This window comes from Peribacillus sp. NPDC101481, assembly GCF_044767165.1.
Taxonomy (GTDB): Bacteria; Bacillota; Bacilli; order Bacillales; family DSM-1321; genus Peribacillus.
Map to the genome: position 1 here is coordinate 1,415,996 of NZ_JBIWNJ010000001.1, position 57,671 is coordinate 1,473,666.

Consider the following 57,671-nt stretch of genomic DNA (forward strand, 5'->3'; position numbering starts at 1 on the left):
TGACGACATCCTGCCCTTGTGCTGCCATTTGGATGGCCTCATGATAAACTCTCCTGATTTCCTCAGTTCTTTCCCGGTCGTCCCCTACAGCTTTATGGGACTCGAATGATATGGCATGTACCTGGGTCTGTTCCAACATTTTTTTCAATTGTTTCCGTGAATTCTTATTTACACTTCCGATCACTGTAAGGACCGGCGAGCTTGAATTAGGGATCTTCAATCGATTTTCCTTGTTTGGTATGGAATAATGGTCAGGCAGGTAATTGGCGATCCCTGCCGACCCCGCCCATGCCACGTCAATATTCATTTCCTTTGTATAATTCAATATGTCTTTCAAATGCTGCTCTTCGGTTGCATCGATGATGATATACGTTATCGAATCCTTTGCAAAACCTAATAACATACTGTTCACATGGTTTTTGCCTTTGTCCAAATCCTTCACTGTAATTGTACCAATTTTATGTGATGTCTGGGCGCCAATCAACTCTGGCAGATAAGATTGGGTCACAGGCGTTTTTGGGTCCTTGGAAATCTCTGTTTCTCCAAGAGGAATACCATTTAAATAGTGGGTAGAACCCAGAATTGATCTTCCATTTTTAGGATAACCCGGAGCGATCATGACTAAATCCGGCCTTACAGCATCATAGATGGCATCTATTTCAGCACCGATATTTCCGCGCATTGTCGAATCTAGCTTTTTGAAGATCGTTGAGAAGCCAGCCCGCTTTAAAAAGCCTGCCGCTGCCTTGACTTTATCATAAGCATCCTGCCTCTCAAGTGAGCGGCTGTCTGTATCAAATACGACGGCATCATAATCCCGTACATTTTCTTCATCCAATCCAAATAGTACGGTCGTTTTAAGACCATGTCGAGCCAATTGGACTCCGCTATCATTGGCGCCAGTTAAATCATCCGCAATAATCGCTAATTTCATTTAAATCCCCTCCAAAGCATGGGCTAGCCTAATTATTGTATTTAGCCACTCCACCCTTCTTATCCAAATGCTTGGATAGGAAGCCGATGAATATCGGGAGAAGAATAGCTGTTGTCACGACACTTGCTGCAATTTGTACAGTAGCAAGCTCCGCATGGATCCCGAATGAAGCATTCGCTGCCACGATAGCCACCGGAGTCCCGACGGCGTTACCCGCAGTGGAGCCTTCAGAAGCACCGACAATCGGGTTCCATCCTATCCACTTAAAGATCAGATACCCTCCTCCACCAGTTAGGAGAACTGTAATCACACCAAGCAATACTCCACTTAATCCACCTTGGATTATCGCTGTGAAATTAATCCCCATTCCTAATGAAAAAGCAAAGAACGGAACAAGCTTATCGCTTCCTTTAGAAAGAAAATCTTTCATCTCGGAATCTAAATTCCCTAATACCACCCCGACTAGCAGCGGAAGCAATACGGCAATGAACGAAGTTGGAGAGAACATGCCATCAGCGAAGCCCATTGTCCCGAAAATAGCAAGCGCTACCATTGTTAAGAATGGACCGTCACTTAAAGCGAGAAATGGGTAGGCGGCCTTGTCTTCTTCCTTTCCATACTGACCGGCTAATGCAATATAAAGCCCGCCATTGGAATTTGTCATGGCAGCAATAATTGCCAATGGTGCCATTCCTAAAAACAATCCGTTACTATCGGCCAGCCAGAATCCAAGTAGGCCGACCAGTGCTCCTAACACCCACTTATATGTTAAAAGTGTAACGCCCTTTTTCACCGAAGTGCCTGCTGTACGAAGATTGATTTGCGTTCCGGCAATTAAGAGGAATAATGCTATCAAAGCACTTGAACTGTTCACGAACAGTTCTTCCGTAAAACCGCCAATCCTTAATAGACTAGGAAATAATGTATTGATAGTGGCTGCCAGCAATAGCGGAACAACCATCATCCCCCCTGGGATACGATCAAGCGTTGCTTTAATTCTCATAATAAAAACCCCTTTGTTTTATTATTAAAGCGCTTACAATATTTATATTAAAATATGATGTTAATAAAAGCAACACTTATAAAAATATTAAACTATCTTTAATAAAAATAGTTTAAAAATGCAACACTTCGATCAAAAAAAAAGCAAACTTAAAGTCATTCTTTAAGTTTGCGCCATAATGTTGCCCGGTTGATCCCCAATCGTTCGGCAGTTTTCGTTTGATTATAATTTTCCTCTTTCAGAACTCGCTGAATGATATACTTTTCCATTTCTTTTAGCGTCGCTTTTTGTGAAACGAAGATATCAGTCGGAATGTTATTATCTTCTATTATTTTCTCAATGGTTTCCTTTCGTATCACATACTCTTTTTCATTTAAGGCTATTTGCTTAATTAACTGTTTTAAATCGTCGATGTTGTTAGGATACGAATACTCTTCCAGAAGAGCAAGGGCATCACTTTTTATATTCATAGCTGTCGTTCCATACGTTTGATGATAATAGGATAAAAAGAATTTCGTTAAGTTTCCTATATCGCTCTTTCGTTGCGATAAATCCTGCATATGAATCGTGTTTATTGCAAAATGCCCAGCAATGGCTTCGTTGACTTGACCATTTGATACAATGAATATCGCTAGACTTTTTCTGCAGCAAATGCTTAGAAATTCTCTTAATGGTTCATAATCATTTAGACAATCGATATTCTTCAGAGTTATGGTGCGGATATGCTCAAGAGGCAGTTTGTTAAGCTCAGCTTCCTTGAATTCTTTGAAATCAATTATAAGTAGCTTTCCATTTTTAGTTTGTTCATTATGTATATAATGTACAAGAAACTCCTTACCCGTCCCTCGATTTCCTTTTAGGTGAATGATTTCATGGTTCTTATAGAGTGCTGTTACATTATTTATCAGAACGGTATCCATGGCAACCGGTTCTGAGATGGAAGCTGCCTTGATCTGTACACCTTTTTGATCGAATCGTTTCACAGGACTCGCATCTAATACATAAACCCCATATGACGAGTACAAACCATCATGCCAAAAGCCGTCTACCTCTATACTGCTGCCATCCTGTGAAAAACTGGTATGAAGCTGCTTACTTACGTTTACTTCTCCATTCATGGTTCTATATTGATCATCGCTCAATGGGTTGGAGTCAAAATCCGTTAAATGCTCATAGACGATTTGATTATCACTATTTAAAATGACGATATTATGGACTTCTTTGACTAAAAGCCTTTCAAACATCCTATTGATGTCGCTTTTGTATTGAAGATAGGTAATCATTTCCCTAGCATCATTGATGGCCCTTATGATTGATTCCTTTCCCGATTGAATGAGGAATCCTTTCATTCCATAAGAGATGGTTGTATTTATTGTAATCACATCACCAACAATCTGTTTATAGCCTTCGTTTTTCAAAGTCAAGATGAGAGGAGCTACATCTTTTGATTCACGGACCGTATAAACCTGTAAAGGAAGGTCCAATAAGTCGATAATCGATTGGGCGCCTGATGTTATATTTGAAAATCCTACGATGGCCGTTTTATCTTTAAGCTCACTGGCCAATGTCAGGGATCGGATCATATCATAACCGGAAAGGTTCATGTCGATCACTGGGATATTGACCGATTTCTTAATTAACTTGGCCGTTCCTCCCCGGCTGATTATGGCATCCGCTCCGTTTTCCTCTTCCAATTTTGCAAGTTCAACACCCTTTTCCAAGTCGCCTATGGAATACCCTATTTCCAAGTCTGGATAAAGTGGCAAACACGCTTTTATAATTGGAATCATTGATTCATACGGCGCAATGATATGTACTTTCATACACATAACCTACTTTCTTATATATCCGAACCCTACCCTTTGTATGGCAGGGATTTAAAGAGCCCTTACTGAGAATTCATTATACCATTATTCTCTTTTCACTTCCTAAAAAGACGATCCTAGTTAATCATGCAAGAGCGGACCATTCTTTCTTTTCGTTACCGCTTTAACAAAAGTGCTTCATTCCATGATAAACTATGTCATATAAAAATGTACGAAATGTACAGTTGCATTTTGTACTGCGGTTTTACTTTTTCAAAAGAAAAGAAAGCCCTTTCATAAACATACATACTAGGAGGGATCATGATGAACACTCGAAGGAATATTTATTTTTTCCATGCACCGAATGCAGAGATGCTTAGCAAGGTTGAATACTTGTCAGACTTGGCGAAGCAACATTCGTATGAAGTCATCCAGGATTTCACAAAAGCAAACATCATCGTAAGCATCGGTGATGACGGCACATTCCTGCAGGCAGCCCGTAAAACCGGGTTCAGGGATGACTGTTTATATGCTGGCATTTCCACCACAGGTAACTTGAATATGTATTGCGATTTCCACTTGGAAGATACGGATAAAATGATCGATGCCATGACTAGAGAGCAAATCGAGGTGCGTAAATATCCAGCCATCGATATCCAATTGGACGATCAGCCCTCCTTTTATGCCCTTAATGAACTCAGTATCCGGTCTTCCATCACCAAAACGTTCATCATGGATATTTTCATTGATCGACTCCATTTTGAAACTTTTCGCGGGGACGGAATCATCATTGCTACTCCGACCGGAAGCACCGCCTATAATAAATCGGTCAATGGGGCGGTTGTCGATCCCCTTCTCCCTTGCTTTCAAGTGAGCGAGCTTGCTTCCATCAATAATAATACCTATCGGACCTTAGGCTCCTCATTCATTCTTAGCGGTGATAGGACTTTGACCATCCACCTTGAACAAAACGGACCAAGCTATCCGATCATCGGAATGGACAATGAAGCCTTAAGCATCAATCATGTCGAACAGGTAAAGGTCCGGTTAAGCGGTAAAGTCATCAAGACCGTTAAGCTAAAAGACAATTCCTTTTGGGAAAAGGTTAAAAGGACCTTCCTTTGAACGTACTAAAAAGGTACCGGATATGATAGCCGGTACCTTTAAATATGATAAAATTCTTTCGTATTTTGATAAAGGGTTTCATAAACATCCTCAATCGGCAATCCTTTAATCGAAGCAATTTGACGCACACTGTCATGCATCATGCCGGGATGGGTCCATTTCCCTTCGAAAACCCCTTCAAACTGCCATGGGCCATCCGTTTCAATCATCATCAGCTTAAGTGGGTATGCCGAAACTAATTCCTGTATTTCCCTCTCATAACAAACATCAGGTGTAATCGAAATGCGGTAGCCCTTTTCGGCCATTCTTTCGACTGTGCGGATATCTCCTTTAAACCAATGAAAGTGCGCCTTTGTGATTTGATGCTTATCCAAAAGGTCGCAAACGATAGGTGCATCTTCATGGACGGCATGAAGGATAACCGGCTTTTCCATCTCTTTAGCAAAAGCCAGGAACTTCTCCAATATCACTATATACGCTGAGTTATCCATATCGGGATTTTCCTGCCTTAGATAATAGGGCAGTCCAACCTCACCTATGGCAACCATATCTTGACGATGTTCCCGCATCCAGTTCAATAATTCGTTCACTTCTTCATCACTCGGGAGGGGCTGCTCTGGATGAAAGCCAAAGGCTGGCTTAACTCGGGAATCCTCCAGTGAAAGCTGATAATTGTTAATAGAAGAAGCCAAATTCATGGAAACAGTCAGCAAGGATTGCAAATGAACCTTTTCCATGTCAGTCAGAATCTGCTTCCGCTTAACAACATCATATTTATCCAAATGGATATGGCTGTCGATGATTCTCAAATTTAATAGCCTCCTTACTTAAGTAGAAAGAGTTGGCATTAATGCTGCATATAACTCTCTTTTCAAATGAAAAAATTCATCACTAAGAAGCTGTTCTTCACTTCTTGGCCTTGGAAACGGAACTTTGACTTCTTTGATGACCGCAGCCGGTTTTGCAGATAACACATAAATTCTATCGGATAGGAAAACCGCTTCATCTATGCTATGCGTAACAAAAAGCACCGACCTCCGATTTTCCTCCCAAACCGACAACAGCCATTTTTGCATTTGCAATCTTGTCAGTTCATCCAAGGCAGAAAAGGGTTCGTCCAGGCACATCAAGTCCTGTGGACTTAAGATACTCCGGATGAATGCGGACCTTTGCTTCATGCCTCCTGATAATTCATGCGGATATGCTTTCTCATACTCTTCTAATCCAGCTTTCATCAATAGGGCTTTTGCCTTTTCTTTATCTCTGATCCCAGCAAGTTCACTTCCCAGCAAAACATTTTCCAATACCGTTCTCCAAGGTAAAAGGGAAGGCTGCTGCGGCATATAGCTGATATGGCCCTTTAAACCATTTATCTTTTTACCATCCAGTGAAATGATGCCATGATCCGGCTTCAAAATACCTCCGATCAAGTGGAACAAAGTACTTTTACCGCTGCCCGATGGCCCAAGGATCGTGACAAATTCCCCATCATCCACACGAAAATTCATGTTCTCCAATATATTCTGTTTACCATCGAAAGAATAGGAGACATCTTTAATTTCCAGCTTCATCCTTGCCGCCCTCCTTTCTCTTCCAAGAAACTAAGTATTTCTCCAGGAAGGTGATGATTCCAAAAAAGACCAGGCTCATTCCCATAATGATGAAAATGGCAACAAACACTCGGTCTGTCCTGAACGCAGAGGACGCGAGCGTCATATAAACACCAATCCCCGATTTTGCCCCGAGCCACTCTGAAATAACCGCACCCATTACGCTATAGGTGGCCGAAATTTTCAGGCCGGAGAAAATGAACGGGATTGAGTGAGGAAATTCCAGCTTCCAAAATAACTGGTTTTTCCCCGCTCCCATCATCTTGAAATAATGCTTAAGTTCGTATGGTGTCTGGCGAAAACCGTCCAATGATGCAACCGCAACCGGAAAAAAACATACGAGCGAAATCACTATTAGCTTAGGCAGCATGCCAAAGCCAAACCAGATCACCAATAGCGGGGCCAAAACTATGATAGGTATATTTTGTGATAGTATGAGCAGAGGATAAACCGCGTCCTTCACACCTGGAAATAGGTGTAAGGTTGCAGCAACCAATAAGCCGATGCAGCTTCCAATAAAAAAACCCGACAACGCAAGCTCGGTTGTCGATATAAGGTGTCCGTAAAGATTGCGCGACGACTCAATTCCTTCAATGAAAATGGCCGATGGAGCGGGAAGCAGCCATTCTTCAACCTTCAATAAGACTGTCACTGACTCCCAAACTATCAGCAACAATAATAAAAGAAAGAAGGGAGCCCCCTTCTTCCAAATTCCCCTTCCGATCATGCCCGATATTTCTCCGTTAACGTATCCATCGTAATCCCGCTTGGCTGATATAATATTTTCACTTGGGAAATGACATTCGGCGATCCTATTTCGATCATTCTTACATTCATTTTTTCTATCACGGCAAAAAGTTCGGAAAGCTCGCCCTCCATTGTCGTTTCAAGGGGGTGAACCTCATACTTGACACCAGATTCTTCAATGATCTTGATTGCTTCATCGACCATAGGGATGACATTTTCCCCTTTAGGAATAATTTGTATACTAATTAATGAATTGGCCATCGTATTTCCTCCTATTTTGGTAAAAATTCATTGGTAAATGCCTTTTCAGGATCGAAATCACCTTCAAGAAGCTTGTTTTCAGTCATCCAATCACTGTAATTCTTCCAGATTTCCAGTTTTTGTTCACCCCAACGCGGAGCATCATCCTGATACTTGGCTGCAAGCCACTCCTGGCTTTTCTTAACTAGTTTTGCATCAAGATCCGGCGCAGACTTAATTAACATGTCTGCTGCATCAGCAGGATTCTTAATCGCAAACTGGTACCCTTTTGATGCTGCATGAACGAATGCTTTAACAGTTTCGGGATCTTCTTTTATCATCTTTTCATTTGTAGTCAAAACAGGCGTATAGTAATCAAGCTTATCAGAGTATTCGGTTAAGTAAACCATATTAAGCTTTTCATTTCGCAACTCAGCCTCAATGCCTGTCCATCCATAATAAATCCAGGCAAAATCTATATCCCTTTTAACCGAAGTGAAAAAATCCATGTCTCCTGTATTGACTATATCCACTTTATTTACATCCGCATTTTCTTTTTTCATGAGTGAATCAATAATGGCCTTTTCAACCGGAGAACCCCAGCCACCATACGTTTTCCCTTCAAAATCCTTGGGAGTTTTAATGTTCTTTGCCTCAGGGGAAGCGAATCCAGAGGTATTATGCTGGATGACTGCAGCAACCGAAACAATTGGCACGCCCTGCACGCGGGCCTGTGTTATGCCCTCCTGGTAGCTCACGCCAAATTCAGATTTTCCTGAAGCGACAAGCTTATCCGCTCCAGCTTCACCTGGCATGATAATTTCCACATCAAGACCTTGCTCTTTAAAGTAACCTTTTTCCTTGGCAACATACAATCCTGTATGGTTTGTATTCGGTGTCCAATCGAGCACGACCGATACCTTTTTTAATTCTTCATTTTTAGATGCTTCTTCTTTTTCATTAGTTCCGCCTGCACCACATCCAGCCAAAAGGAACAACGAAGTTAACAGTGGTAAGAATTTATTCAAGTTATTATCCTCCTACACATCATATAAGATCCATATGCCGGAACCATAATGGGGCTCCAGGGTCTATTCAAATACTGGATAAAAAGCAAAAAACGCCCGAAGATGAATTCGGACGTTAACATACAAAACAGAAAGTCAGTAATAATATGTTCCCTCCGCTGGCATCACCCAGATCAGGTTCAAAGAGTCAGCATCTAAAGGATGCAATCTCAGCCAGCAGTACTGGCCCCCCTACATTTCTCGCACATATGAACTTTTCTCTCTCATTATATCAATTCATAGGGAAAAGGGAATACTAATTTGCTTCTTATCACTAATTGGAAAGGTATTCCTTACTCTTAAGGATATCTAGCAAAACATCTTTTGGAACGAAAATCATTGAAATCAATGTAATTCTGCCTCTTTTCATTCCAATCATTCTTGACTGCAGCAGTGGCTGACAATTTCTAAATAGTCATTTCTTTGCAGGCATTCATATAATGAACATTATCTGTAGACATTTATGTTTACTGGTTTTATAAACCGTTAATTTAATAAGCAAAAGGTGGATATGATCATGATAAAGATTAATCACAGATGGTTAGATGTCAGTCACATCCAACCAGGAATAGCATCTGCTAAGTCGCTTGAAATTCTCCAATTGCTGGATGAAGATACTAACGTTTTTGAATACCGGAATTTTGGAGAGTTTAATTTCGATATACAGCTGCGGCGCCATGTCATTGAGGCAGCGATTTCATTGAATAAAAGTGAGGTAGAATTTTCAACACTTGAGGAATCGCAATCCAATAAACAATATTGGCACCTTTCAAAGGGTGGCACCTTCACCCTTCAGCCAGGGATACTCCCTCATGCTGCACTTCTGGACATTTTCATGAATGGAAGGCTTTATGCTTTCGAATGCGGGACGGCAATAGTCGTCACTTTTTTAAAGGCGATTTTGGATTTGATCGGCCCTAGGAATTTCGATTACCTTTTTTCAAACCTTTTTTTATATGACTGGCGCCCTCCGGAGAATATGGCTCTTAATATTCATCAAGGAAGGGATTATTTACCAGGCGATTGCGTTTACTTCATAAACCCTGATCACGACGAGTCAACTCCTGAATGGCAAGGTGAAAATGCCATATTATTAGGGAATAACCTCTTTTATGGCCACGGAATCGGGATTACCACTTCACAGGGAATCATCAATGAATTGAATAGCAATAGAAAGCCGTACGCAACCAAATCAGCATTCCTGACAACGCATATCATTTTCCTGGATAGTTCCTTCTATAGTCAATTCCAACTAAATAGAGCAAAGCCCGATCACTGTCCTGTCAGCCTTTCCAATTGTATTGTTTCTGAAATAGGTTCGAAGATTTACCTTTCATGACCTCTTTGTTTTATATACCCGCATAAAAAAATGCTTGGGGAGAGATCTCCCAAGCATTTTTTCTTATTCATGCACCAATATTCCCTTTGCCTTTAAGCCTGCGGGCATTCGCCTGACCCCATTTCGTTATGGATAGTGTATAAACAGCCAAGGCTGACCATATGAACAAAAAGGCTAAAAGATGTGCTTTGGTAAAACTTTCATGATAGATGAATACGCCTATCAATAAAGATAAGGTCGGAGCGATATACTGAAAAATGCCAAGCATCGATAACGGGATCTTCTCCGCCCCTTTCGCAAAATATAAAAGAGGCAAGGCCGTGGCAATCCCGCCGCCCACCAGCAGCAAGCTTGTGCTCCCATCTGTAAAGAACTGCATTTCTGATTGGTTCATCAAGTAGATCAGGTAACCTAGGGCCAGAGGCGTTACCATCATCGTTTCAAGAGTCAGCCCGATCGCCGCTTCAGCCTTGATCATTTTTTTTGCCAGACCGTATAATCCAAAGGTCATGGCCAAAACAAGAGAGATCCACGGGATCGTGCCGAAATGAATGCCCAGGATCAAGACTCCGATTCCTGCAAGCAGGAATGAAATGATTTGGGCCCCGCTCAATTTTTCTTTTAAGACTATCACTCCCAATAGTACACTGACTAGCGGATTGATATAATATCCAAGGCTCGTGTCGAGGATCCGTCCTGTATTAACGGCCCAGATGAACACTCCCCAATTAGCTGTAACAAGCAGTGACGCCGTAAGTAATGCCACAAAGAGTTTGGGATTTCCCAATATGTTTTTGACATAGACAAGAAACGCCTGCCATTTTTTCATGAACATCAATAAAACCAGCATGAACACGAAAGACCATAATACCCTCTGAGCTAAAATTTCTATTGCACCGACTCCCTGAAGGAACTTCCAGTAAATCGGCACGATTCCCCACATCATGTAAGAAAGGGCTGCATAAATCGCCCCTTCTTTTTGTTCATCCACTTTCATAACAAGCCTTCTTTCCATTTACATTCCTTTATCTAATTCCATCTAACAATTTTGTATTTCCATTTCTTTTTTTGCAACTGTTAATTTTTATCATACATGATTTTATCATCGATGACCGTCATGACCGCCTCAGCTTTTAGGAGGTCATCCGGCGCAACAGCAAAGACATCCAGATTAAACACGGTAAAATCGGCATCGTACCCTTTATTGATCACACCGCGGCGTTTTTCCTGGCCGATTGCTGCAGCACTCCCTTTGGTATACAATGCGAAAGCCTCGTAAACGGAAAGCCTTTCAGACAAGCCATATACGGTATGGTCCTCACTATTGATTTTCATCCTTGTGACAGCTGCATGAATGCCCAAAATTGGATTTAATGGCTCAATGGGTGCATCCGACCCACCCGCACAAATGATGCCCAAATTCAAATAGGTTTTCCAGGCATATGAGGATTCCAACAGATTGGCTGGAACCTTTTCTTCCACCCACGGAAAATCGGACGGGACGAAGCCCGGTTGGATATCAAAGATTAACGGCAGCTTTGCCGCCCGCTGCAACAGCTCCGGCCGGACGATCTGTGCATGGATGAGCCGGTCCCTCTGTCCCTCTTGCGGGGGGAGTGACTCAATTGCATTCAAGACGTATTCAAAAGCGAGATCGCCAATCGCATGGACAGCAATCGGCATTCCGGCAGCCCTTGCTTTTTTCACCCATTCCTGAAGCTCGTTTTCAGTGAATATCGCGACTCCATTCGTATTCTTTTGATCTACATAAGGCTCGCTCAACAGGGCTGTTCGTCCCCCTAAGGAGCCATCCGTAAATATCTTCATGCTGTCGAATTTAATATATCGCGTACCTTTCTGATAACCGCCTCCTGCTGCCAGCATTTCTTCAAACGCTTCATGATGGACAAGCAAGTTCGCGCGAAAGGCCATTTCCCGGTCCTCGATTACCGATTTAAACGCCTGATATGTCGGCATGAAGCCATTATAGTAATGGAGGTCCTCAGTATGTCCGCCAGTCAAACCTAGCTTATATGCGTCTTCTATGGCCTCTGTGAGTGCGTTTTCGATATACTCTTGATCAATGCCGGGAAGACTGTCTAAAATAAGGTTCTGTGCCTGACTTTCTTTAAATAAACCATTTAAACGTCCGTCATGATAACGGCAAATCACCCCGCCTGAAGGTTCTTTAATATCTTCTTTAATATCCGCTTCCAAAAGGGCGCGGGAATTGACCACCAAGGCATGACGGCAAATCCTTTTCAATACGATGGGATGTTCCGTCGATATCACATCGAGCTCATCCCGTAATATCAATTCAGGACTCGGCCATTCGTTTTCATTCCACCCTTCGGCAACGATCCACTTTCCAGCCGGGGTCTTTGAGCACTTTTCCTTCAAGGATTTCATGATCGACTCCCTGCTATCCATCAAAGAGAGGTCTAAACGAAGCAGCCTTTCACCATGCCCGACCAAATGAAGGTGACTGTCCACTAACCCCGGCAGCATCGTTTGTCCTTTTAAGTCGATTTCCCTGGAAATATTGCCGGCATACTCATTTTTCAAATAGCCCTGGCTGCCGGTATCAACAATTACCCCCTTTTCAGTGTAGACTGCCTCCACTTGATCATTTTCTTTAATCATCGTATAAATCGACCCATTGAACCATAACGTTCCCACCGGCTTTACACTCCTTATTAAATGATTGTTACTGTGCAGATATGCAGTAAGTGTACCATCTCATATCACGAATTCCCATATTTATGCTTTTACCCAAGCCCCTGTCAATAAAAAACGCCAGCCTTGGAGGCTGACGGTCATGCATTTCGATCAATTGTTAAGGAGTGCTTCTTCCCTTTTCCGTAAATCCACCCGTTTGATTTTACCTGACGTCGTTTTGGGCAGCTCTTCTAAAAATTCGATTTTCCTTGGATATTTATATGGGGCAGTCAATTCTTTCACGTGCGATTGAAGCGTCTTGATCAAGTCCTGGCTGTTCGAATCGATATCATCCATCAAGACGACATACGCCTTGACCACATTTCCCCTTATTTCATCAGGACTTGCTATAACGGCACACTCTTTAACATATGGATGCTTAACGAGGGCATCTTCCACTTCAAACGGTCCAATCGTATATCCCGAGCTGATGATGATATCATCGGAACGACCCTCAAACCAGAAGTAACCATCCTCATCCTTTTTCGCCTGATCGCCAGTGATATAATAATCCCCACGGAATTGCTGCGATGTCCGCTCGGGATCTTTAAAATATTCTTTAAAGAGTGCAGGTGTATCGACATGTACGGCAATATCCCCCACTACACCAGGAGAACAGGGCTTACCGGAATCATCAATGATATCCACATGGTTGCCCGGTGTCGGTTTGCCCATGGAGCCCAATTTAATTTCCATTCCTTTTGTTACACCTACCAACAGGGTATTTTCGGTCTGTCCATATCCATCACGCACTTCAATATGGAAATGGTTTTTAAAGACCTCGAACACTTTTTGATTTAAAGGCTCTCCCGCTGATACAGCACTATGAAGATGGGATAAATCATAGTCATCAAGGTTTTCCACCTTTGCAATCAATCGATACTCGGTTGGTGTGCAGCATAATGCATTCACTTTGTAGTCCTGAAGCAACTGTAGATACTTTTTCGCCTCGAACTTCCCATGGTAAGCAAGACCGGTCGCTCCCGTTCCTAGAACCGCCAGGAAAGGACTCCAAATCCACTTTTGCCACCCTGGACCCGCAGTTGCCCAAACCACATCCGTTTCGCTGATGCCGAGCCAGTTTGCAGCAGACGTTTTCAAATGTGCATAAGCCCAGCCATGTGTATGGACGACCCCTTTTGGATTTCCTGTCGTTCCGGAAGTATACGATAAGAACGCCATATCCCCACTCTTCGTGTCGGCCATTGTCAGCTGATCGGATTCTTTGCCGGCAAGCTCATTCAAATCCAACCAATTTTCGATTCGTTTTCCGATTGAGAATTTCAGAAGGCTTTCCGCTCCTTCTATTTCATTCAATTCATGAGTATATTCATGATAACTGATGATTCCTTTAACATCACCATGGTTGACTCGATACTGCAAGTCTTTCGCACGAAGCATTTCCGAACAAGGTATGACAATCATGCCAATTTTCAATGCGGCTAAATACACTTGATATGCTTCCACCAAACGAGGAATTATGATAAGGACCGTATCACCTTTACCCAGTCCTTTTTTCTTTAAGGCATTTCCAATTTTATTTGCACTTTTTAATAAATTCTCATATGTAAGTTGTTTTTTATCTCCGGTTTCGTTCTCCCAGAGTACGGCAACTTTTTCTGGATCTTTTGCATAACGTTCCATTTCACTCACTAAGTTGTAATGTTCCGGAGCCAATAAGTCTTCACGCTTCATATTCTTCCCCTCCAATTATGAACTCTTAGTACCTACTCATTATACAAGATACTTCTCTAATATTTCTATTTATTTTTACAAATAAATAAAGAGAGCGGGTTTAGGAACCCACTCTCTTATAGCCTTTTGACAACTCTTAAAGTGAGTTTGTCTGCAGTTTTTCTTTTTGAAAATTCCGCTGATTTCAGAAACCTGCTCCCTTTCCGCCGACTGTCTGCCAAGCCTCCTCGGCACAAGCGCCTGCGGGGTCTTGGCTAGCCAGTTATTCGGCAGGAGTGTCGCAAATCTCTTCCATCCTTTAAGAAATACTGTAAAAAACTATGAAGGATAATCTAGTTTACTTTTAAAATTTTGGTTCGGGGCGAGAGCAATTCGGAACTCCTTTTGCCGGAAAATTGATGGAACCGCCAGACTGTAGACGAATTGGAGAAGATTAGCCAGTTTCCCTACAATATTTCTTAAAATAGAAGTTCCAGTGATTGGAACGTAAGGTACGAGACTCCTGTGGGAAAAGCGTGGCCAAGGGAGACCCCGCAGGCGAGCGCCGAGGAGGCTCCCGGACCGCCCGCGGAAAGCGAGTGCCTGGAGTGGAAATCATTACACATACCCCTTTCGGAAATCCGCTCTCTTTCCGCCGACTGTCTGCCAAGCCTCCTTGGCGCAAGCGCCTGTGGGGTCTTGGCTAGCCAGTTATTCGGCAGGAGTGTCGCAAATCTCTTCCATCCAATAAGGTTTCATATTATATAAAACAGTAAACAATTATGTAGTAAAACTAAGGAATTTATTAAATCGTTAATTATTCAGCCGTCCACGAATTCAGTCCGCAAACGTAAAGAGAGCGGGTGTTAAAACCCGCTCTCTGTAGCCATATTTATTAAATTATCTGTTGAAGCCTCCGCCTAATTGTTGTTCAGCCATTTGAACAAGGCGTTTTGTGATTTCTCCACCAACTGAACCGTTAGCGCGAGATGTTGTGTCGGCACCAAGTTGTACGCCGAATTCTGTAGCGATTTCATATTTCATTTGTTGTAGAGCTTGTTCCACTCCAGGTACCAATAATTCGTTTGAGCTGTTGTTGTTTGCCATGTGTTTTTCACCTCCTTGTGATTATAGAGTGTGTTAAAACACATGGCTTCATTCGCACTATTTTATTGGTAATTACAGGATATTAAAATAAGTCTTCCATCGCTTCTTCCTTATCGAAAGTCTGACCAGGTTTAACTGTCAATACTTCTGTTTCGGAGACTGCTTTTTCAATCAAGGAATCAAAGTCGACGAAGCTTTCATAGTAATTGACTTTTTCACGTTTCGGTTTCGTTTTTGGGCTTGCCGGCGTAAAGACCGTACAGCAATCCTCATACGGCAGATTGGATATTTCAAAAGTATCAAGCTCTCTTGCAATTTTGATGATTTCCGTTTTATCCATGGTAATCAGGGGGCGCAGGATCGGTGTATTCGTCACCTCATTGATGGCGAACATGCTGCTCATCGTCTGGCTCGCAACCTGCCCAAGGCTTTCACCGGTAATCAGTGCCATGGCTTCTTCCTTTTCACGAATTCGATCGGCGACCCGCATCATTAAACGACGGGTAGTAGTCATTGAGTAGTTTTCCGGGATTTGCTTTTGAACCAATAATTGGATTTCCGTAAATGGAACGATATGCACTTTCATGCTTCCATTTATTTCGGCAAGCTTGCCCGCCAAATCAATGACCTTTTGACGTGAACGTTCGCTCGTGAACGGTGGGCTGTAGAAATGGATAGCTTCCACGTCCAATCCCCGTTTCATCGAAAGGAATCCCGCAACAGGGCTATCAATCCCGCCTGAAAGCATCAGTATCGCCTTTCCGCTTGACCCGAATGGAAGACCGCCTGCCCCCTGGATGATTTCACCTGTCAAATACACGGCTTCGCGTCTCACTTCCACTAACAGGTTCAAATCAGGGTTCTTTACATCCACTTTTAAATCCTCTGTATTTCGAAGCAAATGCCCGCCGATTGCCCTGTTAATTTCATCGGTATTATATGGAAAATCCTTATCCGCGCGTTTTGTCGTGATCTTGAACGTTTTTACCTCTTCAAGAGTATGATTCAGGTAATACAATGCTGCCGTTTTCATCACTTCCAGATCACGCTCTATTTTTATCGCAGGGCTTAATGACTGAATTCCAAAAATGCCTTTCAATCGGTCAATGACAGGCTTATGGTCCGCACCGTTCAGGAGAACGTACATCCGCTCCCGGTTGGCTGTAAGCACTACACCTTCAATATCTTTTAAACTCCAGCGAATATGTGCCTTCATTTTGTCTACAAAGCCTTTACGGTTTCTTTTTTTCGTGGAGATTTCTCCATAACGGATAATTATATGATCAAATTTCATTTTGCAACCCTCATTATTTTTTCTAAATTAGCGACTATTTTCTGTATCGCCGCCAGAACTTGCTTTGCTTCTTCCATTTCATTGCCATAGGTAGTACTGATTCGGATGACGCTTTCGGAACGAGCCGAATTATGGAACATTGCATCCACCGTTTTGCTTATCGTCCTTTTTTTCGAAGAACAGGCACTAGTTGTCGAAACATATATTCCTTCCGATTCTAGTGCATGCAGCAATACCTCGGATTTAAGTCCGGGAACGGAAAAATTCACAATATGTGGTGCCCCTTCTTCAGGACTGTTAACCAATACCCCGTCCATTTCCTTCAAACCTTTATATAAATAAGTTTTGATTTGCTGCAGCTTATCATGATACAGCAATTGATTGTTCATACTAATACGCAAAGCCTTCGATAGGGCGACGATTCCCGCAACATTTTCGGTACCGCTCCTGATTTTCGTTTCTTGATTGCCGCCATGGAAAAGCGGATCGATCCGAACGCCTTCACGAACATAAAGGATGCCCGTCCCCTTCAAGCCGTGGACCTTGTGGCCGGAAATTGTACATAAATCCACATTGGCATCACGCAATGATAAAGAAACTTTGCCTGCTCCCTGCACATTATCGACATGAAAGAGCACGTTTGGGTAATGTTTTATCAATTTGCCGATTTCAGCAATCGGCTGTATCGAGCCAACTTCATTATTAACATGCATGACGGAAACCAGAATGGTATCCTCCCTCAATGCATCCTTTAGGTCCATTACATCAATTTGCCCAAATTCATTAACGGGAAGATATGTGATCTCATAACCCATTTTCGTCAATGATTGGCATGCATCTTCTACAGAAGGATGTTCAATCGCTGTCGTGATTATGTGTTTGCCGCGATTTCCCTGAAAGTGTGCGGTTCCTTTAATGGCAAGATTATTTCCTTCCGTCCCCCCGGAAGTGAAATATATTTCCGAACTCTTCACCTTTAATAAATCAGCGATTTGCTTTCTTGCAGCGGAAAGCAGTTTTTCGGATTGCACCCCAAGTCCATGAAGTGAAGAGGGGTTCCCGAAATAGTCCGAAGTAACCTTCATGAATGATTCGATTACTTCGGGATATGGTTTTGTTGTTGCACTATTATCAAAATAAATCATGGGCTCACCTTCCATGTTTTTGTATCTATGATGGTCACTCTACTAAATATAAGTTTCAATGTTGCTGTTGCAACATCTAATATTAACATAATTGAATTTGAAAGAGAATGTAAAACACTGGTCCATGAATGATAGGAGGAATTGCTTCTTTTTATTCCTCAGAATGATTTAAACTTCCCACCTGTCTATTCACGGTCCATCCGGTAAAAGAAAAAAACCCGCCTTGGCGGGTTTTTAGGAAAGGACTTCTTCTATGTTCGCCCCGATTTTTCGTAAACTGCCTGGGTCGACCTTTTCTATGGCCGTTGCTGCCGTTTCCAACGCTGCTTGATATTCATAGCTTCGGAATTTCGCCTCGGCTTCCCTAAGGCTCTCGGCAACCATATCGTGACTGCTTCGATAGCGATTTCCGAATTGGATCACCTTTTCGGCCAAATACATATGTTCGATTAATTCTTGGGCTTTTTCGTGGACCCTATTCACCTGTTGAACCGCTTTTTCCAAATAAATATAAACAGCTGCCATGTCAAGCGGCTTTTCTTCAAGTTTCCCCTGGACATCATCCATGCTTTCTTTGGCATCAGATAGCACCAATTTATACTCTTCCGGAAGACCCGGAATATTGCTTTTTGCAATTAATCGTCCTGTATCGACCATTTTACGTTTCAATTCAGCCAGTGAATCCCTGGCATCCATTTCATCTTTCCGTAAAGCCTGTAATTTAATGGTGAAGTCTTTCTGATTTTCCTGTAATTCCTTCAACTGTGCAGCCAGCCCCTGCATCTCTTCGCTGATAAGGGAGCTTGCCATCACATTATCCTCCATTTTCAATACAAGCAATTGATGGCGTTTCGAAATCTGGGCAATCTGCTTTTCCATTTTCCGTTGTGCATCGAGCTCATTTTCCGTCAGATGATATGTGTGTTGAACATGTATGGTTTCAACTTTAAGTTTATCGTTTTCATATTCAAGGTCACTAATCGTTTTCCTGAGAACTTCATCATTTTTCAAGATATACTGTTTTGAAAGTACTTCTTTTTCCAAAAGGTCATAAAGCACCTCAATGCTTTCGCGCATATCTTTAATGCCTTTATCCACTGCTTCCGTTTCGGCATTTTCCAATTGTGTTTTATATAGTTCCAGCTCTTCCTCAAGCCGGGATATTTCCTGCTCGAATTGGATATGGCTCAACAGATACCCCTGTCCTGACATCTCCTCATAACCATCCTTCAATTCTTGAAGCTGGGAATGCAGCTCGGATTGGCTATCTACCAATAATTTCGGGAGCATTTCCATTTTAACCGACAGAACCGCCAATTTTTCCTTAATGGATAGAACAAGCTCCCTCGCATTCAAATAATTGCCATTCACGGTCTCTTCGTCATACTTTTGAAGGATCTGCAATACTTCATCCAAGGTACTTTCCAGCTTATCAGCAGCTTTCCCGTAATTATGCCTATGTGCAAGCAGGGATTTCTTCAATTGACGGTAGGATTCCTTGATATCCTCAATTTCCAATCGGTTTTTTTCCTCACTGCCTACGAGTTCATTCAGTTCGTATAATATCTTTTTGATCATTTCCTCGATTTCATTCAGCTTGACTGTAATTTTGCGCTGTACTTCTTTTGATCGGCTGAAACGGTATTTATCGACGAATTCCTCGGCATCGAATAAAAGCTCTTCGACTTCGGGCATATGATCAGTAATGATGGCGTCCCATTCAATGCGCCAGTTTTCGAACATTTCCTCTGTTTCACCTGTCATGTTCAATTGTTTGACTTTAGAAAGCTCTTCCAGCACGGGGCGGTGCATGATGCTTATTTTCCAGGATTCCAGTCGATCGATTTCTTTAAAATATCTCTTTTTGAAAAAATAACCCCAAATGATGAAAATCAAAATTAATACAATTACCCCAATTATGTAATCCATGGTAAGCCCCCTGTTCTAATCCTTACAGTCTTGCCCGTTTATATATCAATTTTAAAAATGTTAAATTTAATGCTTTTATGATACCATGTTAGCAATAATTTTTGACGAGAAAAATGTTTTTTTTGTAGAAAATTGCTACAAATACCTGTTTTTTGGGAGGGAAGGACCATGAAAGCTGACGGTCATGTGCACACTCCGTTTTGCCCTCACGGCTCTACGGATAAATTCGATGAATATATTACGCGGGGAATCGAACTAGGATTAAAGGAAATCACATTTACGGAACATGCTCCATTGCCACGAAATTTTCAAGATCCTACGCCTGAAAAAGACAGCGGCATGGACGCTGCCCTGCTCCTGGATTACTTTCAAGAGCTCCGCGTACTGAAAGAACGCCATAAAGACAAAATCCTGATCAAAACAGGTCTGGAGGTTGACTTTATAGAGGGTTATGAAAAAGAAACAAAAGAATTCCTCGACGAAATCGGAGAATTCCTTGATGATAGTATACTTTCCGTCCACTTCATCAAGCATCAAAGCAGTTGGCACTGCATCGATTTCAGCGAAAATGGGTTTGGTGAGATTGCCAATGAACTAGGTTCAGTGGAATCGGTGTATGCCAAATATTACGATACTCTGGAAAAATCAATAACAACTGATTTAGGCATTTATAAACCAAAACGGATTGGGCATATTACGCTTGTCCATAAATTCCAGCATCGATATCCGCCGGCTTCTAGTTTTGACGAGCGGGTTTACAAGGTGCTCGACATGATCAAAGAAGAAAGGTACGAACTAGATTATAATGGAGCAGGGCAGGTAAAGCCGCTATGCCGTGAACCATACCCTCCTGAACGGTTTGCAAAGCGTGCTTTCGATCTCGGCATTCCGCTTATTTACGGTTCCGATGCACATCAGGCTAAGGATTTGGGTCAGGGCCATCAGGCACTGATTGAAGGGTTCAATGGGTAACTCATGTATACACTTCAGCTCCGCCCGGCTAACAGTGGCTGTAGGTCGATGAAAAGGGTATCCTGCAAAAAACGTCCGACTTCATTGGCATATATATTCGTGTAATAGGCTTCCTGCGGGAACACATGAAGCACATCCATCGCATAATGGGTATGCAGGACAGGGGCCGTCAATAAACCCTTCAACTGCAGCATATACATGGGAACCGAGACCTGCTGGAAACTCCTGCTCTTGATCCCCTGTTCCAAAATATATTGAAAATAAGACTTTTCCTTTGTAAAATAAGTCGAATGAATTTCACGATTTAAATTGGAATCGAGTGAAGATTCCCCATATATGAACCGTGCAGCAAGGAAGTTTTCCCTCTGGAAAGCGAGAATATCCTTTACAAGATTCATCAAGCAATGCTGCGGGCCTTTTAGTTCCAGCAGTGTCATGTTCGTCTCAAGGACCAGGATATACTCTTCTAAATAGGAAGTGAAACAGAATTCCAGCAACCCCTGCTTATTCTTGAAATAGTAGGCAATATTCGCAGCGTTCACTTTGGCTTTATTCGCAATATCCCGTATGGATGTAGCATGATAGCCTTTTAAATGAAATAAATGCAATGCAGCTTCCACAATGGCTTGTTTCGTTGGCGTCTGGCGATTCATTCAGGCAATCCCTCGCTTTCTTTGAGACAAGTCTTGTGGACTATTTCTTCACGGAAGAGCCTGAATCCTTTAGTAAGTTCTCGACAATTTCCCAACAATAAAGCAACATGATTAGAAAGTGCTGTAAAAATATGCGGAAGACAGGTGAACGCTTTTGTTTAATGTCGAAATGTATCAAGGAAAAAAAGAAAATAACTATGATCTGGTCCAAAAGCAGCTTCTTGCCTTAATTGAAGATGAAACGAACCGGATAGCCAATTTAAGCAATGCGGCAGCTTTACTTAATCAGTTTCTTGATGAGATTAACTGGGTCGGCTTCTATTTATACGAAGAAGGCCAATTAATTTTGGGACCCTTCCAGGGCCTTCCAGCCTGTGTCCGCATTCCAATGGGCAGGGGTGTTTGCGGGACTTCAGCGGCGACTGAAAAAACCCTTCGCATAGAGGATGTCCACCAATTCCCTGGACATATCGCCTGTGATGCGGCATCAAGATCTGAAATTGTCATACCGCTCATGAAGGATGGCAAATTGATCGGTGTCCTCGATATCGACAGTCCGGTCACGGACCGTTTTGACGAAATGGATCAGCAAGGACTGGAGAAGTTCGCTGAAATCCTTTCCAGGCATCTATAAAGTTAAAGGGAGCGGCAATCCTTGCCTGCTCCCTTTTCCATTACAGGCCCCATGTACATGTACCCGGTCCTTCCTGAATTCTTCACAATATATAACGCCTCATCGGCCCATTTGATATTTTTCTCCATTCATTATCACGCTTACATTGAAAAAACCTCACAAAAAAATTGCCGTTTTTAAATTTACCTGCTGCGATTCTCTTTATCTACGCCTTTTAATTAATCACAACTGTCCTTGACTCATTGAGCCAAATATTATACAATACTCTTTGTGTAAAATATTGCAGCCTATGTGACAGCCTTTATGTTCTCATTTTGTTCCTCAATACAGAGGTGTATCTCGTAACCCTCTGCTGCTAGGGCGAAGGTACATGAAAACAAAATGGTCATAATCGTACATTCACACGGTTTTTATTTTACCAAAATAAAAACATTTAAAGGAGGAGTCATCCTATGGCTCGTTATACTGGCCCAAGCTGGAAACTATCCCGTCGTTTAGGAATTTCCCTAACAGGTACTGGTAAAGAATTAGAAAAACGCCCTTATGCTCCAGGACAACATGGTCCTAACCAACGTAGAAAAATTTCCGAATACGGAATGCAACTACAAGAGAAACAAAAACTTCGTCACATGTACGGAATCACTGAACGTCAATTCCGCACAATGTTCGACCGCGCTGGCAAACTTAAAGGTGTACATGGTGAAAACTTCATGGTTCTTCTTGAATCACGTCTTGATAACCTAGTTTACCGTCTTGGTTTAGCTCGTACACGTCGTCAAGCACGTCAACTTGTTAACCACGGTCACATCACTGTAGACGGAAGCCGCGTAGACATTCCATCTTACAAAGTGTCTCTTGGACAAACTATTTCAGTTCGTGAAAAATCACGTAACTTCTCAATCATTAAAGAATCAGTTGAAGCAACTAACTTCGTTCCTGATTTCCTTACTTTTGATGCTGAGAAATTAGAAGGTACTTTCACTCGTTTACCAGAACGTTCTGAATTGCCTGCTGAAATTAACGAAGCTCTTATCGTTGAGTTCTACTCTCGTTAATAACTTCAAAAACCCCATCCTTGGATGGGGTTTTTTTTGCATCTAAACACCCCTGCATGAGAAAGCCCGGCTGTAATTCAGCCGGGCCTTGAACAATCATTTCACTAATGTATATTTCTTTTTGCCGCGACGAACCAGGATGAACTCCCCTTCAATCTTAGAAGCTTCCGTCACTACATATTGCAGATCAGTCACTTTCTCCCCATTTATGGAGATTGCCCCATTCTGAATATCTTCCCGGGCTTGACGCTTTGATGGCGAAATTTTCGCTTCAACGATTAAATCGACCAAACCGATATCTTCCTTGCTTTCACGTTTGAAGCTAGGAACATCTTTGAAGCCCAATTTGATTTCCGCCGCACTTAAATTCTTCACCTCTCCGCTGAATAGGGCTGCAGAGATTTTGATTGCCTGGTCAAGAGCTTCCTGACCATGAATCAAACGGGTCATTTCTTCCCCTAAAGCTTTTTGCGCTTTACGCAAATGCGGTTCGGACTGTACGGATTGCTCTAACTCTTCAATCACCTCACGAGATAGGAATGTGAAGAATTTCAGGTATTTCACGACATCAGCATCGGCTGTATTGATCCAGAATTGGTAAAATTCATACGGAGTCGTCTTTTCAGGATCAAGCCAAATCGCTCCGCCTTCCGTTTTACCGAATTTCGTTCCATCCGCTTTCGTTACGAGCGGGATCGTCATACCGAATGCTTTTGCATCCTCATCATTGGATTTCCGGATCATTTCCAGCCCAGTCGTAATATTGCCCCATTGATCACTGCCGCCAATTTGCAATTTACAGTTGTAATTGCTGTACAAATGGCCGAAATCAATTCCTTGTAAGATCGTGTACGCGAATTCAGTAAAGGAAATTCCCGTATCCAAGCGGGAAGCAACCGTATCTTTTGCCAGCATGTAGTTAATGCCGATGTATTTCCCATAATCACGCAAGAACGTGACCATATCGATTTTACCTATCCAGTCATAGTTATTGACCATGATCGCACCATTTTCACCTTCGAATTCAAAGATGTGGGATAGCTGCCCTTTTATGCAGTCGGCATTATAGAGCACTTTTTCCAGCGTTTGCAGCTGGCGTTCCTCTTTTTTACCGCTTGGATCACCGATAAGTCCAGTCGCACCACCCACTAATACAATGGGACGATGGCCATGCTGCTGAAAACGGCGCAATGTCAAGAATGGCAATAGATGTCCGATATGCATACTATCCGCAGTTGGATCGACACCACAGTATAAAGAAATTTTCTCTTTTTCTAAAAGGTTCTTAAACCCCTCTTCATCCGTTTGTTGATAAATAATCCCTCTCCATTCGAGGTCTTTAAGCAATTCCATTTAATTTTCCTCCTCATCTTAGAAAAAAACCGCAAAAAGCACACAAAAACGCCCCTTCATAAATATGAAGGGACGAATGAATTCGCGGTACCACCCAACTTGAGGACATACTATGCCCTCCGCTCAAGACGAATAACGGTCGTCAACCGTTTCCTGCTACTAATCATTTCACAGCAAATGCTCCAGGAAGTAATTCATCATACTATTTGTACCGATTTCCACTAACCACCGGCTCTCTGAAACAGGGATAGTCTGACTACTGGGTCCTATCATCGCGATCATTTAATCATTTTATTGTTGTTAATAAACTTTTATCATACATAAGATTCCTTGTCAACATACCCTTACAGATTATAGAAAAATAAGAAAGATGCCCTTTCCCCTACCTGTTGTATGCTATAATATATGTGATTTCAGGGGGTATGATACGATGAATAATAATCAAAAAGATAGATTTCTAACAGTCTGGAAGCAGCTGACCCGTTTTTTTCAAAATGAAAAAACACATAAGAACGCGCGGGTTACATACCAAGTCATTTGGAATTTAACGCTGATCTTCATTATTGTCGGGATTCTAGGATTCTCATTCGCCGGCGGCGTCGGAGCCGGCTATTTCGCTGCCCTCGTCAATGATGAGCCGGTACGCTCAAAAGAAGATTTGAAAAAAGACATTTACAATTATGAAGAGACCTCTGAAGTATACTTTGCTGATGAAGTATACTTGGGCAAGCTTAAGAGTGACCTTGAGCGTGAAGAAGTGTCCATCGATAAAGTTTCCGAGCATCTAAAAAATGCAGTCATCGCTACTGAAGATGAGTATTTTTATGAGCATGACGGGGTTGTCCCGAAAGCTATCCTGCGTGCGATTTACCAGGAATTTTCGAATGCAACCGTCCAATCGGGAGGAAGTACATTAACACAGCAGCTCATTAAAAACCAGGTCCTGACCAACGAAGTATCGTTTGAACGGAAAGCAAAAGAAATCCTGCTTGCGCTCCGGGTCGAAAAATTCTTTGAAAAAGAAGAGATTTTGGAAACGTACTTAAACGTCTCCACTTTGGGACGAAACTCTTCAGGCCGTAACATCGCCGGGGTCGAGTCCGCCGCTGAAGGTATTTTTGGCGTGGAGGCCAAAGATCTGACACTGCCCCAATCAGCCTTTATCGCTGGATTGCCGCAAAGCCCTTTCGGATATACACCATATACCCAGAAAGGAAAATTGAAGGAAAATCAAGTGCCCGGCATCAACCGGATGAAAACCGTTTTAAAGCGGATGTATAGTAACGGATACATAACAAAAGCAGAATATGATAAAGCAAACGCATACGACATTACAAAAGACTTTATCGGTAAAACGGAGATGCCGTCGGAGAAATATCCATGGCTCACCTATGAAATCGAAAAACGCTCCATCGAAATCCTATCTGTCAGTCTGGCAAAAGAAGATGGATATGAAGAGAAAGATTTAAAGAATGATGATTTAAAAGCTCAATATCTAGCACTTGCCGATCGTAAGCTCCGGCAAAACGGCTATCAGATTTATACGACAATCGATAAAAAGATTTATGACAAGATGCAGGAAGTTACGAAAAACTATCCGAATTATGGATACGATAAAACGGCACAAGTCGTCGATCCAGATACGAAGGAAATGAAAACGGTGGGTGAGCCCGTTGAAGCCGGGGCCATTCTCATCGAAAATAAAACAGGAAAAATCATCAGTTTCGTAGGCGGCCGTGATTTCAAGCGGGAACAGACGAACCACGCCACCGCATCATTGCGATCGAACGGATCTACGATGAAGCCCTTGGTGATATATGGTCCAGGCATCGAGCTAGGCAAGATCTCGCCTGGCAGCGTATCGGCTAATGTGCCGATTTCCATTCCAACAGGCGGCAAACCGTGGAGTCCAGGAAACTATGGCGGCGGCAGCTATACGGGAGTATCGACTGCCCGCGAGGCCCTGAAGAATTCCTACAATATCCCGGCAGCGCTCTTTTACAAAAAAATAATCAACCTGAGCCCCGCTTCGTATTTGGAAAAAATGGGCTTCTCCACCGTGACGAAAGGGGATTACTCCAATCTTGCCTTGTCATTAGGTGCGATGGAAAAAGGTGTAACCGTTGAAGAAAACGTCAATGCATTTGGTACATTTGCCAATTCAGGAGATTTCATCGATGCTTATATGATCGATAAGATCGTTTCGAAAGATGGCAAAGTCATCTATCAGCATAAAGTGAAACCAGTGGATGTTTTCTCTCCGCAAGCCGCTTACTTGACGCTTGATATGATGCGTGATGTCGTAAACAGCGGGACGGCGTCCTCGGTCAGGAACCGACTTGCCTTCTCAAGCGATTGGGCAGGTAAGACCGGTACTTCACAAAACTATTGGGACGCTTGGTTCGTCGCTACGAATCCCAATGTATCATTCGGTACATGGCTGGGATATGATACACCGAAATCCTTGCAAGGGACCTATAATGGTCTTGAATATAATAAACGTAATATGTATTATTGGGCAGATCTGATCAATGCCGCATATAAAGTCGACCCTAAACTCATCGACCCCGATAAGCGATTTGAAATGCCGGGCGGAATTGTCAGCCGTTCCTTCTGTGGCGTTTCAGGACTGCTTCCTTCAAGTTCATGCCAAAAGGCCGGGCTTGTCAAATCGGATTTATTCATCGCGAAATATGCTCCATCCAGGGCGGATGATAGTTTCATAGATGGACAATATGTATCAGTCGGCAGCAAACGCTACGCAGCCCTTCCGCAAACGCCTGGCGAATTCACAAGCGGCGGGTTCATGTTGAATCCAGATTCATTTGCAGATATCGGATTGAGATATGTCGTTGACCCGGGCTCCGTGATTCCTGGAGCCGAAAAATCAGGAAATGTCGTCGGGGCGACAGCGAAATTGAATGATAATGGCAAAGCACCAGATCCCCTATCCATAACGATCGGTAACGATAAAATTACATGGGGCTTGCATGATGAAGGAGATGTCGTCGGTTATCGTGTCTATAAAGACGGCAAGAAAGTGGCGAGCATCAATGCTGGGGAGAGCCTTGTTTATAAAGTCGGCTCAGGCGGTTCCTATTATGTAACGGCCGTAGACATAGTCGGCAAAGAATCAGCCCCTTCTCAACGTGTTGAAAGCGGCGCTAAAAAGACCGGTTCAAAAGAAGATTCCACAAAAACTAAAGATGATCGTGGAAAAGATAAAATAGCTAACGAAGATAAAAAAACAGACTCAAAAGAAGAGAACGGTTCAGATAAAGTAAAAGAAAAAGAACCAGAAAAAGAAACGCAAACGGATAATAATAAAGAGCCAGCTCAAGATAAAGATCAAAACAAAGAGAATACAGATCAGGAAAATCAAGAGACCGACAAAGAGCAAGGCACCGTCAATGATAAAGAGCAAGACACGGATAAAGCTGAAGAAGAGGAAGAATGACACTCTTTCTTGAACTAAAAACAGGCTGTCGGTTACCCCGACAGCCTGTTTCCTTATACTCTCCCCAAAAAGGCATCCATGGAAGTGACCATGGATGCCTTTTCCTTCTCAATAATCAGTAAGACTAAGTTTTCAATCCTCCATCGATGATAAATCACCAGTTGGCAGATCAAGTTCCCAAGCTTTCAAGACACGACGCATGATTTTACCGCTTCTTGTTTTAGGAAGTTTATCCCTGAATTCAATTTCACGAGGTGCCGCATGTGCTGCTAGACCATGCTTTACAAATGTACGAATTTCCTCAATCAATTCATCGTTTGCCTCGTATCCGTCACGAAGTGCGATGAACGCTTTGATAATTTCCCCCCGAACCGGATCCGGCTTACCGATGACCCCCGCTTCGGCTACGGCTGGATGCTCGACCAATTTGCTTTCCACTTCGAAAGGACCTACCCTCTCCCCTGCCGTCATGATGACATCATCAACACGGCCTTGGAACCAGAAATAACCATCTTCATCCATATATGCGGAATCTCCTGAAACATACCAATCACCTGGCATAAAGTAAGATTCATATTTAGCTTCATTCTTCCAGACGGTCTTCATCATCGAAGGCCAGCCTTTCTTGATGGCAAGGTTCCCCATTCTATGCGGCGGAAGCTCGTTGCCTTGATCATCCACTATTGCCGCCTTCACACCTGGAATCGGTTTGCCCATCGAGCCAGGTTTGATTTCCAGGCAAGGATAATTGCAGATGACCTGTGCCCCGGTCTCCGTCATCCACCATGTATCATGGATACGGTGATTGAATACCTTCATTCCCCAGCGCACCACTTCCGGGTTCAACGGTTCACCCACACTTAATATATGGCGGAGAGAACTCAAATCGAACCGCTTAACGATTTCGTCACCTGCGCCCATCAGCATCCTGAAGGCAGTCGGGGCACTATACCATACCGTGACACCAAAGTCTTCCAAGGTCTTGTACCAGGATTCAGGCTTGAACCGCCCGCCTACAATGACATTCGAGGTCCCTGTCAGCCAAGGTCCAAATATCCCATAAGACGTCCCTGTCACCCATCCAGGGTCCGCTGTGCACCAATACACGTCCTCATCCTTCAAATCAAGGACCCACCTTGCCGTTTGATAATGCTGGATCATCGCATTATGAACGTGCAGCACTCCTTTTGGTTTGCCTGTGGAACCTGAGGTGTAGTGAAGAATCAGACCGTCATTCCGATCCACCCATTCAATTTCGAATTTTTTGTCGGCTTCTTTTAATTTTTTATTGAAGTTATGGTAATTTCCTTCTTCTTTTATATTTTCCCCCACCAAGAAAATATGCTTTAAATGGGGTAATTCATCCACCGGGACACGCGGCAAAAGTTCAGGTGTCGTCACTATCACACTTGCCTCACTATCTTCAAGACGGTCCCTTATGGCTCCTTCCATGAAGGCTTCGAACAACGGCCCTACGACCGCTCCCGTTTTAATCGCACCCAACAATGCAAAATAAAGCTCCGGGGAGCGAGGCATGAAGATGAAAACACGATCTCCTTTTTCCACATTGGCAATGTTCTTGAACACATTGGCCGCTTGATTCGTATAATCTTTCATTTCCTTGAATGTATACTTTTCATTTCTTTTATCGTCTTTGTAATAAAGGGCCACTTTATTCTTTTTGTATGTTTCGACATGGCGGTCAATGGCTTCATACGCAAGATTCACTTTACCGGTTTCAGACCAGGAGAATTCCTTTTCCGTCTCAGACCAGTCAAACTTATTGTATTTTTCATCATAATTCTTTAAATTAAAATTACCTTCCACTACTGGTAACGCTTTCACATTCATACGACAAACTCCCCCTTCATTCGGCTCTATATTTTTATTATAGTATAAGAATCGAATTATCTCAATTTTTAAAATATTGAATACTTCCATATAAGGGAAATCCCTTCTTGGTGAATTTTGAAAGCAACTGGTATATTGTTATGGTTAAGGCGAATCCATATGATGGCCGTGAAAGACGAAGCAATGTAACAAAAGCGCCTTGAACTTTCTGAATTATGCCCCTCGTTTTCATGTATAATTTATGTAAGCTTTCCATTCGGTCAGTTTTTAAAAGCAATGCTTCGTATACTCCGGAATGCGAGAGTGTAAGATTACTATATAACAAGGGTGGTGAAAGAATGGAATATAGTAAGACCTTTTACACTAAGGAACTGCAGACATTAAGCGGAACGCTCATCATCGAGGGGCCGTTAAGCGGCGAAAAAATGTCCGCTTATGAGTTTCACGAAGACTTGGTCGCCTTTCGCCCGCCTGCTTTGCAGCATAAAGCGTTAATAGAGATTGCAGACTTGCCTGAGGGCAGGATCTTTATCGCCCGTGAAAATGAAACAATCGTGGGTTATGTAACTTACTTATATCCCGATCCCTTGGAGCGCTGGTCTGAAATCAAGATGGAGGACCTGATTGAGCTTGGTGCAATCGAGGTCATCCCTAAATACCGGGGTGCCTCCGTCGGGAAAAACCTAATCCGCCTTTCCATGGAAGACGATTCGGTTGAAGACTTCATCATCATCACCACTGAATACTATTGGCATTGGGATTTGAAAGGGACAGGTCTGAATATTTGGGACTATCGCAAGGTCATGGAAAAAATGATGAGTGCCGGTGGTTTGGTCTACTTTGCAACAGATGACCCTGAAATCAGTTCCCACCCGGCCAACTGTCTGATGGCCCGTATTGGCAAAAGGGTCCCGCCGGAATCCATCCAGAAATTCGACCAATTGCGTTTTATGAATCGGTTTATGTATTAAAGAGGCGAGTAAGAGGAGGAAGGAAAATGATTGTTGAAACAATAATGAATGAGGATATTATCACCCTCACTCCAACCGATACAATCCATAGCGCTGTCTTGATCATCAAGGAGAAGCGAATTCGCCATATCCCGATTGTCGATGACAGCTTTCAACTTGTGGGATTAGTCAGCGACCGTGATATTCGGGATGCTGCCCCTTCTATATTCCGTACCGAAGAATACAAAAATGATTTACAAAAACCACTATCAAGCATCATGAAAACGGAAATAATCACAGGGCACCCGCTGGATTTCGTGGAAGAAATCGGGGCTGTTTTCTGTGATAACAATATCAGCTGCCTTCCAATCGTAAAGGGAAGGAAGTTAGTGGGAATCATAACCGGTTCTGATTTACTTCATTCATACGTTGAGTTGACTGGAGTCAATCAGCCCGGTTCCCAAATCGAAATCAGAATCCCGGATAAGGCAGGTTCCCTTCATGATATTGCCCATATTTTCAAAAGGCGCAATACGAATATCCTGAGCACCCTCGTTTATCCTGAAAAAAATGGAACCGACTATAAAATTCTTGTAATTCGTGTACAGACGATGAATCCATTCATGGTGGTGGAGGATTTGAAGAAAGAAGGCTATACCGTTTTATGGCCTAGTCTACCGGGGTTTTCACATGAATGATACATCCCTTTTCGTATATTCGGATGAACTCCTTACCTACAAATTCAACGATGAGCATCCATTCAATCAAAAACGGCTTAAACTCACGCTTGATTTATTAAAAAAACACCATGCAATCAATGATGATCAAATTATCAAGCCCAGAATGGCAACCGATGCAGAATTGGAACTGATTCATGATCACCATTATGTAAACGCTGTCAGGTTGGCAGGCCAGGGAAAGCTCCCCCCTGAAAAGGCTGTGAATTATGGGCTAGGAACGGAGGATACCCCCATCTTCCCCAAAATGCACGAAGCAAGTGCATTGCTTGTAGGCGGTACCTTGACGGCTGTGGATGCCGTCATGACCGGCCAGTCCTTGCACGCACTTAATCTTGGCGGTGGCCTGCATCACGGTTTCCGCGGAAAAGCCTCGGGCTTTTGCATTTACAACGATAGTTCGGTCGCGATTAAATACCTGCAAAAAAAATATGGGGCGCGTGTCTTGTATGTCGATACCGATGCACATCATGGTGATGGAGTCCAATGGTCATTTTATGATGACCCGGATGTTTGTACACTATCCATCCATGAAACGGGCCGCTACTTATTTCCCGGCACCGGCAATATTAACGAGCGAGGCCAGGGAAAAGGCTACGGCTATTCATTCAACATCCCGGTCGATGCGTTCACTGAAGATGAATCATGGCTCGATTGCTACATGGCTTCCTTTAAAGAAGTCATTGAATTCTTCAAACCGGATGTCATATTAACGCAAAACGGAGCCGACTCCCATTATTACGATCCGCTCACCCATTTATCAGCCACCATGAAAATTTATAGGGAAATACCAAAGCTGGCCCACGAAATGGCCCATAAGTATTGTGAAGGACGGTGGATTGCAGTGGGCGGCGGTGGATATGATATATGGCGCGTCGTCCCGAGGGCTTGGGCGAGGGTCTGGCTTGAAATGACGAATAATGATATATCAGGTCCCCTATCAAAGGAATGGCTCGATTGCTGGCAGCCTGAGTCCCCTGTTCCCCTGCCAAATGAATGGGATGACATGGAGGATATATATGAACCCATTCCGAGGAAGCCTGAAATTACCGAGAAGAATGCCCTGACGCTTGAAAAGGTCCTTTATCCCATCAGGTCTTCCAGGCAAACAACGAAAAGCAATGAACAAAGTTAACCAAAAGATCGTTGAAAAACGATCTTTTTTGTTCGGGGCAAACATTTGAGAAACAAAAAGAGAGTGCCCTCGGGACACTCTCCAAACCAGTTTATTTCGTTGATTGACGGTTTTCAATCCGATGTGGCAGGATCACTTTTTCAAGACCTTCCTCCACTTGTTCTTTATTCATCAACTTTGTAAGAAGCCTCATCGCAACCGCACCAATATCATATAAAGGTTGAACGATCGTCGTGATTTGCGGACGTACCATCAAGGTCAATCTCGTGTTATCGAAGCTGATCACTTCAAAGTCTTCCGGTACATTAAACCCTTTGTCCTGAGCGGCATGGACAATTCCAAGCGCCATTTCATCAGCACCGGCTATGAATGCTGTCGGTCTGTCTTCAGCTTCCAGGTACTTTTCAAAAGATTCAATTCCTGAATCATATGTATAATCACCTTCAACGACATAACTTTCATCAAATGGAAGCCCAGCTTCTTTCAATCCACGTTTATAACCAGTCAATTTCATTTCATTAATCAACGCCGAAGGGTTTCCGCTTACAAAAGCGATATGCTTGTGGCCTTTTTTAGCGAAGAAGGTCACTGCGTCGAATGCCGCCGCCTCATAATCAATATTGACCGATGGAACTTGTCCGCTTTCATCCACCGAGCCTGCCAGAACGATTGGAACAGGTGAATTCTTAAACTCTTTGACATGCTCATCAGAAATGTTGCCGCCCATGAATACGATACCATCCACTTGTTTTCCAAGCATCGTATTCAGCAAATGGAATTCCTTATCTATATTCTCATCAGAACTGCTTAGAATGATATTGTATTTATACATGGTGGCTATATCTTCTATGCCCCGTGCCAATTCTGCAAAAAAGATGCTTGAGATATCCGGGATGATGACCCCGACTGTAGTCGTTTTCTTTGAGGCAAGTCCCCTTGCCACTGCATTGGGACGGTACCCTAACTTCTCAATTACATCTGAAACTTTCTTCCTTGTTGCAGGCTTTACATTTGGATTCCCGTTAACTACGCGGGAAACGGTGGCCATGGAAACATTCGCCTCACGCGCCACATCATAAATGGTTATATTATTCATTTATCCATTCCTCCATTTCTTTCATTTTCCCCATAAAAGACCCGAATTATTTCGGAAAATAATCTTTTATGCGTTTTTCTCTATAAGGAAGATTATTTTAGGAACGATCTGCCTAACAAAAAATGCAGTCCTACTCTCTTCTCAGTCAAATATTCAATACCCTATTCAAGTATAAAATTCACATAGATATCACTTTATGTATGACTCAATCTTCCGAACAGTTCTCATTCTTGTTATTTATCATACGATAGTCGAATCTTTCCTGCAATCCAATAGTGCTCATTTCGAAGCTTTTTCTGCAAAAACTAGTATTTTACCATTAAAAAAAGCCCTTGCCAAGTTGGTAAGGGCCGTAAATAGATCATTTAAAGAATTTCTTAGCTTATACTGTTACCCAGTTCAAACGTTTAATTTCTTCGTAGAATTCATCAAATTGTTTGAAGTCCATTTGCTGTGCAGAATCCGATAAAGCAACGGAAGGATCTGGATGCACTTCAGCCATAACACCGTCAGCACCGATTGCAAGAGCCGCCTTAGCCGTAGGAAGCAGAAGATCGCGACGTCCAGTTGAATGCGTTACATCAACCATGACCGGTAAATGAGTTTCTTGTTTTAAAATCGGTACAGCAGAGATATCAAGTGTATTTCTTGTTGCTTTTTCGTAAGTACGGATACCGCGCTCACAAAGGATGATGTTGCCATTGCCCTGCGACATGATGTATTCCGCTGCATGAATGAACTCTTCAATCGTTGCCGCCAGTCCACGTTTTAAAAGAACTGGTTTATTTACAGCACCTGCCGCTTTTAGCAAGTCGAAGTTTTGCATGTTGCGCGCCCCGATTTGAATGACATCGATATGATCGATTGCCGCTTCGATATCGTTGGCACTAACGATTTCACTGATTACAGCCAAGCCGTATTCATCAGCAACACGTTTAAGTATTTGTAATCCTTCCAAACCAAGCCCTTGGAAGTCATATGGAGATGTACGTGGCTTAAATGCACCGCCGCGCATCAATTTCAAACCTTTAGCTTTAATGACTTCCGCCACCGCAGCTGTCTGTTCATAAGATTCAACGGCACATGGTCCGAAAACGAAGCTAGGGATCCCGTTACCGACCAATTCACCCTTAATGTCGATGATCGTGTCTTCAGCCTTTTGTTTTCTCGATACAAGAAGCGTTTTCTTCTGATCATCTTTTTGTAACTCCAAGCCCAATTTAAAGATTTCTTTGAAAATATGTTTAATCGAACCAAGATCAAGCGGTCCTTGATTATTGGCTTCGATAAGATCCAGCATTGTTCTTTCACGGACCGGATCGTAACGGTTTACACCTTGTTTTTCTTTAACGCGACCAATTTCCTGTACAAGTTCAGCACGTTGATTAATAAGATGTAATAACTGAAGGTTCACATCATCCAGTTGATTACGAAGTCCATCAAGCTCTTTGTTGCTCATTACAAATCCATCCCTTCGTTTTTTAAAATAGAAATCGGTTCAGCGGACTCAAACTAAAAAAAATCCCATCCGGATCCTCGAACATCCACCCCGATTGTTTTATCAATGAAAAATTTAGAATATTTCATGTATGATTAAATCAATTATAAATGAAGTGTCCATAAATGTCACTATATTTTTCTTTAATAATTAAACGCTTTTAAGCATTAAAGTTATAAATGCATAAAACTAGGTGCCGCTCATGCCAGAAAAACGATTACACAGAATATTGAAACACGATCCGTTGTAGGAATTATATTGGAAATAGAACAGGAAAGCTATCATTTAATTGATCATTTTTCACAAGAGCATAGAAAAGTTTAAATCTTCTGCCACTTGTCCGAAGCCGAGAAATGTTTAAAGAGGTTTTACGGAAAGGCCTTCCTAGAAAAGGTTTCCCCAGGATTAACATCCTTAGGCCCGCCAATCAATGGAATAATAAAAGGCCGGACCCCTTACCAAAGGGATCCAGCCTTCCATTCATTCTGTAATGGCCTTGCTCAATGAATCATATGTAATCCGCCAATGAGATTCATTCCAGACAGGTTTTCCACTTTTAAAAAGGATGGCCTGAGGTGATTGATGTTTGACCTCAAAGGTTTCTGCTACATAATTGGATAGTGGACGAGCTTCCTGGACGGCCAAATAGGCTGTTTTAAGTTGTTCGTTCCCTAAGATGTACCTCTCATATTGTTCAAATGCTTCAGCGCTGACAGGGCATGTTACGCTATGCTTGAAAAGCAGGAATGTATCCTCTTTTAGAAGCTCATTGAATTGTTCTTCTGTTTCGATTTTGCTCATGACCATATAGCAGTCTCCTTTCCTTGTCATATAAATTTTACCATCAAAAAGGCGATGAAGCCATCGAAGCACTTCACCGCCTTATTCTTCGTCCCTTAATGACTCTTCATTCCCATTAAAGAAGCCAGGGAGTTTAATTCTTTAGTTTACTCTCCGTTTCATCAAATGCCTTTTTCGCTTCATCAAGTTTTAATTTTGCCGCATTCTTGTTTCCGCTTGTAGGATCTGCTGAATTATTTTCCGAATCATTGCCGTTAGCAAAGTTCGTTTCGACGGATACGATAGGAGCATCGGTAGTTCCGGTTACATCAATATCCTTATTGCTTGAATTCGTTGTATCATCAGCAGCGTCGCCGTTTTCTTTTCCTGTTTTCAGGCTCTTCACTTTGTTGACGATATTCGAAGATTTATTGGAAACGATTTCCGTGACGGAGCTTGTTTTTTCTTTTGCAGTATCAGCAAGGACTGTACCTTTTTCCATTGCCGTTTGTCTTAATCTTTCTGTTTTCTCGGAAATGTTTCTAGCTTGTTCATTGAAGTCATTCCTTAATTCCTTGCCTGTTTTCGGAGCCATGAACAATGCTGTAGCCGCTCCGATCATCCCGCCGATCAAGGCGCCAATCATAAAGTCCTTCGAATTGATCGAGTCGCGTTCGTCCTCATAAGATTTCTGATAGTCCTTTGCCGCAAATTCTTTTTGAGTCATAATACATTCCCCTTTCAATTTTCAGTTCATTTTTTATTTAACTAGATTTTAGGATCTAGAACGTAAAAACCTTTTTTTAGGCAGGTTATCTGTTTCAAGCGCTTCCCTTTCTAACTCCGCCCTTTCGGTTGGAGTCGGGGCAGCCTGTTTGCTTCTGGCCTTCCACTTGTCTCTGATCTCCATGGCAACATTACTCCATTGTACAATTTGTGAGATTCGGTCTTGATTATTATCAATCTCAGCCTGCACTTTATGGGAAACCTTTTGGATGGAAGAATTGAAGCTGGAGATGGATGTGCCTACATCCTTCACCGCATCCACCACCGTGTTCAGGTTTTCTGACTTGTGCTGCAAATCTTCAGCCAACGTATTCGTTTTATGTAATAACTGAGTAGTTTCGAGCGTTATGCCCTGCATTTGGCTCTCTAGTCCTGTCAGCGTCCGGGCCACACTGTCCAGGGTAGTTTGAAGTGATGTCAGTACCTTTGTTAGGAAAATAACGAGTACCAAAAAAGCTATCGCTGCAACAGCAGCACTTACGTATAAAATAATCTCCATTGGAACACCTCCGAAAAAAATCGACTTATTTAATAGCTGTTAGATATTAATTACCCCTTCCCTAATATTATAAACGTATTTATTTTTTCAATATACCCTATCAAACCCTAATCTGGAAATATTGTTGTCTGCATCCAGTTCCTCCGTAAGTTCATGGGTCACACTTATGGCAGGAAATCGGGTATGATAGAAAAGATAAGTCGAATTTAAACAATGGAGGTATTTTTTATGAAAGATCCCAGAATTGAAACATTGGCCAAAAACTTAATCAATTATTCCGTGAAGCTTCAAAAAGGTGAAAAAATCTTGATTGAAAACTTTGGTTTGCAGCGTGAGCTTGTTAACGCACTTGTGAATGAAGCCTATGCAGCAGGTGGTTACCCATTCGTCCTTTTAAAGGATCACCAAGTGGATCGTGCCTTGCTGATGGGTGCCAAAGAAGAACAGTACAAGATGATGGGTGAGTTTGAAGCAAACGTAATGAACCAGATGGATGCCTATATCGGGCTTCGTGCCGGGGATAATATCAATGAACATTCCGATGTCCCTTCAGAGAAGATGGCGATTCATGGACAGACAGTCGGTAAAGTACATAGAAATATCCGCGTGCCAAAAACAAAATGGGTCGTGCTTCGCTACCCGACAAATTCCATGGCCCAATTAGCCAAAATGAGCACAGAAGCATTCGAAGACTTTTATTTCGAAGTCTGCAACCTCGATTATGGCAAAATGAGCGCAGCGATGGACAACCTTGTTGAATTGATGGATAAAACGGATAAGGTCCGCTTAACTGGGCCCGGTACGGACCTAACTTTCTCCATCAAAGACATTAAAGCCATCAAATGTGCGGGTGAGCTGAACATTCCTGACGGTGAAGTATATACGGCTCCGGTTAAAGATTCCATCAATGGAGTTATTTCGTATAATACTCCGTCCCCTTATCAGGGTTTTACTTTTGAAAACGTGAAGTTAACATTCAAGGATGGAAAAATCGTTGAAGCGGTTGCGAATGATACGGAACGCATCAACAAAATTTTTGATACTGATGAAGGCGCACGATATGTCGGTGAATTTGCAATTGGTGTAAATCCTTATATTCTACACCCGATGCAAGATATCCTCTTTGATGAAAAAATTGATGGAAGTTTTCATTTCACTCCCGGACAATGCTATGATGATGCCTTTAACGGAAACCATTCAGACATTCACTGGGACCTGGTCAATATCCAGCGGCCTGAATATGGCGGAGGGGAAATACATTTTGATGACGTCTTGATACGTAAGGACGGACGCTTCGTTTTACCGGAACTGGAAAATTTAAATCCAGAAAATTTAAAATAACGTAAAGACCAATAAAAAACGACCGACCCGCTCTAACGGGACGATCGTTTTTTTTATTTTACCTGCAGTGAATGCTCATAGGCTGCTTGGAACTTTTGAATGTCCCCTGCACCCATGAATAACACGACACTGTTTTCATGATTTTGCAATATTGATGTTGTGTTCTCCGTAATCAGCTCGGCTCCGGGAATCTTATCTTGAAGGTCTTCAATCGATAACTTCCCTTGATGTTCACGAGCAGATCCAAAAATTTCACATAAGTATACTTTGTCGGCCAAATTCAAGCTGTCGGCGAATTCATCAAGGAAAGCCTGAGTTCTCGAGAAAGTATGCGGCTGGAATACCGCAACAACTTCACGCTCTGGATATTTCTGACGCGCCGAGTCGACAGTTGCAGAGATCTCGGTCGGATGATGTGCATAATCATCAATGATGATCTGACTTCCGATTTCCTTTTCTGAGAACCGGCGTTTAACTCCGCCAAAAGTCCGCAATTGGGCTTTCACAGCTTCCGTATCCAAGTTTTCATATTTACAAAGTGCAATGACACCAAGTGCATTCAACACATTATGCTTTCCAAAAGTAGGAATAGTGAATGTATCATAGTAATTGTTCCTTACATGCACATCAAAAGTCGTGCCATCCGGAGTGACGGAAACATTTTTTGCTTGAAAATCATTTCCTTCTGCAAATCCGTAAAAAATAACCGGTACTTTCGCCTGAATATGTGGTAAATGTTCATCATCCCCGCACGCAATGATGCCTTTGTTGACTTGAAGGGCCATCGTTTGGAAAGCCTCGAACACGTCTTCGACATTGGCATAATAATCAGGATGATCAAAATCGATATTCGTCATGATTGCATAATCCGGATAATAGGAAAGGAAATGACGGCGATATTCACATGCTTCGAATACGAAGTAATCAGAATTCACGATTCCTTTACCCGTTCCATCCCCAATCAAGAAGGATGTCGGTTTAGCGCCCCCCATCACATGGGCAAGTAAGCCGGTCGTCGATGTTTTACCATGCGCTCCCGTAACCGCCACGCTGATGAAGTTTTTCATGAAATCACCTAGGAAACGGTGATAACGGATGATCGGCAAATCAAGTTCTTTTGCCTTCACGATTTCCGGATGACTATCCGGAAACGCATTTCCTGCAATGATGGTCATTCCAGGTTGAATATTTTCCTCGTTGAAAGGAAGGATTTTAATCCCGGCTTTTTCTAATGCCAATTGTGTAAAAAATTCTTTTTCGTAATCGGAACCCTGCACTTCAATATTCATATCATGCAGTATTTGTGCAAGAGCACTCATACCCGACCCTTTAATTCCCACAAAATGGTAAGCAGTCATAAAGCGAACCTCCACCAATCGTCTACCTGTATGACAGTATATGACGTCATCTTTTATTTGTTTTTTCATTACGAGACTTGTTAGTAACGCAATTTCTTCATAGGTTTTTCAAGCTTATATTTTCAATCATTCATCAACAAAAAACTATTATATCACTTTTTTATTCATTCATCCATGTCAGGCAGATGCCAATTTATCAAATCATTGGCTTTTCCCTTAATTAAAGTGATAAAAAAGGGTTTTCACCCCTTCACATTATATACAATTTCCTTTTATTAGGTTCTCTTAATTAACATGTAAAAATTCCAGTTCTTCTTCCGTAATCAATACATCCCTGGGCCTTGAACCCCTGGATTCGGAAACTACTCCATGTTGCTCCATCATTTCTATTAGGCGCGATGCACGGTTATAACCGACACGGAAGCGCCTTTGGACACTAGAAGCAGATGCAGCCTGCTGGCTCACGACAAATTCACAGGCCTCGAAAAACAGTTCATCCGCTTCTTCCGTGACTTGGGCCCTGTTCAGCAAGTCTTCCTGCTCGAACAGGTATTTTGGCTGCTGCTCCAGTTTAACATGGTTAACGACCTGGTCGATTTCTTCATCACTAACAAAAGTCCCTTGCAGGCGCACCGTTTTTGAAGAGCCGTTTTCAGCGAATAACATATCTCCTCTTCCCAATAATTTTTCTGCACCGCCGCTATCGATGATCGTACGGGAGTCGACTTGTGAAGAAACCGAAAAAGCGATCCTTGTCGGGATATTTGCCTTGATCAATCCAGTTATGACATCGACTGAAGGTCTTTGAGTGGCTACAATCAAATGGATGCCGCAGGCACGGGCCTTTTGGGCAATCCGGCAAATTGCTTCCTCTACATCAGCCGGGGACATCATCATTAGATCTGCAAGCTCATCGATGATCACCAGGATATAAGGCAGCTTGCTTGAATATTGACCGGCTTTTTCCGCTTGGTCATTAAAGCGGGTGATATCACGGACACCGGCATGTACAAACAATTCATAACGCCGTTCCATCTCCTCTACAGCCCACTTCAACGCAGCCGTAGCGGCTTTTACATCGGTTATGACTGGACTGACCAAATGCGGGATCCGGTTATATGGGGCGAGCTCAACCATTTTCGGATCGATCAACAGCAATTTCAACTCCTGCGGTGTCGCTTTATAAAGCAAGCTTACCAGCATGGTGTTGATACAGACACTTTTCCCCGACCCCGTTTGCCCGGCTATCAATCCATGCGGCATCTTTCTCAAATCGGTGATGATTGGCTGACCGGATATATCGAGCCCTAAGGCCACAGCAAGCGGTGATTCATGCTCTTGAAACTCAGTACTTTCCAAAACCTCCCGCAAAAATACCGGTTTGCTTTTCCTGTTCGGAATCTCTATGCCAATTGTATGTTTACCCGGAATAGGCGCTTCCATCCGCATATCTTGAGCAGCAAGGCTTAGTTTGATGTCATCCATCAGGTTCGTCACTTTATTCACCTTCACTCCCGGTTCCGGATGCACCTCGAAACGGGTTACTGCCGGTCCTTGAGTGACATTGACGACCTTTGCACGGACATTGAAATTTTTCAATGTCTCATCAAGTAATAATGTCTGTTCCTCGAGCCACACATCATCATGCACAGCATAAGTGGGAGGTGTCAGCAATTCGATATTAGGAAACACATAGTATGGATTTTCATTTTCATCCGCTTCGACGGAGCCAAAAACTGCCGGGATTTCGCCCTTACTGCCTTCTGCCGCTGCCTCTGTATATACTGCTTCTTGATACCCGTGTCCAGAAATCGGGGATTCCTGTTCCAAGAGCGGCTTAGGGTTGGAACCGATGTTGGATTCGACTGTATTTTCAGGCACAGCAGCGACGGTTTCGGAACCAACCTTAGCGTCCGAAAAGGTAAGTGATATGGCCGGAGTCTGCTCTTTCGGAATAACTCTGCCTTCCTCCTGTTTCCGTTCAGGAATGGCGGTTGGTTTCGCTTGTCCTGCCTCTGTTTGGGCAGAATCATCCATTGGCCGCTTATCAGGTGATACTACTGCCCTTTCCGAATTAAGGCTTTTTTTTTCCGGCATCATTTTATTCATGAAGTCATTATTTTTCCGATCTTGCTTAAGCATCATCACATTAAATGGGATATGTTTTTTCGGACGTTTGTGCTGCACTTCAGGTATTGCCTCAGATGGGTCTTCAGGCATTGTCCCTTGACTAACGGATGGTTGATTTGATTGTACAGCAATCTCCCCAGGAACCGATATCGCTTCAGGCGGTGTGTCGTCCGTCTGTTCCATGATGGATACAGCGACTTCGCGTCCAAATTCTACTTCGTCCTGTTCAATAGCCTCTTTTTCCACCGCAGGCTCAATTATGTTGGGCTCGATTACTGCTTGTTCTGGCAGTGTCTCAATGGAATTCCTGCGAAAGAAAGCGGGTATCTCTGAATCTTCCAGTTTTTCTTCCGCTTGTTCCGGTATAAGAACGGATGGTTCTGTCGTCAATTCCTCATGTGACACTTCTTTTGGAATTTCAGGAATCGATGCTGGAATCCCGATATCGGGTTCTTCCTTTTTTAGGACGGGCATTTTGCTTTCTAATTCATATTCGACAATTTCTTCAGAAACGACTGTTTTTTTTTCCGGACGACGGAACCCATAAATGGGTGAAGGGATTTCCGTCGGACGGAATGGAGTATTTGAAGGGACTATTTTTGAGACTTCCTCCCGTTCGAAGTTTCTCCGTTTTGGTTCAGGATCCCTCACAGGCCTTCTTGTTTCTTTGGCCGCGCTCCCCTTTTTGGGTTCATGATCTTCCCTGTTTCTTTCCCTAGGCTTTCTTTTGCTCTGTTCACGATCTGGAATGAGCGGAAACTTGAACTGCCCTTTTGGATATTGAAACAGGATTTTCGTATCAGGGTCTGGCGTCTGCGACATTTTTTCCACTTTTTGATTGTAAACCTTTATTTCTTCTTCCTTTGACTTCGCAAGCTTTGAAAAATCCATTTTCCTTAATGTCTCTTCATCAAGCGGTTCATCTATAATAATCTCTTCAATTTCAATAATTTCCTCTGCTTGGAACCATTTTTTCATCTTATTTAGCCATTTCAAAACTATCACTCTTTCTACATCTGTAGTTATGTAACTAATTCTACCAGTTATTTTAAAAATATCGAGAAAATTTAAGCTAAATTGGGATTAGTATCTATTTTTTTATCGCACTCTTACTAACTTAACGTATTTCGCAGAACTCCTACCCTATTAAACCCCTTCTGGTATGAGTTTAAACCTGCACTTCGTGAAATAACATTAGCCCTTAGTCTACTATTTAAATAAAACACCGCTGTTAAATCGCGTTTACAAAGAGATTAAGTTTTCATGCGGCGCAAGAAGCAGACTGGTCAATTCATTGAAGCATCCTTCACGAAACCTCCGGTGGCATCCTGAAACCCATAAAACACCGTTCGTTAATACCGAACGGTGTTTTGTGGGTTTCTGCACTTTTTTGCAAACAAATATACCAATGGAACTATTCCCATTCATAAAAATCGCATACAACTTGGGCCACTGATTTGGATGCGATCAAAAGGGCATCTTCATCAATGTCGAATTTGGGATGGTGATTGAAATATGCCTTCTCCACCCCTTTTGGTTTACAGCCAATGTAAAAGAAGCAGCCAGGAATCTTTTCTGCATAATACGAAAAATCCTCTGAACCAGAGAAAACCGGAAATTCCATAACCTTTTTAATATCTTGGTCTTTCATGCTTTCCAGACTATTTTTCACGAATCCAGTCAATTCAGGGTCATTATATAACGGAGGATAATCAGGCACATATGTTAGTTCGCACTGAACATCAAATTCCGTTTCTATCCCTTTAACGATGCGGTGGATTTCCCTATCGATCAGCTGTTGGGTCTCTGCTGTCATATAACGGACATCCCCTTCAATTTCTATACGATCTTTAATGACATTAAAGCTTCCTTTTCCATCGAAGGAGCCGACTGTGACCACGCCCATATCAAAAGGGTTCAAGCGGCGGCTGATCACGGTTTGTACGGCTGTCACGAAATGGGCGCCTGCCACAATGGCATCATTGGCCATATGCGGGGACGAACCATGGCCGCCTACACCCTTAATCGCCAGCTTGAAATAGGTCCGTCCAGCCATCGAATAGCCGCCGTGATACCCGACAACCCCTGCAGGATGGGACGGAAATAAGTGGATTCCAAAAACGGCATCAAGTTCATCCAAAAACCCTGATTCCATAATGCTCTTTGCTCCACCTGGGGGTGTTTCTTCTGCATGTTGATGGATTATTTTAATCGTACCGGATAGGGAATCTTTAAGCTCATTGATGCAGTCTGCCAGAACCAATAAATAAGCGGTATGCCCATCATGTCCGCAGGCATGCATGACACCTTCATTTTTTGAACGGAACGGGACATCCGCTTCTTCTGTAATCGGCAACGCATCGAAATCCGCACGGAGACCTATCGTTTTCCCAGGTTTTCCGCCTTCGATCGTTACGATGATCCCTAATCCATTTCCTACATTCGTTTGAATCGACACATCCTTACCCTTATAAAAATCAATGATATATTGTGCCGTTTTTTCTTCTTTGAAGGATAGTTCCGGGTTCTCGTGTAAATGACGGCGGATTTGAACCATTTCCCCTTTACGGGCTTCCAGCATGTTCATTAATTTGCTTTTCACGTTCACGTTTATTCTCCCCCTTATTTCAAGTTGAGCATATTAGTAGTTCCATGTTCGGTGCATGCCTTCCGATACAAAGTGCCAATTAAAAAAGGGCAGTGAAGGATTGCGTAAACTTACCGCTCCCCTTCTCTGTCCTTTTCACCTGAGAGTTTAGCTCCATTTTTGGTCATGGAGATTTCCCCTTTGGTGGCACACTGCTTCCTGCGCACTCTCCAGAGCTGCGTCCAGCTGCGGTTCCATTTACCTGAGAGATTTGCTCCAAGGGATCTTTTTGGAACTTGCTCCTTCGGTGGCTCAATGCTTGCACTCTCCCACAACGTTCATCCGCTTGTTCTTTTTATATTCTCAAAATATTCCAATTATATTATCGCCGATTAAAAAATAAATATCAACTCTGAGTTATAAACTCTATTAAACTTTAAAAGGACCGCTGCCAGATGCTGACACGATCCTTTTGTGATTCATTATTGTTCAGGCTTTTTGTTTTTACCCATAATGAAGATGGGCTCCAACTCATTTTCTTCATAAAGGAATGATAGAGCCGTTATCGGAACATGACCGCTGGCAAAGAAGCTCATCGCCATTTGCGCAAGAATATCATAGCCCGTATCATTCTTCACATCGGCAATGATGATGACATCCTGATGGGGAATGGCCACAGCCATGGTTCCCTCGATCTTGTCCTTCATTTCCCGAAGCCATGATTCATTTAAAATCCTGCTGGCATCATATCCATCATTCGTGTTCAAAAAATAAAATGCATTACCTGCAACGATATCCGACTTCATTTCAGTGGTGAGGGAACGGGCATTGAATAGGGCAATTTCACGGATCCTGTCACCCTGCCAATTTTCCCGTTGAATCATCTTTTCATCTATAAGACGGTAGGTTTTCCCTAAATCAAGGGCATAAAAAACCCGGGTTTCAGCCGTATGCTCATCGAATAAAAACGGATTTCCTTCTTCGGATTCCATTGGAAAGGAGGTCGAGCGGATGACTGGGAAAATGAATTTCTCCTTGCCTTCCATACTGTGTTCTTCCCCCATCACATTCAGGGCCTCTTCCACGTAATAGGTAATTTCATCGATGGCCTTTTCCTGTACGTTTTCATAGTTAGCAAGCACAGGAGGCAACTCGATGGTGATCCCCTTCCCGGTCTTCACATTTTCCACCCGTAACGTATCTTGCTTGCTATCGAATTTGAATGAGCGATTCTCATCTTTTAAACGCTCCTTCAAGATATTTTTCAGCTTCGTGCTGTCCATTTTCATGACTGACCCTCCTCTTCATTGAAAAATCCCCAGCGAGAAGGGGAAATTGATTATAGTGATTGAATGAATTCCTCAATTTGTTCTTGCGTTTTGCGATCCTTGCTCACAAATCTGCCTAGCTCCTTGCCATTATCATACGCAATGAAACTTGGTATACCGAATACATCATTAGCCGCACACACATCGATGAATTCATCACGGTCCACATAAATGAATGTAAAGTCAGGAAATTTCGTTTCAATCTCCGGCATTATCGGTTCGATTACACGGCAATCTCCACACCATGTTGCTGAAAAAAGAAAGATATGTTTGCCTTCATTTTTAAATGCATCATATTGCTCTACTGTTTGTAATTTTTCCATTTGTATATTCCTCCTGCTCTAAATGACACCTTATTTTTTATAATCCCATCATACCAGAGTCTCCAGGAATCAACCATTAATACGGATCGGTTGAAAGTCACTGGTCCTCTTATTTCTGGGGCACGGATGAAACGATTTCCATCATTTGTTTTGCATCGGTTTTTAATTGGTCTTTATCCGTTTCGGTTGTCAGCTTCACTCCGCCGATCCCCACTGCAAGCTCATACTTTTCTTTCGGTATCTCTTTAATCGAAATAAAGCCGAACTTATCATCGGTTTGAAAAGAATGCAGTACTTCAAATTGATCCTCTTGTTCCTTTATGGCCAAATATAACACGGAGCTGTCTTCTTTTTCATTCGGATTGACAAATAATATATAAATCTTATCACCTTTTTGTAAAATCAAATTATTATCATGTTCTTCCACAACTTTAAAATCGTTTGGCAGATAGACCTGAATTAGGCCTGCCTCTTGATTGGGCTGTTTTTCATCGTCACGAAAAGCCACTTCAGCAGCCTTCATTGCCTTTTCGGTTTGTCTTTCGATACCTGAGCAGCCCACGATCAAACTGCTTATCAACAGGAAAACAAGAAAATTCTTATTCGATAAAGCCATCGTCATTCCTCCAGCCGTCTCTTTTACTACCATATGGATAATATTATCCTTATTTACGGAATTCATCCATTTTCTAAAAAACATGGTACAATGAAAGCAATTTTATTATCGAGGAGGAAAACAATGAAGTTAATCGTGTATCTTGCTGGGGAGATCCATTCAAATTGGAGAAGCGAGTTGAGAGATAAGGCCGCTGCACTGAAGCTTCCTTTAGAATTCGTAAGCCCGATGGAAAATCATGAACGCTCCGATAATATCGGTGAAGATATCCTCGGGAAACAGCCGAATCCTATCCTGAAGGATGCGGCCGCTTCCCAAATCAATAATTTACGGACAGGTCTTTTGATGAAAAAAGCCGATCTTGTCGTCGCCCTGTTTGGTGAGAAATATAAACAGTGGAATACTGCCATGGACGCAAGCACCGCCGTTTCCCTGGGTAAACCGCTTATTTTGATTCGCCCGGAATCCCATCACCATGCCTTAAAGGAATTATCGGAAAAGGCGAGTGTCACGGTCGAATCCGTGAACCAAGCCATGAAGGTGCTTTCTTATATTTTTGAAGAAGGGCTGTAAATCTCCCTGTCCCTTAACCTTCCAGCTCAAGTATGAAGGATTTTTGTTTACCCAAATAAAAAGCTTGCAGGAGAAAGTTAGATTCCTAACCTCACCTGCAAGCGAAAAACGAATAAATTTTGATGGTTGAACACTATTTCTTTTTAATGGGAATCCAAATTTCGGAGTAATAGTCTGGGTTTGAAGCGTCGTCATTCGTGTATACTTCCAATTCGGGAGTGCCGGCATGTTCATGACCGCTGGTAGGAAACCATTCGGAAAAAATTCGCTTCCAAGCTTGTTGGATGCTATCAGGCATAGGTCCGTGAACTTCAAATACAACCCACTTGGAAGCCGGTATCGTAAGGGTCGAAAACTCTTCAGGCGCTTCCCCGGCATACTCTGCACCTATCCAATAATCCATCGTTTCATTTTTTTCCACAGCCCGCTTATCGATACATACACCAAGCAAGCCATTTATTTGGCCATTGTTCAGCTTCGCTAACCTATCTCCTGTTCCATCCGAATTGACTTTCTCCCACAACTTTGGAATCCCGATCAAATTCTCTTCATTGACCAAGGAAAACTCTTGCTTGATTCCAATCAATTGAAAGGAATCTCTTTCAAGGATATTGTATTTCATCGGTTTTGCCCCTTTCAGAATAACCTGTATCATCAGGCGTTCATAGAATTTCAGCTTCCCCATATACTTTCGGGCTTCGCTTGGAGATACCCCATGCTGCCTTCGAAAAGCCTTTGAGAATGCCTCGGGGTTGTCATAGCAGTACTTGTAGGCTAAATCAATGACCTTGCCATTTGTGGATGAAATCTCCTGGGCCGCCAAGGTCAGTCTTCGACGCCGGATATATTCACCAATGGAAATATCCGTTAAAATGGTGAATGTCCGTTGAAAATGAAAAGCTGAAGCATTCGCCTGCCTGGAAATGCTCTCGATTGTCAGGTCCTCCAATAAGTGCTCTTCGATATAGTCGATGGCCTTTTGGATTGATTCAACCCACCCCATATCCGCTCACCCCTTGTCACTATATTAGCAAAGCCGCTCAATAAAACCCTGTCTTATTCTGCTCTGTTGTGGCAGTGTTCGTTTCATCATTCGAAGCCCGCCTTTCCATGGCAGTGATTCAAAAATCCTGCTTTTTCATTTTCAGCTTATATTCGTATTGACCGGCTAACATCCTCATGATATGAAGGAACATTTCGCCCCTAGTGATTCGCTCATTTGTAAATACGCCGATTGCTCCTTCCTTTTTGCTTATATTCTCTTGCCTTGTGAAGGCATCCATCACCGGGCCCAACTCTTCACCGTCCAGCAGCTTCCCGGCAACAATTCCCGGTACCGGGATTCTCGCTCCGGCAGCTACAAAGACCTCGCCGTCCCTCGTGGCCATTGCACCCCAATTGCACAGAAACAGGGCTTGTCCCATTTTCACGACACCGCCTTCAAGTCCGATACCCATATCGGCATCACTTTGAATCAAGCAATTCCGGGCACGTGTCATTGCCCCCTCCATCGTTTCCTCGTCTGAAAAAGGCTGTTCCGGGACCCCGCTCTCCACTTGAAGCGAAATGATTTTAGCATCTTCATATACACCAAGCACGGCACTTATTTTCGCCGGATTCTTACTGCCTACTGCTATTTTCAATATAATTACCTTCCTTCTATGTAAAAAAAGCTGATGGAAAAGGATTCATGACAGCATCCCTTTCCATTTCAGCTTCCTCCATCAACCGTTTTTTATCAAGGTCTCGAATGTCGTTTTATCACAGGAACGAACCAATTTACCAATCAGTTCTCGTGCAGCGGCATAATCATCAATATGAATCATGGATGCATGTGTATGAATATAGCGGGAACAAATGCCAATCACCCCGCTTGGAATGCCTTCGTTTGCAATATGGACTTGCCCTGCATCCGTGCCGCCTTGGGAAACGAAATATTGATACGGAATCTCATTCGACTCTGCCGTATCAAGGATGAATTCCCTCATGCCGCGATGCGTTACCATCGAACGATCGAAAATGCGTAGCAGTGCCCCTTTTCCAAGCTGACCAAATTCACTTTTACTGCCGGACATATCGTTCGCCGGACTTGCATCCAAAGCGAAGAAAAGATCCGGTTTGATCATATGAGCTGCAGTTTGAGCGCCCCGTAATCCCACTTCCTCCTGGACAGTTGCCCCGGAATATAAGACATTCGGTAACGTTTCACCTTTTAAATCTTTTAACAATTCAATCGCAAGTCCGCAGCCGTAACGATTATCCCACGCTTTTGCGAGGATTTTCTTCTCATTGGCCATCGGCGTGAATGGACAAATCGGTACAATCTGCTGACCTGGCTTAATACCGATCCTCTTAACATCTTCCTTATCATCCGCCCCGATATCAATCAGCATATTTTTGATATCCATTGGTTTTGAGCGTTGCGACTCATCAAGCAAATGAGGCGGAATCGAACCGATGACACCAATGACCGGACCGTTATCAGTTATGATTTCGACTCTTTGGGCCAAAAGCACTTGACTCCACCAGCCTCCTAGGGTCTGAAAGCGGATCATTCCATTTTCCGTTACGGAGGTAACCATGAATCCCACTTCATCCATGTGCCCGGCAACTAGTACAGTCGGACCATCCTCATTGCCTCTTTTTACGCCAAATATTCCGCCAAGGCGATCTTGGACGATTTCATCGGAATACTTTTCCAGCTCACTTTTCATGAAACTCCGAACTGCATGTTCATTTCCCGAGGCTCCCGGTAATTCCGTCAATGTTTTAAAAAGCTCCAAAGTCTCATGATTCATTTTTCTACCCCTTACCTATGTATTGTTTCTTACTATTTTACAGAACTTAGCATCGTGTTACACTAGAAAGTTCTAATTTATCAGTTAATGGGTAAAATTTCAAATTATTAGTCAAATAAAGCGTTCTTCTGTATACTGGAAGAAGTGATTTTAAAAAATGCAATGGAGGAGAAATCAATGAATTGGAAAACGTTTTTACTGGGTACTGCAGCCGGGTTTGCTGCGGGCTATGCGACAAAACAACTATTGGATCAATCTAGTAAACCTTCTCCCGATAAAGTCTTGGCCCAAGTGAAGGAAACAGTCAAAAAAGATGGAAATATATATGGCTCATGGATCTTGATGAAGCCGGAAAACTATTCAAAAAATGATTTGGACTATGAAGTGTACAAAGGCGGGATCACCAGAAACACAGAGGGTAAACGCGAGCAATTCGAATTTGTTGCAGATGCCTCAACAGGAACGATATTGGAGCTTAATGCGCAAAATGATTGAAACATAAAAGGAGGGTCGTCAAAATGACGTCCTCCTTTTGCTTTACCGCTTCCGTTTCAATTCGTCTATTATCTCCTTACCCGTTCCATCCCATTTGATGGCACAGTATTGTGCATCATGGTAAAAGCTGTACCAAGACCCATTTTCCAGTCCGGATTTCATCCACTTTTCCTTCGCTTCGATGGAAGTCATCGGATAATCATCATATGCGAGGACCCAGAGGACATTCGCATGGGCATGCGTCGGCATAATATCTGCCATGTGAATCAATCTATCCCCGGCATCCTCAATGATGATGATCGCATGTCCATCACTATGTCCCCCAGTATGGACCATTTTAATACCGTCCGTAATTTCCTGCTCACCTTCAAAAGGACGTACAAGAGAAGCGACAGCCTCCCAGTTTTCTGCCCAATATGTACTTTTTGATCGAATATTCGGGTTTTTCATTTCATCCCATTCAGTTTGGGTCGTAATGATTTCTGCACGCTCGAAAACAGGCACCCAAGTTTCACCATCACGTTTCGTCAAACCGCAGGCATGGTCGAAATGTAGATGGGTCATTAAAATGTAATCGATATCATTTGGCTGAAGCCCAAGTCTGCCAAGATCTTCGACAAGATTGGATTCCTCCGTCACCCCAAAATTCCGTTTCTGCTTGTCATTCAGCTTTCCATTGCCAATACCGGAATCTATAAGCATGTTCAATCCATTAGCCTGCACCAAAATCGGATCCGTTCTTAGTTCGATTTGGTTATTTTCGTTAACAGGATACTTCTTGGACCAAAGCGGCTTCGGTACAACACCGAACATCGCACCGCCATCCAAGTGAGTCACACCGCCATTCAACCATGTTAATTTAATTTCCCCTATTTGCATCTTTTCCATTATACCCCTCCTCTTCCTATAGTTTAACACCCACTTCCATATATTGAAATTGATAACGATCAAGTCATCCTTGTGATAGAAATACACCCGATAAACAGATAAAAAACCAGATGCTGTGCACCTGATTTTTTATCTGTTTATGATTATTGGAACATTGCTTCCAATCTGTATATCCGGTTGCCTTTACTCGAGAACTTTTCTTCATATTCAGTCATGATATTGCCTTCAAAATTGCTGTTATGCAGATCAAGGCTTACATATTTCAAGAGCATGCCGTATTCGGAAATACTCTTCAAGGAAGATTCGAATAACCCTTGGTTATCCGTCTTGAAGTGGATCTCGCCATTGTCTGGCAGGATGCCTTCATATACTTCGAGGAAGGTCTTATACGTTAACCGGCGTTTTGCATGACGTGATTTCGGCCACGGATCAGAAAAGTTCAAGTAGACGCGATCCACGTCACCTTTTGCAAAATAATCCCCCAAGTTCGCTGCGTCAACATTCAACAGCTTTAGATTTGGAACATCCGCTTCAATCAGCAAGTCCAATGCAGCTACAATGACGCTTCCATATACTTCAATTCCAATGAAATTCACATCAGGATGGGCTTTTGCCATTTCTGTGATGAATCGGCCTTTGCCCGTACCCACTTCAATATATAACGGATTATCGTTACCGAAAACTTCATGCCATTTACCTTTATGGCTCACTGGCTGCTGAATTACATATTGTGGAAAATCATTCAAACGGTCTTCAGCCCAAGGTTTATTTCTTAAACGCATGATGACACCCCTATTTATAATATAATCGTTCAAACCATACCACGAGTGGATGGATTCCTGCAAGTTGATTTTTTCAGGAAAAATCCTGCATGCACCGACTTAACAAATAAAAAAACTGCCGGCCATCCAGGCGACAGTCTCTGTAGTTTTCATGTATAAAACTTTCCGCAAAACACACCATAAATAAGTGAAGGGCAGGCAAGAACCACCTGAGAATCCCTTGAATCCATATTTAAGAAAGGAGAGGTATTATATGCCGCTTTCCCATGAACATCAAATGTCACTATTGAAAGATATATTGACCAATCATCAATCAGACTGCTGCGGATCCGTTTCTGAATGTGAACAGGTTGAAAGGCTCGTCAAATCCTTAATGATCAATATGGATATAGACAGCAATGTAAAAACGGTACTGACGGAGATTTACGAATACAGCCAGACTGGCATCGGTACCGCCGATTTAGATGCACATATTTCAACCCACCAGAACGACTTGTCCCAGTGGGTGGATGATATAGATCAATTCTGATCAGCCAACCATCAATAATGCTTCCAGTTTTTGCAGTAATTCATTTCTTTCCTCGTACCGCTTTCTGCGATGATGCCATTGGATGGAAAGCACAAGTTGTGAAACCGTGTGCCATTTCATCCTCATCTCCAGGCCTGCGTCTAGCTTCTTGCCGTAGCGGGCAAGCCATTGATTCCATTCTTCCCTTGGGACATATGAATACAGGAGTATGCCGAGGTCAATGGCCGGATCGCCAATGACCGCTCCGTCCCAATCAATCAGGAACAATCCGTCGGTTTCGGTCATGAGCCAATTATTATGGTTCACATCACAATGACAGACGACTTTTTCGTCGCATTCAATCAACAGGAGATTATTCTGTAAAAAATGGATGGCCTGCTTGATTATCGGAATATCCGTAACATCCGAAGATAACCCGGTTTCTATGTCTGTAAGTATACTTTCAGGTCGTAAAGGGGATTTCCCAAGCCTTTTGAGCATGCTTAACAAAGGATCGGATTGATGAATTTTTTGAAGCAGCTTTGCGACTCTTATATTGTTCATTTCCTGCTGAGATAGCTCCCTGCCTTCCATCCAATGCTGGGCCGTAATTACATCCCCGTTTTCCAGGCGTTTTGTCCACATTAACTTTGGAACAATGCCCTCAGCTGAAAGAACAGCTAAAAATGGCGATGAATTTCGTTTAAGGAAGAGCTTCTGCCCCTCTTTCTCGGCAATAAAGGCTTCTCCCGTAGCTCCTCCAGCAGGGGATATATCCCACTCCTGACCTAATAAATGTTCCAACTGGTTCACCTTCGATTTCCTCGCTTAATCATACAAATGTGGGTACGTTCACCTAGTGTATGTATTACCACTACTTTGAGTCCATGTTTTATAAAAAATCCGCCTGCTGGCGAAGCTGCATATATACTTGCATCGGGATGATACCCGCAATTAAAAACATCCTCATTTTAGAGAAATAAAAAAATAGCTATTGAGCAATTAAACAATAGCCATAAATTAAATTTTAGTTGAAAAACGGTTTCTTCGTCAAGTACTATAAAACGATTATACGCATAAAACAAAAACAAATAAATCATTTCATATTTTTGTATCGGTTATCACCCTTGAACATGACGCGCAATTTCTCTTTCAGAACCACTGCAGCTACTTCGTTCCTACCAACAATTTCCCCGTCAGACTGGATTTTTACTGAACCTTGATTCTTCATTTTTATCATTTTACCAGAAAAAGAATCAACATTTTTAATGTTGAGGTGACCGCCCCATAAAACGGTGATGAAGACGGTCAATAATTTCAACATAGTAATATCATGGACTGCAATCACGTTCAACCTGCCATCATCCACCTTCGACAATGGTGAAATTTTCATTCCACCTCCAAAGTAGGGCTGGTTCGCAATAACGATGAACCATACCTTTTTCAAATGATGCCGTTTTCCATCAATGATCAATTCCATGCATCTGGGCTTGTAAGAAAATAACATTTTTATAAAAATCAACAGATAAATTAATTTACCCGCTCTGACAAAATTAAACCATTTTTTCAGGGGGGCACGATTTGCTTCATCGGAAATTTCAGCATCAATGCCCATTCCCAGGCTGTTCACAAAATAACCCACCTTGCCATTCGTCTCAAACTGTCCAATATCAATGGTATTAAAGGCATTATCCTGAAATAAGGAAAGGGCTTCTTCCATACTCTCAGTTTTTTGAATGCCCCTTACATAATCATTGCCGGACCCAGCCGCAAGGGAGCCGATGATTGCGTGAGGGAAACCAATGGCGCCATTTATCATTTCATTAATCGTGCCATCTCCCCCAACAGCAATCACCCGGGTATCCTGATTAGTCCCTGATAGTATTTCCTTCGTCAATCTTAGCGCATGCCCCTTTTCCCGTGTGAAAAACACCTCATGGGGAACAGCTTTTGATTTCAGTATTTCCTCGGCTTTTTTCCAAATCTTTAAACTCGCTTCATTTCCAGCCACTGGATTGACAATGAAATACACCGTTTCATTAAGGTGCGGCATACTCATTTCCTTCTGGTTGGTTATATTCGGCTTCCCATTCCGGTCGCAGGCTTGATGTAGTTTGGCAATATTCAAGCAATGCCTGTGCCCCTTTTAACTGCTGTGCCTTAAGAGGAGACGATATTGCCCGCATCCTTTCAAACCATTCCGGGAAGGTCCGTTTATCCAATACCGTAATATCATAAGGGGCTTCGGGATAATCAACATATCCATTCCGGGATAAAATCACCTTTTTTATCGGCATGTTCACTTCATATAGCTCAAATAACTGGGAGACGATGTTCGTCATCCGATTTGCGCCCAACAAAGGATTAAGCACTTTTTTATCTGGATGCTTATGATGCCTGCGGACCCAGAACCGATCACTCGAACCGATGAATGCAGCGTCTTCTTCCGCTTCCAGAAAAGTGATGCACCAAGCATCAACAGGGGTCAATAAAATGACTTCGACTTCAACAGGCGCATTTTTCAATAGAAATATAGGTTTATATAATACGAGAAACGTATCCGGAAAACGCTGCAGAAAAAAGCGGAGCCTCTCATCCAAAATGAATGATTGGTCCACAAATGACTTTTCATGAAGCGTCGAACTACCCCACTTCATTTGAAAGCGGAGTAATTGATTTAAATAATTTTGCTTTAATTCATCCAGACTGGCCGGACGAAACGGAAATCTTAATGAAAAAACATTAGCATCTTCATTCTGTGCCGGTATTGGCAGTTCTTCTGCTTCTGCCTCCTGTTTACCTGTCCGGTGGAAGATGCCTTTAACCTTTTTTAACAGGCCCTTCGTCTCTTCCTGAGGCGGATCGAATTTGACTTGTGTTTCAGTATGCTCACTATACAACCGATCTAGCTCGCCCGCATTATAAGCAGCCTTCAATTTATTCCATTGCTGTTTTTTCAAACGTGCAAATTGCGTTGGATAACGATAAATATCCTGCTCATACCGGGAAATATAATCCTGCATCTTTATGAGCTGTGCCATTCGACCACCACCCCTCTCTCTATTTTTGAAGGTTTATCGTGAAAACCTTCTCGTATGAAGGGGAAGCTCCAAGATGTGTTTGATATAACGCAACCTGATCTGCTTCAAAATGCTTATCCTTCAAATTCGCTATCTGGCGGACGCTCTCCAACGAAAAGGGACTTTCACCCTCGAATTTTCTTGCCAGCGTTATATGAGGCTTAAAAGGCTTTTTATCAAGTTCAAAACCCGCTTCGATACAAGAATTATAGACTTTCCTTTGGATGGCAAATAGCCTATCTTGCTGCTTGACGCCTGCCCAAAGGATCCTTGGACTGTCACTCCTGCCAAAACCGCCGATATCGCCGAGTTCCAAGCCGAATGAAGCCTCATTGGAAAGCTCGCTTTCCACACGCCCCATGGCATCCTCTTTCAATGTATCGGGAGCATTTCCCAAAAATGCCATCGTAATATGATAATCGGCTGGATGCAGCCATTTCTTAAATGGAAATTCTGGCTTCAGTCGTTCCGTAACAGCATTTAAATAAGCCTTAATATCATCAGGCAATACTAAAGCAAAGAAAAAATGAGTATTCATGGTCACGTTCATTCCTTCCTATTTTCCCTTTAATTTTACCATAATTCCCATTGCATATACCTTTTCTTGGGCTTCCTAATAAATATTCCCTCCATCAGGAATATTCCAAATCTTACTTACTATGAAAGCGGTCCAGGAGGGATTTTTTCGGGCTGGGTCGGATTATACCCGAGCTGGGTCGGATTATACCCCGCTAGGTCGGATTATCCGCGCACAAGGTCGAATGATCAACCCGCTGGGCCGGATTAACGAAACACACAGCAAAAATCCAAACAAAAAAGGACCAAAGATTGGTCCTTCCCTGCTTCTTTTAACTGAAAACTGTTTCGTAAAGCAGGAACAAGTTCAGTAAAATGATAAGGACAGCTATAAGCCAAGCTACGCTCGAGGTGATTTTATGGTTGACCAGGCTGCCCATGATTTTTTTATTGCTTGTAAACAAGATCAAGGGCACTAAGGCAAACGCGATGCCAAACGAGAGGACAACTTGGCTCATCACAAGTGCTTTGGATGGATTCACTCCCCATAATATTATGAGCAGGGGCGGAACGGTTGTAATGATCCTTCTCAAATAAATGGGTATATGTCTTTTAATGAATCCCTGCATGACTACATCACCGGTCATTACACCAACGGATGAGCTGGATAAGCCGGCAAATAAAAGTCCTATTCCAAAAAACATCGCGACTGATGGTCCAAGCATGGCCCCGAACTGTTGGTAGGCAACATCCAAGTCCTCAACCAGTGCTCCATTCTTATGAAATAGGGCAGCTGAAACGATGACCATGGCGGCATTGATCGCACCTGCAATCAACATGGCGATGATAATGTCAATGAGCTCAAAACGATAAATCCTTTTTCTTTCCAAATCGTTTACTCCGACTATTCTTCTTTGCGTCAAAGATGAATGAAGGTATATCGCATGTGGCATAACGGTGGCTCCAAGCATACCGGCTGAAAGTAAAATACTGTCCACTCCCTCAAACTTTGGAGTGAAGAGTCCTAAAACAACGGCTGATGTATCAGGTTTTGCATAAAAAACTTGAGCACCAAATGCTATCACAACTACAAATATCATGACAGTGATCAGAGCTTCGAATGTTCGATAACCCCTGCGCTGGATTTCCAAAATG

General features: G+C 42.7%; 52 protein-coding genes, 2 riboswitches and 1 other annotated feature (2 of these 55 running past the window's edge). Of the genes, 13 read left to right on the forward strand and 39 right to left on the reverse strand.

What is annotated here, in order from left to right:
* The 3 genes from ACIROD_RS06805 to ACIROD_RS06815 all read right to left on the reverse strand — a co-directional run.
* Positions 1-934: the 5' portion of a four-carbon acid sugar kinase family protein gene (locus tag ACIROD_RS06805; protein ID WP_402938919.1), read on the reverse strand. The gene continues 359 nt to the left of window position 1, outside the view; 934 of the gene's 1,293 nt are visible here — the first part of the coding sequence; its start codon is at positions 932-934; its stop codon lies beyond the left edge, outside the window.
* Between the two features lie 28 nt (positions 935-962).
* The gene (locus ACIROD_RS06810) at positions 963-1,937 is read right to left on the reverse strand and encodes a 2-keto-3-deoxygluconate permease (RefSeq protein ID WP_402938922.1); all 975 of its coding nucleotides are present in this window, start codon (positions 1,935-1,937) and stop codon (positions 963-965) included.
* 155 nt (positions 1,938-2,092) lie between these two features.
* Positions 2,093-3,760, reverse strand: a complete 1,668-nt coding sequence (locus tag ACIROD_RS06815) for a sigma-54-dependent Fis family transcriptional regulator (RefSeq protein ID WP_402938925.1) — start codon at positions 3,758-3,760, stop codon at positions 2,093-2,095.
* A 306-nt stretch (positions 3,761-4,066) separates the two neighbouring features.
* Between ACIROD_RS06815 and ACIROD_RS06820 the strand changes: the two genes are divergently transcribed.
* Positions 4,067-4,867, forward strand: a complete 801-nt coding sequence (locus tag ACIROD_RS06820; protein WP_402938928.1) for an NAD kinase — start codon at positions 4,067-4,069, stop codon at positions 4,865-4,867.
* A gap of 38 nt (positions 4,868-4,905) precedes the next feature.
* Here ACIROD_RS06820 and ACIROD_RS06825 read toward each other — a convergent pair whose 3' ends face one another.
* From ACIROD_RS06825 to ACIROD_RS06845, 5 genes are read right to left on the reverse strand one after another with little or no spacing between them, the layout of a single operon-like run.
* Positions 4,906-5,676 carry a TatD family hydrolase gene (locus tag ACIROD_RS06825; protein ID WP_402938931.1) on the reverse strand — a complete coding sequence of 257 codons (771 nt, stop codon included), beginning with the start codon at positions 5,674-5,676 and terminating at the stop codon, positions 4,906-4,908.
* A gap of 18 nt (positions 5,677-5,694) precedes the next feature.
* Positions 5,695-6,438: an ABC transporter ATP-binding protein gene (locus tag ACIROD_RS06830; protein WP_101222942.1), complete on the reverse strand. Its 744-nt coding sequence runs from the start codon at positions 6,436-6,438 to the stop codon at positions 5,695-5,697.
* A complete protein-coding gene (locus tag ACIROD_RS06835; protein ID WP_402938933.1) occupies positions 6,422-7,204 on the reverse strand; it encodes an ABC transporter permease in 783 nt (260 codons plus the stop codon). Before ACIROD_RS06835 ends, ACIROD_RS06830 begins: the two co-directional genes overlap by 17 nt.
* Positions 7,201-7,485 carry a thiamine-binding protein gene (locus ACIROD_RS06840; RefSeq protein WP_034309193.1) on the reverse strand — a complete coding sequence of 95 codons (285 nt, stop codon included), beginning with the start codon at positions 7,483-7,485 and terminating at the stop codon, positions 7,201-7,203. Before ACIROD_RS06840 ends, ACIROD_RS06835 begins: the two co-directional genes overlap by 4 nt.
* Before the next feature lie 11 nt (positions 7,486-7,496).
* Positions 7,497-8,492: an ABC transporter substrate-binding protein gene (locus ACIROD_RS06845; protein ID WP_402898423.1), complete on the reverse strand. Its 996-nt coding sequence runs from the start codon at positions 8,490-8,492 to the stop codon at positions 7,497-7,499.
* A 133-nt stretch (positions 8,493-8,625) separates the two neighbouring features.
* Positions 8,626-8,735, reverse strand: a riboswitch (TPP riboswitch).
* Positions 8,736-9,048: 313 nt separating this feature from the next.
* Between ACIROD_RS06845 and ACIROD_RS06850 the strand changes: the two genes are divergently transcribed.
* Entirely contained in the window at positions 9,049-9,870 is an 822-nt protein-coding gene (locus ACIROD_RS06850) for a protein-glutamine gamma-glutamyltransferase (RefSeq protein ID WP_402938936.1), read from the forward strand.
* Positions 9,871-9,937: 67 nt separating this feature from the next.
* On the opposite strand, the gene rarD is transcribed toward ACIROD_RS06850, so the two are convergent.
* From rarD to ezrA, 7 genes are all read right to left on the reverse strand, one after another.
* Complete coding sequence (gene rarD, locus ACIROD_RS06855) at positions 9,938-10,867, reverse strand: EamA family transporter RarD (RefSeq protein WP_402938939.1); 930 nt, start codon at positions 10,865-10,867, stop codon at positions 9,938-9,940.
* An 80-nt stretch (positions 10,868-10,947) separates the two neighbouring features.
* On the reverse strand, positions 10,948-12,549 hold the full coding sequence (locus ACIROD_RS06860) for an amidohydrolase (RefSeq protein WP_402938942.1): 1,602 nt from the start codon (positions 12,547-12,549) through the stop codon (positions 10,948-10,950).
* 150 nt (positions 12,550-12,699) lie between these two features.
* Entirely contained in the window at positions 12,700-14,283 is a 1,584-nt protein-coding gene (gene mbcS, locus ACIROD_RS06865) for an acyl-CoA synthetase MbcS (protein ID WP_402938945.1), read from the reverse strand.
* Between the two features lie 879 nt (positions 14,284-15,162).
* Positions 15,163-15,369, reverse strand: coding sequence for an alpha/beta-type small acid-soluble spore protein (locus ACIROD_RS06870; protein WP_034309203.1), 207 nt, complete (start codon positions 15,367-15,369; stop codon positions 15,163-15,165).
* Between the two features lie 82 nt (positions 15,370-15,451).
* Positions 15,452-16,663, reverse strand: a complete 1,212-nt coding sequence (gene thiI / locus ACIROD_RS06875; protein WP_402938948.1) for a tRNA uracil 4-sulfurtransferase ThiI — start codon at positions 16,661-16,663, stop codon at positions 15,452-15,454.
* Positions 16,660-17,808 carry a cysteine desulfurase family protein gene (locus ACIROD_RS06880; RefSeq protein WP_402938951.1) on the reverse strand — a complete coding sequence of 383 codons (1,149 nt, stop codon included), beginning with the start codon at positions 17,806-17,808 and terminating at the stop codon, positions 16,660-16,662. Before ACIROD_RS06880 ends, thiI begins: the two co-directional genes overlap by 4 nt.
* 234 nt (positions 17,809-18,042) lie before the next feature.
* Positions 18,043-19,737 carry a septation ring formation regulator EzrA gene (ezrA, locus tag ACIROD_RS06885; protein WP_101222950.1) on the reverse strand — a complete coding sequence of 565 codons (1,695 nt, stop codon included), beginning with the start codon at positions 19,735-19,737 and terminating at the stop codon, positions 18,043-18,045.
* Between the two features lie 168 nt (positions 19,738-19,905).
* On the opposite strand from ezrA, the gene hisJ reads away from it, so the two are divergent.
* Positions 19,906-20,709 (forward strand): histidinol-phosphatase HisJ, encoded by an 804-nt coding sequence (gene hisJ, locus ACIROD_RS06890; RefSeq protein WP_402938954.1) that lies wholly within the window; start codon positions 19,906-19,908, stop codon positions 20,707-20,709.
* A gap of 14 nt (positions 20,710-20,723) precedes the next feature.
* On the opposite strand, the gene refZ is transcribed toward hisJ, so the two are convergent.
* Complete coding sequence (refZ, locus tag ACIROD_RS06895; protein WP_101222952.1) at positions 20,724-21,362, reverse strand: forespore capture DNA-binding protein RefZ; 639 nt, start codon at positions 21,360-21,362, stop codon at positions 20,724-20,726.
* A gap of 154 nt (positions 21,363-21,516) precedes the next feature.
* Here refZ and ACIROD_RS06900 point away from each other — a divergent pair, with 154 nt between their 5' ends.
* Positions 21,517-21,996 carry a GAF domain-containing protein gene (locus ACIROD_RS06900; RefSeq protein WP_101222953.1) on the forward strand — a complete coding sequence of 160 codons (480 nt, stop codon included), beginning with the start codon at positions 21,517-21,519 and terminating at the stop codon, positions 21,994-21,996.
* 452 nt (positions 21,997-22,448) lie between these two features.
* On the forward strand, positions 22,449-23,051 hold the full coding sequence (gene rpsD / locus ACIROD_RS06905) for a 30S ribosomal protein S4 (protein WP_241592485.1): 603 nt from the start codon (positions 22,449-22,451) through the stop codon (positions 23,049-23,051).
* A 96-nt stretch (positions 23,052-23,147) separates the two neighbouring features.
* On the opposite strand, the gene tyrS is transcribed toward rpsD, so the two are convergent.
* Positions 23,148-24,404, reverse strand: coding sequence for a tyrosine--tRNA ligase (gene tyrS, locus ACIROD_RS06910; RefSeq protein ID WP_101222954.1), 1,257 nt, complete (start codon positions 24,402-24,404; stop codon positions 23,148-23,150).
* 65 nt (positions 24,405-24,469) lie between these two features.
* Positions 24,470-24,686, reverse strand: a binding site (T-box leader).
* Positions 24,687-24,834: 148 nt separating this feature from the next.
* Between tyrS and ACIROD_RS06915 the strand changes: the two genes are divergently transcribed.
* Positions 24,835-27,861 carry a transglycosylase domain-containing protein gene (locus ACIROD_RS06915; protein WP_402938961.1) on the forward strand — a complete coding sequence of 1,009 codons (3,027 nt, stop codon included), beginning with the start codon at positions 24,835-24,837 and terminating at the stop codon, positions 27,859-27,861.
* A gap of 132 nt (positions 27,862-27,993) precedes the next feature.
* Here the strand turns inward: ACIROD_RS06915 and acsA are convergent, their stop codons facing one another.
* Positions 27,994-29,712, reverse strand: coding sequence for an acetate--CoA ligase (acsA, locus tag ACIROD_RS06920; RefSeq protein ID WP_402938964.1), 1,719 nt, complete (start codon positions 29,710-29,712; stop codon positions 27,994-27,996).
* Positions 29,713-30,050: 338 nt separating this feature from the next.
* Here acsA and ACIROD_RS06925 point away from each other — a divergent pair, with 338 nt between their 5' ends.
* The 3 genes from ACIROD_RS06925 to ACIROD_RS06935 are packed head-to-tail and all read left to right on the forward strand — an operon-like array spanning position 30,051 to position 32,534.
* The gene (locus tag ACIROD_RS06925; RefSeq protein WP_034309235.1) at positions 30,051-30,683 is read left to right on the forward strand and encodes a GNAT family N-acetyltransferase; all 633 of its coding nucleotides are present in this window, start codon (positions 30,051-30,053) and stop codon (positions 30,681-30,683) included.
* 26 nt (positions 30,684-30,709) lie between these two features.
* Positions 30,710-31,360 (forward strand): acetoin utilization AcuB family protein, encoded by a 651-nt coding sequence (locus ACIROD_RS06930; RefSeq protein WP_101222957.1) that lies wholly within the window; start codon positions 30,710-30,712, stop codon positions 31,358-31,360.
* Entirely contained in the window at positions 31,353-32,534 is a 1,182-nt protein-coding gene (locus tag ACIROD_RS06935) for an acetoin utilization protein AcuC (RefSeq protein WP_101222958.1), read from the forward strand. The genes ACIROD_RS06930 and ACIROD_RS06935 overlap by 8 nt, the downstream gene beginning before the upstream one ends.
* Before the next feature lie 91 nt (positions 32,535-32,625).
* Here the strand turns inward: ACIROD_RS06935 and ccpA are convergent, their stop codons facing one another.
* From ccpA to ACIROD_RS06960, 5 genes are all read right to left on the reverse strand, one after another.
* The gene (gene ccpA, locus ACIROD_RS06940) at positions 32,626-33,630 is read right to left on the reverse strand and encodes a catabolite control protein A (protein WP_101222959.1); all 1,005 of its coding nucleotides are present in this window, start codon (positions 33,628-33,630) and stop codon (positions 32,626-32,628) included.
* Between the two features lie 382 nt (positions 33,631-34,012).
* Entirely contained in the window at positions 34,013-35,089 is a 1,077-nt protein-coding gene (locus ACIROD_RS06945) for a bifunctional 3-deoxy-7-phosphoheptulonate synthase/chorismate mutase (protein WP_101222960.1), read from the reverse strand.
* Positions 35,090-35,608: 519 nt separating this feature from the next.
* Positions 35,609-35,935, reverse strand: a complete 327-nt coding sequence (ytxJ, locus tag ACIROD_RS06950) for a bacillithiol system redox-active protein YtxJ (protein ID WP_054400017.1) — start codon at positions 35,933-35,935, stop codon at positions 35,609-35,611.
* Positions 35,936-36,062: 127 nt separating this feature from the next.
* Positions 36,063-36,635, reverse strand: coding sequence for a YtxH domain-containing protein (locus tag ACIROD_RS06955; RefSeq protein WP_230176732.1), 573 nt, complete (start codon positions 36,633-36,635; stop codon positions 36,063-36,065).
* Between the two features lie 48 nt (positions 36,636-36,683).
* Positions 36,684-37,193, reverse strand: a complete 510-nt coding sequence (locus ACIROD_RS06960; protein ID WP_101222962.1) for a DUF948 domain-containing protein — start codon at positions 37,191-37,193, stop codon at positions 36,684-36,686.
* 228 nt (positions 37,194-37,421) lie between these two features.
* Between ACIROD_RS06960 and ACIROD_RS06965 the strand changes: the two genes are divergently transcribed.
* Positions 37,422-38,534, forward strand: coding sequence for an aminopeptidase (locus tag ACIROD_RS06965; RefSeq protein ID WP_260358334.1), 1,113 nt, complete (start codon positions 37,422-37,424; stop codon positions 38,532-38,534).
* A gap of 53 nt (positions 38,535-38,587) precedes the next feature.
* Here the strand turns inward: ACIROD_RS06965 and murC are convergent, their stop codons facing one another.
* From murC to ACIROD_RS06995, 6 genes are all read right to left on the reverse strand, one after another.
* A complete protein-coding gene (gene murC / locus ACIROD_RS06970) occupies positions 38,588-39,892 on the reverse strand; it encodes a UDP-N-acetylmuramate--L-alanine ligase (protein WP_101222964.1) in 1,305 nt (434 codons plus the stop codon).
* A 285-nt stretch (positions 39,893-40,177) separates the two neighbouring features.
* The gene (locus ACIROD_RS06975; protein ID WP_402938973.1) at positions 40,178-43,018 is read right to left on the reverse strand and encodes a DNA translocase FtsK; all 2,841 of its coding nucleotides are present in this window, start codon (positions 43,016-43,018) and stop codon (positions 40,178-40,180) included.
* Positions 43,019-43,436: 418 nt separating this feature from the next.
* Positions 43,437-44,624, reverse strand: a complete 1,188-nt coding sequence (locus ACIROD_RS06980) for an amidohydrolase (RefSeq protein WP_230176852.1) — start codon at positions 44,622-44,624, stop codon at positions 43,437-43,439.
* 224 nt (positions 44,625-44,848) lie between these two features.
* A riboswitch (glycine riboswitch) is annotated at positions 44,849-44,951 on the reverse strand.
* 140 nt (positions 44,952-45,091) lie between these two features.
* Positions 45,092-45,898 carry a DUF1444 domain-containing protein gene (locus ACIROD_RS06985; protein ID WP_101222965.1) on the reverse strand — a complete coding sequence of 269 codons (807 nt, stop codon included), beginning with the start codon at positions 45,896-45,898 and terminating at the stop codon, positions 45,092-45,094.
* Between the two features lie 50 nt (positions 45,899-45,948).
* The gene (locus ACIROD_RS06990; protein WP_101222966.1) at positions 45,949-46,260 is read right to left on the reverse strand and encodes a thioredoxin family protein; all 312 of its coding nucleotides are present in this window, start codon (positions 46,258-46,260) and stop codon (positions 45,949-45,951) included.
* A 109-nt stretch (positions 46,261-46,369) separates the two neighbouring features.
* Entirely contained in the window at positions 46,370-46,876 is a 507-nt protein-coding gene (locus ACIROD_RS06995; RefSeq protein ID WP_101222967.1) for a hypothetical protein, read from the reverse strand.
* Between the two features lie 123 nt (positions 46,877-46,999).
* Here ACIROD_RS06995 and ACIROD_RS07000 point away from each other — a divergent pair, with 123 nt between their 5' ends.
* Complete coding sequence (locus ACIROD_RS07000) at positions 47,000-47,449, forward strand: YtoQ family protein (protein WP_402938978.1); 450 nt, start codon at positions 47,000-47,002, stop codon at positions 47,447-47,449.
* A gap of 133 nt (positions 47,450-47,582) precedes the next feature.
* Here the strand turns inward: ACIROD_RS07000 and ACIROD_RS07005 are convergent, their stop codons facing one another.
* The 3 genes from ACIROD_RS07005 to ACIROD_RS07015 all read right to left on the reverse strand — a co-directional run bounded on the left by ACIROD_RS07005 (position 47,583) and on the right by ACIROD_RS07015 (position 50,247).
* Entirely contained in the window at positions 47,583-48,452 is an 870-nt protein-coding gene (locus tag ACIROD_RS07005) for an AraC family transcriptional regulator (protein ID WP_402938981.1), read from the reverse strand.
* A 118-nt stretch (positions 48,453-48,570) separates the two neighbouring features.
* Complete coding sequence (locus tag ACIROD_RS07010) at positions 48,571-49,092, reverse strand: DUF84 family protein (protein ID WP_101222970.1); 522 nt, start codon at positions 49,090-49,092, stop codon at positions 48,571-48,573.
* An 81-nt stretch (positions 49,093-49,173) separates the two neighbouring features.
* The gene (locus ACIROD_RS07015) at positions 49,174-50,247 is read right to left on the reverse strand and encodes a M42 family metallopeptidase (RefSeq protein ID WP_053535952.1); all 1,074 of its coding nucleotides are present in this window, start codon (positions 50,245-50,247) and stop codon (positions 49,174-49,176) included.
* Between the two features lie 177 nt (positions 50,248-50,424).
* On the opposite strand from ACIROD_RS07015, the gene ACIROD_RS07020 reads away from it, so the two are divergent.
* Positions 50,425-50,742 carry a PepSY domain-containing protein gene (locus ACIROD_RS07020; RefSeq protein WP_101222972.1) on the forward strand — a complete coding sequence of 106 codons (318 nt, stop codon included), beginning with the start codon at positions 50,425-50,427 and terminating at the stop codon, positions 50,740-50,742.
* Positions 50,743-50,784: 42 nt separating this feature from the next.
* Here the strand turns inward: ACIROD_RS07020 and ACIROD_RS07025 are convergent, their stop codons facing one another.
* Together ACIROD_RS07025 and trmB are read right to left on the reverse strand one after the other, a co-directional pair.
* Entirely contained in the window at positions 50,785-51,630 is an 846-nt protein-coding gene (locus ACIROD_RS07025) for a YtnP family quorum-quenching lactonase (protein ID WP_402938986.1), read from the reverse strand.
* A gap of 143 nt (positions 51,631-51,773) precedes the next feature.
* On the reverse strand, positions 51,774-52,412 hold the full coding sequence (trmB, locus tag ACIROD_RS07030) for a tRNA (guanosine(46)-N7)-methyltransferase TrmB (protein ID WP_101222974.1): 639 nt from the start codon (positions 52,410-52,412) through the stop codon (positions 51,774-51,776).
* A 253-nt stretch (positions 52,413-52,665) separates the two neighbouring features.
* Between trmB and ACIROD_RS07035 the strand changes: the two genes are divergently transcribed.
* A complete protein-coding gene (locus tag ACIROD_RS07035) occupies positions 52,666-52,941 on the forward strand; it encodes a YtzH-like family protein (RefSeq protein ID WP_101222975.1) in 276 nt (91 codons plus the stop codon).
* On the opposite strand, the gene ACIROD_RS07040 is transcribed toward ACIROD_RS07035, so the two are convergent.
* The 5 genes from ACIROD_RS07040 to ACIROD_RS07060 all read right to left on the reverse strand — a co-directional run.
* The gene (locus ACIROD_RS07040) at positions 52,942-53,724 is read right to left on the reverse strand and encodes a phosphotransferase family protein (protein WP_063232868.1); all 783 of its coding nucleotides are present in this window, start codon (positions 53,722-53,724) and stop codon (positions 52,942-52,944) included. It abuts the gene before it with no gap.
* Between the two features lie 292 nt (positions 53,725-54,016).
* The gene (locus ACIROD_RS07045) at positions 54,017-54,973 is read right to left on the reverse strand and encodes a diacylglycerol/lipid kinase family protein (RefSeq protein WP_402938989.1); all 957 of its coding nucleotides are present in this window, start codon (positions 54,971-54,973) and stop codon (positions 54,017-54,019) included.
* Entirely contained in the window at positions 54,960-55,961 is a 1,002-nt protein-coding gene (locus tag ACIROD_RS07050) for an NERD domain-containing protein (protein ID WP_402938992.1), read from the reverse strand. The genes ACIROD_RS07045 and ACIROD_RS07050 overlap by 14 nt, the downstream gene beginning before the upstream one ends.
* Before the next feature lie 19 nt (positions 55,962-55,980).
* Positions 55,981-56,538, reverse strand: coding sequence for an RNA 2',3'-cyclic phosphodiesterase (gene thpR, locus ACIROD_RS07055; RefSeq protein WP_260358627.1), 558 nt, complete (start codon positions 56,536-56,538; stop codon positions 55,981-55,983).
* Between the two features lie 310 nt (positions 56,539-56,848).
* On the reverse strand, positions 56,849-57,671 hold the 3' portion of the coding sequence (locus ACIROD_RS07060) for an Nramp family divalent metal transporter (protein WP_402938995.1). It continues 416 nt past the right edge of the window; 823 of the gene's 1,239 nt are visible here — the last part of the coding sequence; its start codon lies off the right edge, out of view — the gene reads right to left on this strand; it ends in the stop codon at positions 56,849-56,851.

Bases quoted from the DNA above. Each gene is read 5' to 3' on its own strand.
- ACIROD_RS06810 (WP_402938922.1), bottom strand. From the start codon at position 1,937: ATGAGAATTAAAGCAACGCTTGATCGTATCCCAGGGGGGATGATGGTT.
- ACIROD_RS06815 (WP_402938925.1), bottom strand. From the start codon at position 3,760: ATGAAAGTACATATCATTGCGCCGTATGAATCAATGATTCCAATTATA.
- ACIROD_RS06820 (WP_402938928.1), top strand. From the start codon at position 4,067: ATGAACACTCGAAGGAATATTTATTTTTTCCATGCACCGAATGCAGAG.
- ACIROD_RS06830 (WP_101222942.1), bottom strand. From the start codon at position 6,438: ATGAAGCTGGAAATTAAAGATGTCTCCTATTCTTTCGATGGTAAACAG.
- ACIROD_RS06835 (WP_402938933.1), bottom strand. From the start codon at position 7,204: ATGATCGGAAGGGGAATTTGGAAGAAGGGGGCTCCCTTCTTTCTTTTA.
- ACIROD_RS06840 (WP_034309193.1), bottom strand. From the start codon at position 7,485: ATGGCCAATTCATTAATTAGTATACAAATTATTCCTAAAGGGGAAAAT.
- ACIROD_RS06850 (WP_402938936.1), top strand. From the start codon at position 9,049: ATGATAAAGATTAATCACAGATGGTTAGATGTCAGTCACATCCAACCA.
- rarD (WP_402938939.1), bottom strand. From the start codon at position 10,867: ATGAAAGTGGATGAACAAAAAGAAGGGGCGATTTATGCAGCCCTTTCT.
- mbcS (WP_402938945.1), bottom strand. From the start codon at position 14,283: ATGAAGCGTGAAGACTTATTGGCTCCGGAACATTACAACTTAGTGAGT.
- ACIROD_RS06870 (WP_034309203.1), bottom strand. From the start codon at position 15,369: ATGGCAAACAACAACAGCTCAAACGAATTATTGGTACCTGGAGTGGAA.
- thiI (WP_402938948.1), bottom strand. From the start codon at position 16,663: ATGAAATTTGATCATATAATTATCCGTTATGGAGAAATCTCCACGAAA.
- ACIROD_RS06880 (WP_402938951.1), bottom strand. From the start codon at position 17,808: ATGATTTATTTTGATAATAGTGCAACAACAAAACCATATCCCGAAGTA.
- ezrA (WP_101222950.1), bottom strand. From the start codon at position 19,737: ATGGATTACATAATTGGGGTAATTGTATTAATTTTGATTTTCATCATT.
- hisJ (WP_402938954.1), top strand. From the start codon at position 19,906: ATGAAAGCTGACGGTCATGTGCACACTCCGTTTTGCCCTCACGGCTCT.
- refZ (WP_101222952.1), bottom strand. From the start codon at position 21,362: ATGAATCGCCAGACGCCAACGAAACAAGCCATTGTGGAAGCTGCATTG.
- rpsD (WP_241592485.1), top strand. From the start codon at position 22,449: ATGGCTCGTTATACTGGCCCAAGCTGGAAACTATCCCGTCGTTTAGGA.
- tyrS (WP_101222954.1), bottom strand. From the start codon at position 24,404: ATGGAATTGCTTAAAGACCTCGAATGGAGAGGGATTATTTATCAACAA.
- ACIROD_RS06915 (WP_402938961.1), top strand. From the start codon at position 24,835: ATGAATAATAATCAAAAAGATAGATTTCTAACAGTCTGGAAGCAGCTG.
- acsA (WP_402938964.1), bottom strand. From the start codon at position 29,712: ATGAATGTGAAAGCGTTACCAGTAGTGGAAGGTAATTTTAATTTAAAG.
- ACIROD_RS06925 (WP_034309235.1), top strand. From the start codon at position 30,051: ATGGAATATAGTAAGACCTTTTACACTAAGGAACTGCAGACATTAAGC.
- ACIROD_RS06930 (WP_101222957.1), top strand. From the start codon at position 30,710: ATGATTGTTGAAACAATAATGAATGAGGATATTATCACCCTCACTCCA.
- ACIROD_RS06935 (WP_101222958.1), top strand. From the start codon at position 31,353: ATGAATGATACATCCCTTTTCGTATATTCGGATGAACTCCTTACCTAC.
- ccpA (WP_101222959.1), bottom strand. From the start codon at position 33,630: ATGAATAATATAACCATTTATGATGTGGCGCGTGAGGCGAATGTTTCC.
- ACIROD_RS06945 (WP_101222960.1), bottom strand. From the start codon at position 35,089: ATGAGCAACAAAGAGCTTGATGGACTTCGTAATCAACTGGATGATGTG.
- ytxJ (WP_054400017.1), bottom strand. From the start codon at position 35,935: ATGGTCATGAGCAAAATCGAAACAGAAGAACAATTCAATGAGCTTCTA.
- ACIROD_RS06955 (WP_230176732.1), bottom strand. From the start codon at position 36,635: ATGACTCAAAAAGAATTTGCGGCAAAGGACTATCAGAAATCTTATGAG.
- ACIROD_RS06960 (WP_101222962.1), bottom strand. From the start codon at position 37,193: ATGGAGATTATTTTATACGTAAGTGCTGCTGTTGCAGCGATAGCTTTT.
- ACIROD_RS06965 (WP_260358334.1), top strand. From the start codon at position 37,422: ATGAAAGATCCCAGAATTGAAACATTGGCCAAAAACTTAATCAATTAT.
- murC (WP_101222964.1), bottom strand. From the start codon at position 39,892: ATGACTGCTTACCATTTTGTGGGAATTAAAGGGTCGGGTATGAGTGCT.
- ACIROD_RS06985 (WP_101222965.1), bottom strand. From the start codon at position 45,898: ATGAAAATGGACAGCACGAAGCTGAAAAATATCTTGAAGGAGCGTTTA.
- ACIROD_RS06990 (WP_101222966.1), bottom strand. From the start codon at position 46,260: ATGGAAAAATTACAAACAGTAGAGCAATATGATGCATTTAAAAATGAA.
- ACIROD_RS06995 (WP_101222967.1), bottom strand. From the start codon at position 46,876: ATGGCTTTATCGAATAAGAATTTTCTTGTTTTCCTGTTGATAAGCAGT.
- ACIROD_RS07000 (WP_402938978.1), top strand. From the start codon at position 47,000: ATGAAGTTAATCGTGTATCTTGCTGGGGAGATCCATTCAAATTGGAGA.
- ACIROD_RS07005 (WP_402938981.1), bottom strand. From the start codon at position 48,452: ATGGGGTGGGTTGAATCAATCCAAAAGGCCATCGACTATATCGAAGAG.
- ACIROD_RS07015 (WP_053535952.1), bottom strand. From the start codon at position 50,247: ATGAATCATGAGACTTTGGAGCTTTTTAAAACATTGACGGAATTACCG.
- ACIROD_RS07020 (WP_101222972.1), top strand. From the start codon at position 50,425: ATGAATTGGAAAACGTTTTTACTGGGTACTGCAGCCGGGTTTGCTGCG.
- ACIROD_RS07025 (WP_402938986.1), bottom strand. From the start codon at position 51,630: ATGGAAAAGATGCAAATAGGGGAAATTAAATTAACATGGTTGAATGGC.
- trmB (WP_101222974.1), bottom strand. From the start codon at position 52,412: ATGCGTTTAAGAAATAAACCTTGGGCTGAAGACCGTTTGAATGATTTT.
- ACIROD_RS07035 (WP_101222975.1), top strand. From the start codon at position 52,666: ATGCCGCTTTCCCATGAACATCAAATGTCACTATTGAAAGATATATTG.
- ACIROD_RS07045 (WP_402938989.1), bottom strand. From the start codon at position 54,973: ATGCCGCACCTTAATGAAACGGTGTATTTCATTGTCAATCCAGTGGCT.
- ACIROD_RS07050 (WP_402938992.1), bottom strand. From the start codon at position 55,961: ATGGCACAGCTCATAAAGATGCAGGATTATATTTCCCGGTATGAGCAG.
- thpR (WP_260358627.1), bottom strand. From the start codon at position 56,538: ATGAATACTCATTTTTTCTTTGCTTTAGTATTGCCTGATGATATTAAG.